We start from the raw sequence: 57,671 nt of genomic DNA on the forward strand, positions 1-57,671 counted from the left end.
AGTAAACAAAGGATCAGGGGTTTATTTAATATTTTACACATCATTAATAGGATAATTTATAGTTTATTGCTGCGTGATTCTTATCGGTAAACAAGTCCAAAATACAGCAAATACCGTATTTAAAATCCTTTAAACAAGATAAATAATCACCGAAATATCGGATTAAGGAAATACGATTAACGTTGTAACCCAAAATCGAAAAAACAACCGTGGTAATATTATCATAAAATTGACCGAATGTGGAAATGCAGGTATGTTAACAGGCAATTTTACTGATTCGCTTTTATTGCTGCAGATATATGAATTTACTTAGGGAGAAATTCCCATTCTATCTAAAAAATTGACGCACCTTACGCAAGGGTTTAAAAACCAATGCAAGTATTGGCATTTTAATACCATTAACACGCATCGCTTTTAAATCAAATCTCCATGCATTCAATCTATTTTTGAGACTTCGGTTGCTCACCCCTCCTGCAAGCATATTAACCAATACTTTATTAATATAAAAACTGCTTACGTGCTGCGCATACATGAACCTTAACAATAATTCATAGTCGGCAGCAGAACCATAATCCAATTTATAGAAACCAAATTTTTCAAATAGTTCAGTCCTGCAATAAAAAGTAGGATGCGGGGGCATAAAACCCCAATTAAAGGAATTTTTTCTACACTGATTTGACACCCACTTACGGCTAATATTCCCGCCTGGCTTTATAACATTTAAATTTCCGTAAATTATATCTGTCCCAGTTTGGGTAAAAGCCTGCGCTATTGCTTGTATTACATCGCTGTCAGCCAGTCTGTCATCAGCATTTAGTGTTCCTACAACCACTCCGGTCGCCAATTTTATACCTTTATTCTGGTGGAATTTAGTCTCGGTGTTATCCTGCTTTTTGGCCCTTACGCGTGGCGCGCGGGTTGTGGTATCTGCAAGGGGCACTTTAAGCCCCTATTCTTTTAAAAATAAGAACAGGCTGATTAAGGCTATTATTCATGTGTTATTAACTAAACCTTTATTGAAAAGATGCCATATCCATGCAACATCTGCCAGGGAAAATGAAGCCGTAAACAGTATCATAAATCCTAAAAGCACTACTACTATCCCCAATTTTGTAAAGCTGCCTACACATAAGCAACCCAAAGAAAATCTGTTTTCATTACCCATAAAACTAATCTTCTTTTCGAGGATCGAAGAAAAAAAGGGGCTAGATATTCTGCTGAACGCCCTTGCATTAGTGAGCACACCTTTTCACCTCACTGTAGCCGGCAACGGAAACGAAGAATATGTAGCAGGTTTGAAATTCCTGGCGAGTCAAAACAATATTGCCGAAAAAATAAGCTGGGCAGGGTTCATCAACGAAAATAAATTTGATGTTTTGCAACAGCACGATCTTTTTATATTACCATCATACGATGAAAACTTTGGTAACGCCGTGATTGAAAGTTTGGCAGTTGGCACACCCGTATTGATCAGCGAAGAAGTTGGCCTGGCAGATTACGTAAACCAGAATAAACTTGGCTGGCTTTGTAAAACAAACGCGGCATCTGTTGCCGCGATCATTGAAAAAATAATAAAACTGCCCCAGGAATTACAACGTATTAAACAGCAAGCTCCCGGCATTATTTATCATGACTTTAGTGACAATGCCCTGGTTGAAAAATATATAAGTTTGTACAATAACATAGCAAAGCTTCATTGACACCCGCATTTTCTTTCATTATACTTACTTATAACGAGCAGCAGCACCTGCCTCGTTTACTGGCATCCATTGATGGACTCAATGCACCGATATTTATTTTAGATTCGGGTAGCGAAGATGACACCATTGCGATAGCAGAAAATGCAGGTGCGGTAATATTACAGCATCCGTTTGAAAATCATCCCAAACAGTGGGATTTCGCACTCAAAAACTTCAACGTAAAAACACCCTGGGTGATTTGCCTTGATGCCGACCAGGAAGTTACGCCAGAGCTGAAAGAAAAACTGGAGGGTTTTAAGGATGAAGATTACCTTAATGTTGATGGTATATACTTTAACCGTAAAAATTTCTTCAAGGGTCATTGGATTAAACATGGTGGTTATTATCCTTTTTACCTGCTTAAAATGATCCGATACGGCTTGGGGCACTCAGATCTGAATGAAAATATGGATCATCGTTTCATTGTTCCCGGCAAAACCGAGATTTGGAAAGACGGGCATATCCTTGAAGAAAATTTAAAAGAAAATCAAATCAGCTTCTGGATAACTAAACACAACCGCTACAGCGATCTGTTGGCCCATGAAGAAGTTGAACGTATGCAACAATTACGCCAGCAAACCCTCCGGCCATCTTTATTTGGCTCACCGGATGAACGCACCGCCTGGCTAAAAAACTTATGGTGGCAACTGCCACGCTATGTAAGACCCCTTCTTTATTTTATTTACCGGATGATTTTTCAGCTGGGAATTTTAGAAGGCCGAACAGGTGTAATATTTCACTTTTTACAGGGGTTTTGGTTCCGGCTTATTGTAGATGTTAAAATTGACGAGATTTTGAAAGGCGAACAAAAAAAAGAGGACAAAAAACCGGCCGTTGTTTCTCCTTTCAAATTTGTATTTACTTTCCTGTTTTTGTTCCTGTTCTTTTATTATTTCAATATCGCTTTTTTTGGTATCACCAGTCCGGGCAAATTATATTTTCCATTTTTGGCCAATAATCTGAACTACATACAGGGTTTGCGTTGGATTTTGCTGAGCAGCAGCACGCAGGTGTTGGCATGGATGGGATTTACCGCCTTACACAACGGTACCGAACTGCTGGTAGTAGGCAAAGGCACTATCGTATTGATCTATTCCTGCCTGGGGCTTGGCTTGATGAGCTTTTTTAGCGCCTTTGTAATTGCATATCCTAAAAAATTAAAACAAAAATTTTTTTTCCTGATATCAGGAATATTAACTATCCAGGTATTAAACATCATACGCTTTGTGCTTTTAGCTTTATTCTGGACAAAAAAAGCCAGTCAGATTATTGATCATCACACCATTTTTAATATTATTTTATACGTTATCATTATGATAAGCTTATATTTTTGGGTAACCAACAACAGCCCTGCCCCCACTGATCAACATGCTTAAAACCAATTTATCAACTTATAATAATCATCCATTTCATCCCGGCGGCAGTGCATTTAAACGGCTGGCTTGGTTTTACATAAATGCCTTGTTTTTAAAAACAAGTCTGATCCCTGCAAGCGGTTTTAAGGTTTTTTTACTGCGGATGTTTGGTGCACGAATTGGCAAAAACGTAACTATTAAACCTTGTGTAAACATTAAATACCCTTGGTTTTTACAAATTGGCGATGAAACCTGGATTGGCGAAAACGTTTGGATTGATAGCCTGATAATGGTAAATATTGGCGCAAATGTTTGCGTATCGCAAGGTGCGGTGCTGCTTACGGGCAGCCATAACTATAAAAAATCATCATTTGATCTGATTACCCAAAGTGTTGTTTTGGAAGATGGTGTTTGGATCGGTGCCGGCGCAATAGTAAACCTGGGCGTTACAGCTGGCAGCCATTCTGTGCTTACGAGCGGTTCAATAGCCACTAAAAATTTGTTGTCATACAGTGTTTACCAGGGCAACCCTGCGGTTAAGATCCGCGAACGCGAAATCATTACCTAACCCCCCTTCTACCCTATACCTATATGCCTAAACAAAAACTACCAGCCGAAAAAATAATTTTATACGGCTTATACCTTGTGGTACTACTACTTGGAGCACTAATATTTATTGCACCTACAGGCATTTACCCCGATCCATCATGGGGTTACCAGGTGTTGCAAAAAATGCAGGCCGGCGGCGCGTTTAACATCGCGGTAAAACCTGATCAGGAAGATCTGAGTAAAAATTACAGTGAGTTTTTGTCATGGTGGTCGCCAGGTCAATATTTAATCCCGTATTTTTTCAAATCGTTTTTAGGTGTTAATACCGGGCAGGCATCGGCATTAACTACTACCCTATGTAGTTTATTGGGCATTGGCGGTTTATTTGCTTTTTTCAAAAAAGCTGGTTTCACACCCGTATTGGCATCCTTAAGCGTACTGATTATAGTTATTCAACAAGCTTTTTTTACCCCCTATGTATTTTATAACGGCGGCGAAGTTTTACTATTCGGCTTTGCCGGATGGTTCCTTTATGGTTGCCTCAGTATTGAAAAAACCGACTGGAAACTCTTACTTTTCATATTAGTTTCGGGCTGGATTGGCTTTTTCTGTAAATCGTCATTCCTGTGGGTGTACGGTGCCGGTTGCCTGTACCTGTGGATCAGTTTATCGCAAAAGCAATTAAAAGCCGCTGAGTGGATTAAAAATGGCATCTGGGTTGCAATCCCTGCCGCAGTATCTCTTGCTGTTGTATACTTCTTATACCTATCAAAAGGAGCAAATCCTGCCGCGCAAACAGCAGGCTTTGTGTTAAGCTGGCAATCACTGGCTTTTCCGATGGCATCGCCATTGCTGGCCGGGTTTTCGGTTGATGATATATTTCATGGCCTTATTTTTCACAGTAACGCTGCGATAGTGGGTTCGGCAACCGCGGCATTCATATTAATTCTATCAGCCATCTTGAGTGTGATACTGGTAGTACGAGTGATAAAACTCGCTCCTAACAAAAAATATGGGCTGTTGGTATTGGTATTTTATACAGCTTCGGCTATCTTTTTTGGCTACAGCTTTTTACATCAGGCCAGTATCTCTTATGAAGCAAGGCATTTCCGGATCATCGGCCTGCTGGTAACACCCGGTGTTGTTTACCTGGTAAGCCTTTGGAAACAGCCTTTCAGGGTGGCATTTGGCGTAATATGCCTTATAATAGCGGGTTTAAGTCTCAGGTATTTTGTGCCAAGCTATATTCATAATAAAAACATAAGCGCTAAAGGCGCATCAGGCCTTGCTCAAATGTTTATTGATCAGCCTTCGTTAGATGAGATCACCAAGCTGGATAAGCAAAACACCAATGCGCTCTTTGTGTTTATCAGCCCCGATCTTGGTTTGGAGATTAACCATAACCGCTACATCACCTTAGATCCTATTAGCGCCGACATCAAAATTGATTATGATGATTATGTACATTATGGCCATGCCGGCCCTATTTTTATTTTGCTGCCTGCAAGTTACATGGGACCAAAATCAAACATCATTCGTAAATGTTTCCCTGGCTACAAAGGCTTTCATATGGATATGCTGAGTGACCGATACGTTTTGTACTCGGCCAAATAGTTTGCTAAGTTTTCCTATTTTTATATGCTTGAATGGAACATCAGGACCAGCAAATAATCGCCAAGCCAAGACCTAAAGTCTGTAAAACTATGATCTTTCAAATCTAATTCAATCTATATTTAACCATTCTAAACTAAGGGAAAAAAGCTGCAAAAAACCATGGTTTCTGCAGCTTTTTTTGTAAACGATAAATCCCCCCTAAAATGCAGCCTAAGCCGCCACATTATATCTTCAAAAAAATCTTATTCCGATATAAAAAGTAAAGAAGGGCCAACTGCGTAATTACTATTGCAACCGCTTGCCATACCGCCTGCCAGCTTTGTGCTGTATATTGAATTAACCCGCCAAAGAAAAAGTTAGCCGTGTGATGAAAATCGACCATACCCTCGGATGCCAGGTAAATGAGGATAGAGTTTACACCGATAAGCACAAAGGGAAAAGCCCATTTACGATAACCGGCCACATCAATGATCATGTAAAAAACCGACATGAAAATCAGGCTCCATCCGCCTACAAATAATACAAAGGAGCTTGTCCACAAGCGTTTATTGATGGGGAAGGTTAAATTCCATAAGCCACCCGCGGCTATTAATATTATGCCGGCTACAAAAAGCGCGATACCCTTCTTCCACATGGGCCATTTAGCAGACTCAAACTTTAAAAACTGACCGGTAAATATTCCTAACATAGCTGTGCCTATGGCCGGGATGGTTGATAACACACCTTCGGGATCATGAATTTTATCGTGCAACCTGCCGGGCAGCAACAACCTGTCAATGTATGATTCCAGGCTACCGTTCATGGTTAAAACGCCTGCACCGTAACCCGGTACAGGGATCAGCATCATAGCCGCCCAATACCCCAGCAGCAAAACGGCAAACCAAATCAGTTGCTTTTTAACGTCGAAATTTAAATAGATCAATCCCGCGAAAAACCAGGCCAGGCCTATACGCCCCAACACGCTTGCAAAACGTGTTTGTTCATAACCGTTCCATTTAAAAAGACCGTTAACTACCAGGCCCAGAAAAAGCAGAATCACAGTTCGGCGAAGCATAGACAGGTATATCTTTCGTTTTTCTGAAGTTGGCAATAGGCTGGCGTCGCTTACGTTGGCTTTAATAACTTTATTGTGCATGGAGTACGGCATAGATACGCCCGCTATGAATAAAAAAAGCGGGAAGATCATATCATAAAAGGTAATACCATTCCAATCGGTATGGTGCAACTGGCCCGACATCCACAGCAAAACCGGCCAATTAGTTGCTTTGGCCAGGGCGTGTATTACGCCTTCGCCACTCATAATCCAAAACATATCAAAGCCACGCAGGGCATCTAATGACAATAAACGCGGCAACTTGACCGCAGTGCTATTTACATGCCCGGCGTTTATCGTAGGATCGGATATTAAGGGTTCTTTAGGCATTGAGTCGATAATTGAAAACTGAGGGAACTACAAATCTGCATTGATTTGGTCATGGTATTTTTTATAAAGCTGCTCAACAACCTGCACACTATTACCTTTAGCTACCAACGGAAACTGCTTTTGAGTATTAACCCATTGCCATTCCCATGCGCTGATGGATTTATCAAACGCGTCTGTATCTAAGGGCTTATCCTCTTTTAATGATGCTTTTGCCAACGCAAAAAACTTTTGCCAGCGCACTTTATAGAAATCATTTAACAAACCGCTCCATTGCCTGCATGAATATTCGTGAAGCGGGCTTTTTTCATCGCCCCAAAGCGTTATCAAATTGCGGGCGTTACGTTCATACAAGGCTTTTTCGGCAGCTGTGGTACCACAATTGCGGGCATCTGCCAGCCAAGGGCCTAATAAAAAATCTTTACGGGTGGCTAAAAGAGTATCCATATCACTTATAATGGCTATGTACTGCTCTGTATATTTATTAAAATCAGCGGTATTTTTATCCTGGTAAGCCTTTGCCCATTTTATTTGCAATGGTCGCTCGTAATTGGCCAGTATTTGCCGGGTAATATCAACCAGGTCATACCTAAAGCCATCGCTTTTGCTGCATGTGGGTATTGCCTTTACCATTTCATCCCAGGCGGGCATCAGATCAGGACGCGCGTAATTTAGTTTTGTACGTGTCCATACCGCGGCCGAATCAAAAGTTGGTCTGCCTGTTATGATTGATTCCGATGCATCGCGGATATCTTTACCATTATAAACCGTTTTCTTTAATACCTGCCATGCATTAAGGGTGTGCGCGTTTACGTTGCCATAACGGTTTAAAATATAACTTTGCAGCCAGTTATCAACGTTGATGGGGGCGCTTTGCCAGGTATTACTGGTCATCAATTCATATAATACCGGGTTTTGTTCAATACCCTCCATAGTAAGGCCAATCCCTTCCAATTTGCCAGAGGCCGAATCTTTAAGGGCGAGTGCCGGACCTTTGGCCACCTCCTCTATCCGGCCAAATAAACCAATATTACCGCCAAAATTGTGCAGCATGTTCCATATCCATGGTTTACCGTAATAAGCTTCCGTACGTTTCCAAACAGGTTCAATTTCGGTAGCCAGGTCAAGCATAATCATGTGATCGTTTGGTACCGATTCAAGCAGCGCTTTTATCTGCGGTGTTTTCCAAAATTTTCTGTCGCTGTAAAAAAGCCAGCCCTGCATCACCCATACCGCTTTCGGATCGGCTTTACTCATGGCCTGGTATACCCTCGAACTTAATGCCGATAAATATGCAGGATCATCGGTAGGTGGTTCATTTTCATTGAAGGTGTCGGCCGAGTATAAATGATCGGTACCGTACAAACGGGTTTGAACCTCCAAGAACTTGCGCCCAATTTGTTCAAACATCGGATCTTCGGTATCCAGTATAAAGGTGTCACCAAAACCATTATTCCAATTTGTTTTTTTGAGCTTTGATTTAGGGAAACGGGTACTGAACGATGCCGGCACATGCCCGGTAAATGACTGTAAAACAGGTTTCATCCCCAGGGCCCTTTCGCGCTGTAAAATCTTTTGCTGCAAATCGCGGTGACTTGTCATCCAACTCACAGGAAGCGGCCCGCCCCAGCCATCCAGGTTGCCCATCCAAAACCATGAAAAATAAGCCGGACCACAGAAAAAGTTTTTCAAATCGCCATCGGTAAAACCCAAGCTTTTATAAACCTCATACCAGGTATACTCCTGCCCGGTTAAGGCAAGTGGCATATCAATACCATGCAGGGCCATCCAATCAATCTCTTTTTCCCAGCGTTTCCAGTCCCACCAGCTCATGCTGTAGTTATAGGTACAATAGTTAAGGTAATACCGGTACTGGTAAGGTGTATATTTACGGATTTTTATTTTTACAGCTGGCAATTGCAGCGGCAAATTTAAATTGGTTCCGTTCCAGGTTACCTGGCAGTGGCAATACACGGTTAAATAATGATATAATGCCGAAGCTATTGCTACGCCGTTGTTGCCCCGTAATACAATCTTATTTTTAACGCTTTGTATTTCAAAAACATCTTTACCATTAACGGCTGCTATTTCCTCAACCTTAAACCGCGATGCAGCCTTGGGTATTACCCGTGAAATTAGCCCATAAGATTCAGCTTGATTTACCTGGGCCGATGCTTTTAAGGTAATTAATAAACCAGAAAGAATAACTACAATAAATAGTTTACTAAACAGGCTGTATTGGTGTTTCATTATTTGAGCGGATAAACGGAAAAAACAAAGCTACAGAAAACAAAAAATGAATACAGGCATGCAAATTACAGCCTGTATTCATTACATTAAAGTTAATTAATATCCAGGGTTTTGTACCAGTTTTGGATTTAACTGCATTTCGGGCCTTGGTATAGGGAAAATACGTTTATTGGGATTTGCGTCTGTTTTGATACCCCATGGTTTTTCAAACTGACCAAAGCGGATTAAATCGTTACGGCGCCACATTTCCATCGACAACTCACGCCCGCGCTCGTCTAATATATCCTGCAAGGTTACAGCTGCCATTGCCGATGCCTTAGCACGTGACCTTACCTGGTTAACCAATGACAAAGGCGAATCGCCGTTAGTGGCGGTTGCTCCGCGTAAAATAGCTTCTGCTTTTTCTAACAAAATATCGGCATACCTAAACATAGGCACATCGTTACCCTGGTTACGATCTGTGTTTAAGCTATCCGGGTAAAACTTGTTGTTCCTGTAACCTTCTTCGTTCGCCAATTCATCATTGCCAATATCAAAAGTTGCATTGTTTTTCCAAATGATATCAGGTGTAAACTCCAGCTGATGTACTACTACTCCGTTAGGATCGGGGCCGCTATAGCTGGCATCTAACCCTATATTGGTAGTGGTAATGTTTATTGGTGTACCGTCATTGTTATATTGCTTACCAACTAAATATTGCTTTTTCCTGATATCGTTAGCATCGTTAAACAGAGCGTAGTAGTCTTTGTAAGTATACACGGGACCATCCGGCGTATAGGGCATCTTGTATTTATTCTTCAAATTTGGGTTAAGCGTCCAACGGGCGTAGTATTGCCCCTGCGCCTGCACCCCATCATACGGAATAGCGAAAATAAAATCCTTTATGCCAGGGCCGTTATTTGGTTTAAACATGCCTAAATAATCGGCATCCAAAGCGTATTGGCCTGTTTTGATAACATTATCGCACATGGTAACCGCATCCTGATATCTTGGTGTGCCGATGTAGTACTGGGCGTTAAGGTACATTTTTGCAAGTATGGCGTAAGCTAAACCTTTGGTTGGCCTGCCATAAGTGGTAACCCCGGCAGTGCCGCTCAGGTCTGGGATTTGCGCCAGTAATTCGCTTTCAATAAAAGCAAATACGGTAGCCCTTGACTGGGTGCCCAAATTGGTAGTATCACCAAAAGTTTTGCTGATGGGCACGTTACCAAACAAATCCATTAAATAAAAGTACGATAAGGCCCGCATGGTTTTAATTTCGGCAACGGTTTGCTTTTTTGCGTCACTTGCAGGTGTAGCGTCAAATAACGATAATACCTGGTTACACAAGCTTATGGTACCATAGCCACCGCTCCAGCATGTTTCTGTCATGCCATTATCAGGTGTTACAGTATGCAGGTTCACGGTTGAATAGGTACCACCGTCAAGCCAGTTGCCGCCGCGCGCAACCAGTACACATTCATCGGTACTTAAGTTTTGAAGCAGCCAATACTGCCTCCCGGGCGCAGCACGAAACGAAGTATAAATAGGCCCTGTAGCCGCCACGTACTGAGCGGGTGTAGTTGGAAAGTTAGCCGGTGTAAGCGCCGACTTTGGGGTAATATCCAATTTGGTGCAGCCAGATAAATAAATTGCCCCGGCAATCATGGCAACAAGGCCAGGTTTTATATATTTTTTTAAGTTATTCATGTCAGTTAGGTTAATGGTTTATTATAAATCAACTTGTACACCTGCAAGGAAGCTCCTTGTTTTTGGATAAAAATTATTACTATCCACACCAATAAACTGGCCGCTTGCCTGGTTGTCAATATTCAGGTTCAACTCCGGATCTACTCCTTTGTATTTGGTAATGATAAATAAGTTGGTACCTGTAACATATAAACGGATGCCATGTACGTAATTACCTGGAACTGTTATTTTGTATGACAGCGTTGCGTTACTTAACCTGATAAACGCGCCGCTTTCCAAATAGCGGGTTGAATATAAATTGGCATTAACATCATTACCCGGCTCGCTTAACGTTAACGTTGGTACGCCATGTGCCGAAGCCTGGGTTGGCTGGTTAAAACTGGCCAGCGACGCGTTCATGATTTTATTGCCGCCCTGCCCCCTGAAAAAGAAATTAAGGCTGAACTTTTTGTACGTAAAATCGTTACCAAAACCAAACGTGTAGGTTGGCTGCGCGTTACCGGCATAAGTTTGATCGGCGCTGGTTGGTGTAGTGGTTGGTTGACCATTGGCGCCTAAAAAGGTAGATACGCCATTGGTACGGCCCAGGTATTTAAGGGTATAAAACTCGCCCAACGGATAACCAGCTTCAATGATAGAAACATTTATACCGCTTTGCCCCGGCCCTTCAGGATCGCCTACGTATATTTTAGAAAGATTTGGCGCAAGCGAGGTTATCTTGTTTTTGTTAAACGAGATATTGCCGTAGCTGCTCCACGTAAAATCGCCTGTTTTTATAGGCGTTCCGTTAAGGGCAATCTCCACACCTTTATTGGTCATGCTACCCACGTTTTCAACTTTGGTGGATACGAAGTTGTTGATCAATGATACTGGTACGGTGGTGATCATATCGGTTGTTTTTTTATTGTAGATATCAACCGAACCACCTAAACGGCCTTTAAACAAGGAGAAATCAACACCACCATTCAGGGTGCCGGTACTTTCCCACTTCAAATCAGGGTTTGGATTTTGGGTTACCCCAATAGCGCCTATATAAGCGCCGTTATAATAAAAACTGCCTGTGGTGCCGTAAAGGGTTATAGGCGTATATGGAGAGAAGCCCAGCGAGTTACCAGTTTTACCATAACCAACGCGCACTTTTAAATCATCAAATAAATTTTGCGATTTCATAAAGTCCTCATCGATAATACGCCAGGCGGCAGAGGCGGCTGGGAAATATCCCCAACGTTTATTGGTACCGAAAGCGTTTGAACCATCGCGGCGTAAAGATGCCTGCAACAGGTATTTGCCTTTGTAGCTATAATTAAGGCGCGAGTAAAAAGATATTAAGCGCAAAGTTTCTACGTTAACGCTGCCATAATCAACCCTGTAACCCGCCGCCGGCGTTCCTAAAGCCAGGTTGCTTGAACCCGTGGCATCAGATATAAAGTTTTGATTGGTTGACTGGAAACCGTCGCCTGTAGTGGTTTGATCTATAGAATAACCAAACAGGGCTTTAAAATCATGCTCGTTATTCCAGTTATGACTATAAGTTAAATAGTTTTCAAAAAGCTTTTTGGTATCCTGGTAAGTTGAGCGTACGGCCTTACCACCTAACCCTGGGGCAAGTTCTGATGCCGAGTTGTAATAGGTATTATTATCGGTATTGGTTGTTTGATAAGCAACGTTGAAGTTATAAAGCAGGCCGGCAGGTAAAATCAATTCGCCACGAACATTGCCCAGCAACAGGTTAATTTTTTGCTTGTAAGTATCATTGGTAATTAAACCAACCGGGTTGTAACCCAATTTTAAAGTAGGATCATTATAAAAAGTACCATCAGCATTATAAATGGTGCGTGTAGGCAAATATTGTACAATAGATTTGAACAACCCGGGACTTTGACCGTTTGCGCTTGAAAGCGGAATATCGTTAACCAACAGGTTTGAGTTTGTTACCGAGTTGTTAATAGAGAAATCGAGCTTCAGTTTATCATTAAGTGCTTTTTGAGTGACGTTAAGACGACCGATCACACGTTTTAAGCCGCTACTTTTTACTATCCCCTGGTTATCAAGGTAGTTTAAGCTACCGCTGTAAGTGGTTTTATCGGTACCGCCGCCAAAAGAAAGGTTATGATTTTGGGATACGCCTGTACCGCGTTCAACCGCTTTTTGCCAATCGGTATTGCCTCCGTTGTCATTTGCCGGTGTAAAGCTCTGCCCGTTGGCTTTAACATAAGCTCTAAGCTGATCGGCACTGGCAACCTGGAATTGGTTTGATACTTTTTCTATTGACGCGTAACCATTATAAGTCATCCGCATTTGGCCCGCTTTAGATTTTTTTGTGGTAACGATAATAACGCCGTTGGTGGCCCTGGTACCATAAATGGCCGCTGCTGACGCATCTTTCAATACATCGATAGAAGCGATATCTGATGGAGCGATCAGGTTAAAATCGGCCCCTGGCACGCCATCAATTACATAAAACGGTACGGATGCCGCGCCAGCCCTTATTGATGATGGCCCACGAAGTGTCACAGAAGCCTTACCGTTGGGGTTACCATCGTTGGTGATATTTAAACCGGCAACTTTACCTTCCAACAAATCAGCGGGTGTGGATACAACACCGGCATTAAATTGTTCGGCTTTAACGGTAGCGATAGCGCTGGTCAATTGTTTCTTGGTAGTGGTACCATAACCTACAACTACCACAGCCGATAACGAATTGGCAGATGGCTGTAAAGTAACTTTCAATACAGTTTGTGAACCTACGGTGATAGTCTGGCTATCAAAACCAATGTATGAAAACCTTATCTGGGCTTTTTCATTGGCAACCTGTAACCTAAACTTTCCGTCAACATCTGTTAAAGCGCCGGCTGTAAGCCCCACAATTTTTACCGAAACGCCAACCAAGGGTAAACCTTTATCGTCAACAACAGTACCGGTAACAATAATGGCCGGCACTGGGGTTTCTTTTATCTCAACCGGCGGTTTTGGGGCGGGCTTTACTAATAAACTCCCCTCAATTTCGGTATAAGTGTATTGGTTGCTTAATAATACCTTTTTCAAAACATCTTCCAGCTTTTCGTTTTTGGCTGTTAGTGTTATTTTAAGGTTATTATCAACATTGTTGCCCGTGTACATGATCCGTACGCCTGTGTTTTCAGAGATGCGCTCAAGAGCGTCAAACAAGGGTATTTTATTCAGTTTTATATTAACAGTTTTGTCAAGTACGCTTTGCCCGTATGAGTTTCCGGCCATGGCTATGGACGAGAGAGAACAGACTACCAGTAAAATAATCGCATTAATTTTCATAACATATGTTACGGCTCGAAAGAATCTTTCAAGTATAGTTTTTTTCATATTTTTGCTATATTAAGGTGTAAAAGGTCATTTGGAACATGCTCTGGTTCGTGAGGCCTCCTGCATAATCCATCAATTAAATCTTTTCATTTTATTTTCCTCCACTAATGGCCCCGCCATTTTGGAGGATTTATTTTTCCGTTTTCGCTTAAATCATATGGGCTTTAATTTAGGTTGCGTGTTATATTGGTTTCTTTTATAATTGGTGTTACTTAGTTACAGCCTTTACCTTTAAAGGTGTAGGCATTGCCAGCTTTCTCGGCACGCGCGTTAATAAGCGCTCCCATTAACTTTAATACTTTTTGCAATGGCAGGTTCTTAAAATCGGCGTATATGGTACAATTCAACAGGTTCTTATCGGCTTTAATACTTACGTTGTACTTACGCTGCACATCAGCTATTACCTCTGTAAGCGGGGTATTATGGTAGCGCATATTGCCCTGGTACCAATCGGCTAAAGCAGCGGCATCTTCCAGTTTTTCACTAACCAGGGTTTCTTTGGCTTTGGTGTATACAGCCTGGGTATTGGGCAACAGCAAAACGGGCGCTTGCTTTAAGGCATTTCCCTTTGTAGCAACAGCTACTTTACCAGTTATTACAGCCACTTTAATGGTGTTGTCATCCTTGTAGGCTTTGATATTAAAGCTGGTGCCCAAAACAGATGTATTTAACTTATCCGTATGGATAATAAAGTGCCTTGTACTATCGTGCATTACTTTGAAATACGCCTCGCCTATGAGCTTAACTTCCCTGACACCCCCTTTAAATTTATCCGGATAGTTTAATCGGCTATCAGCATTGAGCCATACTTCGGTACCATCTGATAGTTTTATCATTTTCACCTCGCCCCTGGTCGTTACCGTTTCCTGGTACTTAACAGGATTTATCCAGTTATCCAATTGGTTTTTATACAAATAAGCGGCAACAAAAACTGCTGAAACCGAAGCGGCCATGGCAATTTTAATGATCAGGCTTTTAACGGGGTTGATCTTCTTTGGGGGTAAAATACTTTGGTGGATGTTGTGGAGTATGCTGTTGGATACATTTGGATCAAGCTGAATTTTTTCTTCCAGCACATTTTTATTAAAACCTTCCAACGATATCAGGTATAGCTCCGAGATATCACCTTTAATATACTCTGCAAGCCACTCCCGTTCTTCGGGAGTTAACTTATCTGCCTGGTAAAGCCGCTCTAATTTTTTAATTGTTGTTTCCACACCAATAGCCCTTTTTGCTAAATACGCAGGTGCATAAAAAACGGGGGGATAGGATTTGAGATTTTTTTAATATTTTTTTGCGATGGTATAAAACAGTCAAATAATAAAAGGTCTTTAACGCTTAAAAACAAGAAAACAGATTGTTATTGCCTTTGGTAAGATTCCCGATATCTGAAGGACGGTATGATGTGAACAAGGCGCAGACGACTCACCCCGACGAGGCTACGCCCGTCTCCCCCTCTCTCCGACTGCGTCGCATAGAGGGGTAAGAAGTTTCTATTTNGTAACGAATATTCCATAAATAGAAGGATTAGCGAAGGAATGGCGATTTTTTTGACGATAATATTTTTCCAGAACGGATTTTAAACATCTTGTCACAATCATTAATAGTAAAGGCCCTACAATTTTATATTTAACGTATTGGTTAGGTTTCTATTTAAAGCAACAAGTACAACTCGCCCCATTAACTACACCAATAACAAAAAACTATAACACTCACCGCTTTTAAGCCAACCGGATTGCTATTGATGTGACTTTTAACAGAGGTAACCGCGTTTCCCAGATATTCTTTTACGGTATGTTTTGAAAGGTTTAGCTTTTCTGCCGCTTCTTCGTAGGTTTTACCCTCCAGCTTGCAAAGTGTAAATACTTTTTTCTTTTGGGGCGAAAGCTGATTGATGGCCTCGTAAAGTAAATAATACTGGTCATCAATTAACTGGATACTTTCAATGTCGGGTTCGGCTTCATCAAAAGGGATGGTATTTACAATGGTGGTTTCTTTAAGCTTACGGCGCAAATACGATATAGATCTGTTAAAACTCAATACAAACAGCCAGCCGCTTAACGATTTATCCGGATTAATTTCCATCCGTTTTTCCCATAGCGCGATAAAAATATCCTGCATAATATCCTGCGAAACATCTTCATCCTTGGTAAACTTGTAAATATTGCGATAAATGGCATGGTGATATTTATGATAAATAGCATCAAATGCTGTTACATCACCGCTATATAAACGATACACCCAACCTTTATCTTCTTCTAAATTCATACAACTTTAACAGGTAATATTCATAAAATACTCCATTTTAAAAAATTGTGGCTGTTCAACTTTTCGCCGTCAACTCAAAAACGCTTTATCCACAACCCTTTAACAGGGCTACCGGGTAAAAATTTACAATCCCGTTTTTAAATACTTAAAACCGGAATTTTTCATGATTGAGTCAACTTTAACCAATCAAACAATTAACTTTTATAACTGGCAGGCTTAATTGCAACGCTGGTATTTTGATATCATACACCTTTGTTAATTTAAAAATCACAAAAAATTAATCTGAATTTGTTATGATCGCTAAATTTATTTACGCAAACGTTTACGTAAAACGTTAAACCAATGTGTGTTTTTACCACACTTAAAAAACAATGCTTAAACAGTAATTTTTAAAAAGCTAAATATCGCCTTTGCTATCAATAAAAAAAGCACCCTGCTCAATTAAACAGGATGCTTTTATAAAAATATTAAACTGCGTTTTTTATTACTTCAAAAAGAAATCGAGCAAATCTTTTTGTACCTGCGCGGTTTGCTCCTGCACCACCCAATGACCCGAATCTTTAATGATAGATTCCTGTACATTGGTAGCCACCAGTTTACAATGGGCTGCCAGGAATGATGCTGCAAAATGATCAGACCCCATAGCCAACAACGGCATTGGAAGTTTTTTCTTCGCAAACTCAACATTATCTTTGGCATCCTGGTTAAACTGGCCAAACCAATGGAACGCGCCGGTTGTGGCGCCGGGAACAGAATAGGCCCTTATAAATTCATTTCTCTCGGCAACGGTAAACGCGTTTTTCTGGAAACCTACCGTTGGCCAAAAATCCGTAAAGAACAAACCAACTTTGCCCGAAACGATCTCGCCAGAATGTGGCTGACCAAAAAAGCCAAACCACCATGCTTGCGCTTTAACCTGGCTCCAAACCGGTTCAATACCAGGTAAAAGAGCGTCCATTAAAGCCAGCTTTTTAACATCGCCCGGAAATTGGGCCGCATAGGCATAAGCCACCATCAAACCAATATCATGCCCAGCTAAATTGATATGCTGATAGCCGAGGCTTTTCATCAATTCATGCATATCCACGGCCATATTTTTTTTATCGTAACCACCAGCTGGTTTGCCCGACTCACCCACGCCGCGCATATCCGGCGCTATTACGGTAAAATGTTTAGATAATTCGGGCAGTAAACGGTTCCACATATACCAGTTTTGGCCAAAGCCATGTACCAATAATAAGGGTTCGCCTTTGCCGCCAATTACGTAGTGAATTTTTACGCCGTTAACTGTTGCATACAGGCTTTTAAAATTTGAAGGAGGCGTTGCTGGTTTGATAGTTGCACTTACAGATGTTGCAGTAAAAATCGCTAATAATAACACCATAGTTAGGTGTTTAATCTTTGTTATTGTTTTCATGATTTGTGTGTTTTATTGTTGTGTTATTGATGTGTTATTGATGTGTTATTTTTTCTTGTTATCGCTGATATCTTTATAGGCGTTGGGCAGGTTAAAATTGTAATGCAGCCAGTTAAACAGTACGTAGCCCTTATCGTAATCTTTCATGGTTACGGTTTCTTTGGTTTGCGCCAGGGTTAGGCCTTTATCAACGGCGGCCTCTACCTCTTTTTTAAGCTCCTCTACATAATCTATAGTGTATTTGATGCCTGCTTTGTTGGTAATGCGGCCATGGCCCGGTATTACGATGGCATCATCGGGTAAAAAATCGTACATCCGTTTAAGGTTGGCTGTGGGCTCAAGAAAAAAGCCGTCAAATAACCATGGTATGGCAGGGCTTTCGGCAATAAAAGGATTTCCTGCCCAAAATTTTTTTTGATTGGGCATCCATACAAACAAATCGGCCGGAGATTGCGCTGTGCCTACGTTTAACAGCTCCACTATTTTGCCACCACCTAAATCAAGCTTCAGATTGCTGTTTTTGGGGATCACCAGGTCTGCCGGTCTGAAAACCGAGCTTTCAATGCCGCGCCCGGTGCCAAATAAAGTGGTCATGAAATCTTTAATACCATCATACTGTGCCGAAAGCCTTTGCTTTGCAAACTCATTTTGGATAATGATAGTTGCGGGCGGCAACAGGTAGTTGCTGAAGCAATGATCTCCGTGATCGCTGGTATTCACAGCAAAAATAATGGGCTTATCTGTTACCGACTTAATAAGCGCCACTTCCTGATCATAAAGGCGTTTACTCATCATTACTTCAATAAGTAAAACACCTTTATCGCCCACTATAAACCCACCTGTTGTAGCTTGGGGGATACCTTTACTTGTTTCGGTTTCGGCAGTGGTTGGGATAATGGCGTAAATATTATCGCCTATTTTATGCAGCCCCAGCGTTACTTTATTTGCATCCCAGATGGGCACTACTGGCGGCAGCGGCATTTGCGCAAAGGCAATTTGGCTTAGGCATAGCAGTATGCCGGCTATAGCCATTTTTAAGTTTAACTTTTTCATTGTATTGGTTTTAAAGTTGAATGTTGACCTGATGATTATTTTTGATAGCCGCCAAAGTATTTTACCGGCGACCAGGCAGGTATCACTTCGGGCATCGCGGGGCTTTCACCGGCGTATTTACCAGCCGCGTATACTATTTTCCCGTTAACCACTGTCATTAAGGATGTGATGTGTTTTACATCGTCGGGATTGACGGTGAAGTAATCGTTTGATAGGATAACCATATCGGCATACATACCTTTAACCAGTTTACCTTTAACATCCTGCTCACCAGAAAACCAGGCGCTGCCATTGGTATATAATTTTAGCGCGGTAAACTTATCCAGCACCTGGTCTTGCGGCCAAAACTGCATCCCTCCTATGGTTTTGCCGGTTAACAGCCAGTGAAGCGCCATCCAGGGGTTGTAAGTTGAAATGCGGGGTGCATCGGTACCCATGCCTACGGGGATACCCATAGCCAGCATCTTTTTAATAGGAGGAAGCTGGGTTGTGGGCTGACCATACATTTTGGTATAAAGTTCGCCCTGGTAATACATCCTGAACTGTACCGCTATGCCGCCGCCAAGCGCTTTAACACGAGCCAGTTCCGGATCGGTGATGGTTTCGGCGTGGTCAAAAAACCATCGCAAGCCGTTAAAGGGCATATCCTTGTTAACTTTTTCAAACACGTTGAGCATCCTGTCGATAGATTCGCCATAGGTAGCATGCAAACGGAATGGCCAGCGGTTTTTCACCAACAACCTGATCACCGGTTCCAGGTCTGTCTCCATTTCGGGCGATAGCACAATCCTTGGTTCCAGGAAATTTTCAAAATCAGCACCAGATGCTATCAGGTTTTCGCCCGCGCCTTCCATATTATAACCGTTGGCCATCAGCAAATGGTCGTTTTTATTAGGATAGGTTTGGCCTATCCATTTTTCATAATCGGCAAACTCTTTTCCTTTTTGCTGGGCAAATAAATAATACGCGGCACGTACGGTTAACTTACCGCTTTTGGCCAATGCTAATGAGGCCTGGTAATCAGCATCGTAATTTTGCGATCCACCGGCGGCATCAACCACACTGGTAATACCAAAGCTGTTGATCGCCCTGTAAAAATATTCCGAACTGTTGATCCTTTCTTCGGGAGTAAGCGTGCCTGTAAGCGCCAGCGTGCGGTAAATGGCCATGGGCGTTTCTTTGGCATATAGCAAACCCGTTGGTTTACCATCGCTATCCAGTTCTACCAGGCTGCCCGGGTAGTTGGTATTTTTATCGTACCCAAGTACTTCTATCCCCTTTTTATTAAGGAAAGCTTTACCGTACAGGTAGGTAATAAATACAGGTTTATCTGGTACGGCTGCGTTGATCTCGTCAATAGTGGGTTGCCTTTTTTCTTCAAACTGAAACTCGTTCCAGCCGCCTACTACTTTAACCCAGGCACCGGGCGGCGTACGCGCGGCCTGCTCTTTTAACATTTCCATAGCGCGTTTAAGCGTTTTCACACCATCCCAGCGCAACTCCATATTAAAATTAAGCCCTTCCCTAATGGCGTGCATATGGCTGTCATTTAAGCCGGGAACTACCGTTTTCCCATCGGCATCAACTAATTTGGTTGTGGCATTTTTATAGTTGTTTAAAATTTCCTGCGAATTACCTGTAGCCAGGATCAGCCCGTTTTGCATGGCTATGGCCTGTTTAAATTCGCCGGGCTTTGCCATGGTGGCAACTTTGGCGTTGTAAATAATCAGATCGGCCTTTTGCTGGGCAAATACTGCGGCCGGTAAAAACAGTAGTAGCAGCAAAGTTTTTTTAAGCAGTTGTACTGCCATAAGGGGTAAAGTTTTCATTGGTTTTATAGTTAAGATGGTTTAAAGCTTTTGTATCCAATTCAATATGTAATCGGCATTTTCCTGCCAGGTGGGCTGCCCCAATACAAAATGATTGCGTCCTTCAAATTCCTTGTAATCGGTTATGGATTGCTTATCTGTATATTTTTTGTAATTGGAGTAATTGAGCGATGCAGGTATAAAACGATCTGTACTACCGGCAATAAACAATAAGGGAGCGTGAGGGCGTTTAAAGTCGATTTTGGCGGCCGCCGTAGTTGCATCCCTTACCACCAATTTTGATTCGGGCACAAGCAGGTTGTAATAGGCTTCCTTTTGAGCGTCATAAGGCATGCCGTTAGTAAAAGCGTACTGCCACTCGGCAAAAGACATGAGGTAAGTTTTTTTGGCCGATGTAAAAAAGCCCAGTGCCGGCCACCCTGCTTTATAAAACGACCATTTAAAGGTAAAAACACCCTGCGGCTGCAATGAGTGGATGGCAATGCCAGCCGTAGCAAGGCTTTGCTGTAACAGCAGTTGAGTAATTAACCCACCCATAGAATGGCCTATGAGGATAGGTTTCTCTGGTAATTGTTTTACAATATCTGCGTAGTAAGCGGTTAGGTTGGCCAGGCGCTGGCTGGCTACATCGGCATCGGGATGCCTTTGGCGTAGTGTGCATGCAGGGGCATCTTTATGTGGCCAGGCAGGTGCAAGGGTTTGGTAGCCCCTTTGCTCAAAGTATGTTTTCCATTCGTCCCAGCAGGCACTGCTCACAAATGCACCAGTAATAAATACAATGGTTTTTGAATTTGTTGCTTTCATGATGATTGTCGATATTAATTCACGACGAACCATTTATGGCAAGCAACAAGCCATCATTACAAGTACCTAATAATCAATTAATTAAAATAAAACAATGAAAAATTATCGCTTTATATCGTTATAAAGTAGCGCGGGATAACGACATAAGGTAAAAAACACCACCAATAAACCACAACGATATACCGTTGCCAACATAGCGCGTGCAACGGCCGGCGGATGTTGCATTATTACCAACCAGAAGTTTTTTGAAACCAAACGGTTAGTAAGCAGGCTTTTTCTATCAAAATAGTAGTTAAAACTATACTTGGCTTGCTTTATGTAATGCCGCGTACTATATGAGGATAGTTTTAGCTATAGGGTTATTGCTTTGTTTACAGGTTACGGCATCCGCGCAGGTACTAAAAACCGATGCAGGTGCAGCGCGACTTAAGCTGCTATTAAATGCAAGTCATACCGACTCGCTTCATAAAAACTATCAATCGGCCATTCATCATTTTATTCAATACAGGCAACTAAAAGATTCCTTACTTAATATAACAAGCCAGGGGCAGATAAAAAAGCTAAAGCAACTGTATCAAACGGCCAAGAAGGATAATGAGATTACCGTCCGCGAAAAAAATATAGACCTGCTTACCGGCCAAAACAAACTGACAGATATTAACCTTAGTCAAACACGAGCTATCCGGACGATTATTTTTATTGTAGCGCTCATTACTGCCTTGCTGCTACCCATTGGTTATTTAAGCTTCCGGCTAAAAAAGCGGGCAAATGCGCGGTTACAGGAACAGGAAAAAGCCATCAACCAAAAGAATGAGGCCTTACAACAACTTGCCGCGCAAAAAGACAACCTGCTTGATGAAAAGGAACTGCTCATTAAAGAAATACATCACCGGGTTAAAAATAACCTGCAGGTGGTTATCAGTTTATTAAATACCCAATCGGCTTATCTTAATGATCCGCACGCCACATCGGCCATCAGGCAAAGTCAGCACCGTATGCAGTCCATATCGCTTATTCACCAAAAACTGTATCAATCAGAAAGCAGGGCGCTCATTAATATGAGAGAGTACACGCACGAGCTTATCCAGTACCTAAGACAGAGTTTTGACGACGCTGCCCGAATACATTTTAACATTGATATTGCCGATATCGAATTGGACGTACTTAAAGCAGTGCCCATAGGACTGATACTGAACGAAGCCATCAGCAACGCCATTAAACACGCCTTCCCGGCAGATGGCAGCGGCCGCATTGATATTGAGCTAAGCTGCGCGGGCGATCAACAATTAAATTTATCTGTTGCTGATAACGGTAAAGGCTTATCGCCTGGGTTTAATATAGATCTGTGCAAATCCCTCGGCATTAATTTAATGACCAGCATGTGCCGGCAACTGAACGGGCAGCTATCGGTAAAAAATAAAAATGGCGTAAGCATAGCCATCACTTTTGCCGGGGATACATCGTCATTTGACGAATTATCGTCATTTGACGATGTATTTAGCAGCACCACCTTATCCTAAATAAAATCAAATACCTAAAAATCAACAACTTAAATAAAATGAGCATTAATTGCGTCAATGCGGGATAAAAGTATGATCAATAAAAACAAAACGTATGCTTGTGCCCGTATCATGATGATAGCCTGCGTTATGTTGGTACAAAATATAACAGGCTTTGCACAAGCACCAAGCCCCGAATTATTAAAACAACAGTTAAAAAGCAGCCCGGCCGATACCCAAAAAGTTAACTTATTGCTAAAGCTAAGCGGCTATTATAACGGCATCGCGAAGCCCACACCTGCAGACCTGGGTAGTGCGATAAACTACGCCAACCAGGCCGGAAAACTAAGCACCTCGCTTATGTTTGCTAAAGGATTGGGCAATAGCTACATGCAATTAGCACATAGTTATGAGATTAAACAGGATAGCGCCAATTGCAAAGGCAATGTGTACAAAGCTATTGCTGTATTTTTAAAAAATAACCTTAAACGCGATGCGGCAGAATCATACTTAAAACTGGAAGAATACTACCAGTTTTTTAAGGGTACTGATTTTAATGTAAGGATAGCCTATTACGAACAGGCTTTGCCCCTGTTTAAACAAGCCGGCGCAACTGCGCGCCAGGCAGCAACGCTGGGCATTCTTGGTGATTTTTACCAGGTAAAGGGGCAGTATTCAAAATCATTAGAAGATTTACACCTGGCCTTAACGCTTTATAAATCCATCAACTACAATGATCTGGAAGGTTTGTATGATTTGCTGGGAACCGTATACAATGTTAGCGGCGATTTTAACCAGGCCGTAAAATATGGTTTACTGGGTATCAGGGAAGCCGAGCGGCTGAAAGACACCTCGATAAACTTATGCCCATTGTATAACCGGGTAGGCATGACCTATTATAAAATGAAGATATATGACAAGGCCTATGCATACTATAAGAAATCGTTGGCGGTAGCGCTTAAATACAAGGATACGTCAAGCATCATTAACGAAAATGTGAATTTATCAACTATATATACCGGTACGGGCAGACCGGCAGAATCTATCAGAATGCTTACTACGGCGTTTAAAAACTACCCCCCTCAGGATCTTTCATCTAAAGCTGCTTATTCGGTGGTTTTCCTTAAATCGTACTTTAGTCTTAAACAGTTTGATAATGCGCGACCCTACAGCCAAAAGCTGGAACAATATAGCGCCGGTATGGACCCAAACACGGGCCTTCAACAGGTTATTCACCAGGTGCTGAGCGATTATTATGTGGTTACATTGCAAGACGTACCCGCCCGCCGTGAACTGGCACAACTGCAACGGATTGCTACCGTACATCACAACAGGCTTGCCACGGCAAGCGCCTACCAGTTAGAGGCTCGTTTAGATTCGGCAGAGGGCAAGTATGCCGACGCTTTGAAAAGTTATAAAAAGTATGGAATAGTTAAAGATTCGGTATTTAATGAAACCCAAAGCAGGCAAATATCCCAGCTACAGGTGGAGTACGAAACGGAAAAGAAAGATCAATCGCTCAAAATAAAAGAAAATCGTATTCATTTATTATCCAATCAGGCCCGGTTACAGCAGGCAAACTTAAGGCAGGAAAAGCTTACACAACGCCTTACCATTTGCGCGGCTGTGTTACTGGCTATCTTGCTGGGTTTTACTATTAACGGTTATCGCCAAAAACAACGTACTAACCGCAAGCTGCAGGCTCAGCGCCTCGAAATTGAGGAAAAGAATAATTCCTTAATACAACTGGTACAGGAAAAAGACGGCTTGCTTGAAGAGAAAGAGTGGCTGATGAAGGAGATCCATCACCGGGTTAAAAACAATCTTCAAATTGTTATCAGCCTGCTAAACACTCAATCCACTTACCTCCATAATGATATTGCTTATAATGCCATCAGGGAAAGCCAGCACCGGATGCAATCTATCTCGTTAATACATCAAAAGCTTTATCAGTCAGAAAACCTGGCGCTGGTGGATATCAAATCGTACATCTGCGATTTGGTTGATTACCTTAAAGAAAGTTTTGATACTGGCACCCGCATAGAATTTGAAGCGGATATTGCCGCTATTGAACTGGATGTTACCCGCGCGGTGCCGCTGGGGCTTATCCTTAACGAAGCCATTACTAATGCTATTAAATATGCTTTCCCGGATGGTAGAAAGGGATATATCAACATTAGCCTTGGACCAGCTGATGAACACTCCTTTACTTTAAAGATACAGGATAACGGCATTGGCTTTCATAAACCAACAGATATTTCTAAAAGCAAATCATTAGGCATGAGTTTAATGCGTGGTTTAAGTAAACAATTGGGCGGAAGTCTTACAGTTGAAAGCCATGAAGGAACAAGCATTGAAGTAAATTTTGTTGATGAAAAGCTTTTAAAAGCAGTTTAAACCATTTGTTATGAATAAAAAGATTTTGATTGTAGAGGACGAGTTTATAGTTGCCAATGATTTATCGATCATGCTCGAAAATGCCGGCTATGATGTTTGTGGCATAGCCGATTCTGTAGATGAAGCAAAGGAGATGATAGATAAATATCAACCGCAACTGGTATTGCTGGATATTCACTTAAAAGGTCGTTTAACAGGTATCGATCTGGCCCGGCAACTAAGCGAGGCAAACATTGCCTTTGTTTACCTATCGGCTAACTCCAATCAAAAAATTTTAGAAGAGGCTAAGGCGACCAACCCTTACGGTTTTATGGTTAAACCCTTTAGGGAAAAGGACGTATTGGTAAGCCTGGACATTGCGCAATACCTGCATGAGCAAAACATGGCCGCGCGAAGAAACAGCGAATTATTACTGCAAGGCACCCTTACCGATCTGATGAGCGATGCCGCCCCATGGGAGCAAAAACTTTTGAAAATTGCCAAGCTGATGCAACCACATATCCCTTTTGATTATTTGGCCATTGGGATGAAAAACCTGGATAGTTTGCCTTACCATGGTCGCGGCTTTTTGCGCCTGGGTTTTAATGAGTACCAGGTAATAGGGTTTGACGAGTTGCTTAACATAAGCGGTTTAAAAAAAGCTGATCTGTTAAAGGTACAGGAACCAGCCGCTGGGGATCATGAAACAGGAATATATATCGATGCCGCCTTTAGCGCTATTTGCCGCCAAAATGCCGAAAAAAACCTGGTGGCCCGGATGTTTAATATGACTGCCAACCTGGTTATTTACATTCCCGTACCGGGGCATACAGGCTTTACCTTTTCATTTTACAACCGTAAAAGTGATGCCTATAACAGCCGCCATTTAGCATTAGCTAAACGACTGCAAAAAAGTTTAGCACCCGTAATTGACGGGATATTGACTAACCCGGCAGCCCTCCCCGAACCTGCTAAAGAACAACCTTTAACACAGCAACAGCAGCAGAAAAAACCGGCAGAAAAACCTGGCTTTGATGGCATTATAGGTAGCAGCCATTTATTGCTTACCGCGCTTGACCACCTGGCATTGGTGGCCCCCATGGAAACTTCGGTATTAATTTTAGGAGAAAGCGGAACTGGTAAAGAACGGTTTGCTAAATCGATACATAACCTATCGGCGCGAAAAAACAAGCAAATAGTGGTAGTAAACTGCGCCGCTTTACCCAGCCAGCTGATAGAATCAGAACTATTTGGACACGAAAAAGGAGCCTTTACAGGGGCGGTTGACCGGCGGATTGGAAAATTTGAACAGGCCAATGGCGGTACTATTTTTTTAGATGAAATAGGCGAGCTGCCCCTGGAATCACAGGCGAAACTTTTAAGGGTTTTACAGGAAAAGGAAGTGGAACGACTGGGCGGCCGCGAAACCTTAAAGGTTGATGTTAGAGTAATTGCCGCAACAAATTGTAACCTGGAGAAGGAAGTAGCCGCCGGTAAATTTCGCCTTGATTTGTATTATCGCTTAAACATATTCCCTATTTTGCTACCCGCCCTACGCGATAGAAAGGAAGACCTACCGGTACTTGCCAACTATTTTGCAAAAAAATATGGCGAAAAGGCCGGCAAACCCGGTATGACGTTTTCTGCCCAGGCTTTAAATGACCTTGATAGCTACCACTGGCCCGGCAACGTGCGCGAGTTGGAACATATGGTAGAACGCAGCGTGCTGTTAAGCAAAGGTACTCTGATAGACCGGGTTTCCATCGCCAACAAATTAACCCCAACTGAAAGCGTTGTTACCGAACCTACGCAAGTAAAATCAATAGACGATAACGAACGCGATTACATTTTATCTGTACTTAAAAAGTGTAATGGCCGTATTTCGGGTCCCGGTGGCGCTGCCGAATTACTGGATGTGCCTTCAACAACGCTCAACTCCAAAATGAAACGTTTGGGAATTACCCGTAAACACGTGTCCGGCATTTAGCAAAATTGGCTATTTTTTCCCTTAAGTATAATTCGTTACCCGGTTTAGGCATCGATAGTGATCAGGCTGCCTGAAAGTTTAGCATAAAACCCCTATCAACAGCAGTAGATCAGTCATTTACAGACATTTTATCTGCTTTAACTCTTCAAATTATTGGCACATGTATGGGTTACGTCAAACAACGCTATATCATAAAAACCAGTCGCCAAATTCCGAAATCAAGTATCCAAGCCACAGCAAAAACCAAACAAAAAACTCATTATCAATAACTTACAATACAGGCCTATAAATAGCTAATGTAAAGGCATAAACAATCAAATTATTGATAAGCCTTTTAATCATTTGTTATGAAAACCTTTAGTACAATAATCCTCTTCCTGGTATGTTACTCTTGCTTTGCGCAGGAAAACTCCTTTAAGCAATTGAGGTACGATGAAAACTATACATACCTGGCCAAAGACACAGCGGCCAACTGGTACAATAGTTTAAAATTTAAGCCTGTATCGGCCGATAAAAAAACTTATTTCAGTTTTGGCGGCGAGGTGCGCTACCAGTATTTCCATTTTGAAAACCAGGATTGGGGCGCGGCCCCGGTTGATAAAGATGGCTTTATATTAACCCGTTACCTTGGTCATGTTGATTTTCATGCAGGTAGCCACTTCCGCGCCTTTGTGCAGCTGCAAAGCAGTTTGGCAAACAGCGAGGCAGAAACACCCTCGCCGGTTGATGAAAATCCGCTTGACCTGCACCAGGCATTTTTTGACTTATCAGAACCCTTAAAAAACGGAGGTAACATTACCTTAAGACTGGGCAGGCAGGAACTTTCCTATGGTTCACAACGCCTGGTAGCCGTACGCGAGGCACCAAACAACCGGCAGGCTTTTGACGCCGCTAAGCTGATGTACACCCGTCAAAACATTAAATTAGATTTCTTTTATTCGCACTACGTACAAGCCAAACCCGGCATTTTTGATGATGGATTTAACAGTAATACCCGGTTTTGGGGCAGCTATGTGGCGGTTACCAAAGTACCCGTGATACAAAATTTTGATGTTTACTACTTCGGTATATTAAAAAAGACCGCTGTTTTTGATGAGGGAAAAGGACGCGAAATGCGCCACTCTGTTGGCGCCCGCGTTTGGGAAACCACGCATACCTGGCAATATGATATTGAGGGGCTTTACCAGTTTGGCAGGTTTAAACAGGACCAAATTTCGGCCTGGACTATGTCGTCAAATGTTGCTTATACTTTTGCCGAAACAAAATTAAAACCGCAGGTTGGGTTAAAAACAGAAGCCATAAGCGGCGATAAAAATTATGGTGATGGCAGGCTTAATACTTTTAACCCGCTGTTTCCTAAAGGAGCCTATTTTGGGTTGGCAGCGTTGATAGGCCCTTCAAATTTATTTGATGTGCATCCATATGTTCAGCTCGCCCTAACTAAAAAGCTGCTGCTATCTGAAGATTATGACTTATTTTGGCGCATGAGCCGTAACGATGGGCTTTATGCCGTAAGCGGTAAAATGTTATACTCCGGCAAAAGCGGCACGTCAAAACAAATTGGTAAACAGTTGGGTACAGCACTGGAGTATGCGCCCAATAAATTTCTGTATTTTAGGGAGGAGTTAACCTGGTTTACCGCCGGCGATTTTTTAAAGGAGGCCGGTCCGGGTAAAGATATCCTGATGCTGGGCAGCACCATCACCTTAAAATTTTAAGTGGTTTAAAACTAATATCATGGAAACAGAAAAACTGATCAGGAACACCACTTTATTACTTTGTTTTGTAGCCGGCTATTGTGATACATTGACCTTTGTTGCCGCCGGCGAAATATTTTCTGCCCATGTTACGGGCAACTTTATTGTGTTTGCCTATGATCTTATCAAACATACCGATACAAAGGCATGGCAAAAATTGCTCACCTTTCCGGTTTTTATAATGGCTATTATGCTGAGCGGCCGCATAGCAAAAAGGTGGAGCAATATGTACACCCTGCTCCTATTGGAAGCTTTGCTGCTGCTCGTTAGCGGCCTTATCGCCCTAGCATTGCATCCCGTAAATGTAACCAGCTGGATTGTACAATTAATTGTTTTACTGATTGTTGCGGCAATGGCGTTTCAAAATACCTTTGGCAAATTATATGGCAAAGCTACCTATGGCATCACCACGGTAATGACAGGCAACGTAACCCAGTTTTCGCTTGATCTGGTTGCCTGCATTACCAATAAAACGGCAGACGCCGCTATATGGGCAAGTTTAAAAAAACAGACTACGCTTATAGTTGGATTTTTAGTGGGATGCCTTGCAGGGGCGTTAATGGGCAAGCAAATTGGTTTAACGGCCATATTACTGCCTGCCGCAATGATGTTGGTTTGGCTTGGTGTCGATAAAATTGTGGCTGCTAAAACAGCAACTTTAAAGGGCTAAGCTCCAAAATCTTTGCGGATGCCCAACTTTTTCATTTTAGAATTAAGTGTAGTTGGCGGGATGTTGAGCAGGCTTGCCGCACCGCCTTCGCCCCATATTTTGCCGTTGCATTTTTTCAGGGCGGCTAATATGTGCGCGCGTTCGCCTTCGCTCATGGTGGTAACAGCCGGGCCGGCAGGTTCTGAATATGCTACCTGGGCTACAGATGTTGGCAATTGCATACTGGTTATCATATCATCGCGTGTAAGCAGTACGTTACGCTCTACCAGGTTTTCCAGCTCGCGTATGTTGCCGGGCCAATGATAATTTAGCATACTATCCAAAACCTGCGGTGCTATTCCCTTTACATTTTTACCCGTTTTACGGCTATAGATGTTTAAGAAATGTAGGGCCAGGTCGGCAATATCTTCCTTCCTTTCGCGTAGCGGTGGCATCACTATCGGGAATACGTTAATACGATAAAACAAGTCGAGCCGGAAACGGCCATCGGCCACTTCTTTATCTAAATTCCTGTTGGTGGCGGCAATAATGCGTACATCTGTTTTAATGGTTACCCTGCCGCCTATGCGTTCAATTTCTTTTTCCTGTAACACCCTAAGCAATTTCGATTGCGATTCCAGCGGCAACTCGCCAATCTCATCCAAAAAAATGGTGCCGGTATGCGCCTGCTCAAAACGACCGATCTTTTTTTCGTGCGCGCCGGTAAACGCGCCTTTTTCATGCCCAAACAGTTCAGAGTCAATGAGCGAGGCAGGCATGGCCGCGCAATTGATACGCACAAACGGCTTATCCTTACGTAACGACAGGGAATGAATACGCTCGGCTATTTTTTCTTTCCCGGTACCGCTCTCACCCAATATCAACACCGATGAATCGGCCCTTGACACCTGTATCACGTTATCAAAAACGGTTAATAATAAATGGCTGCTGCCAATAATGCCGCTAAATGGGTTAGGTTGCTCAATTGGTTTTATGGGTTGCTTTACAGAATAGTTGTGCAGCGTATTAACCATTGGGTTATTTTGCAGCTGCAAAATACTTTCCATAAAGCTGGTTAACAGCTGCTGCAACCGGTTGCAAAGCACCAGGTGATCTGCCTGGTAAGCATCCGTACGGCGACTGTAAAAATTAAAATAAACAGTTTTGCCCCCCCGCAAACATATAGGTAATGATAAGTGCGATTTTAAGTTATAAGTATCGACAAACAGCTTTTTAAGCGATGGCTGGCGTAATAAAACATTCAGTTCGTTTTCATCGTACCAGGTGGCCATCACCTCGGCAGTATCATTTGCCTTAAGCTGCGCAAGTTCATGTGATTTTAAATTGGTGATAACCATCAGCTCAGCCGGACCTATCAATTGATATTCATCAAAACCTATCCTTGAAAACGCTATTTCGTAAAACTCAACATTACTATCCTGCTTTGCCCCTACCGATAAAAACTCAAAAGGGATATAAGGCTGCAGTGTTTTACCCATTTGCAGTATTTTTTGCTCCCAGCTAATACCCGATGCCAGTATTTCGGCCATCTTTTTCTGCAATACGGCGTTTTGCTTTAAGCCCGCCTCCAGGTTATTTTCATGCCGGTAAACCGCGATATCAAGCGCTATAAGTACATCCTTTTCCCTAAACGGCTTAATTACAAAACCATAGGGATTGGTTACTTTGGCTGCCTCCAGCACTTTTTGATTGGAGTTTGCTGATATGTAAATAAATGGAATATTTTTTTCTGTTAACCGGTGCGCCAGGTCAATCCCGGTGAGTTTTCCTTTAAGGTAAATATCAAGCAGTACAAATTCGGGTTCAAACTGGGCCAACATGTCCAATGCTTCCTGCACACTATCGGCAATGGCGCAAACCTCATAACCGGCGGTTTTGAGGATGTTGCTTAGTACATCTGCAATAATAAATTCGTCCTCAACTATCAGGATTTTCTTTTTATACATCAATCGCTAATTTAGTGTTAATTCCGCTTTTACAGTTTTACTATTCCACATTTGTTTGACAGGTAATTCAGGCATAATACAAGTGTTTTCATAAATCCGGCCATTGTAACATTAAAATGTAAATGATGCCGATAATGCCTGTTATTCTTACAGATGGACTATCCTACACATCTTCGCGTCTAACACAAAAATTTCAAACAACGATATAACGTAGTGGCGCAACGATATATCGTTGCGCCACTACGCATGCTTTACAAAAAATTAAAATTGCTTCAAGGGTAAGCGCTATCGCTTTTGAGTTGAACCGGCGATAAATCCCAATACTATTTTTGAGGGAATAGCTATACTAACGGCGCGACTATACCTGCCGATATTGATCCCATAAAAATGCCCGGCCGAATCAAATACCGGTCCGCCGCATTTTTGAGGAGTAAGCCTGGAATCATGGGCAAACACTTCTTTAAAGCCATCTCTTCTGCCGCTTTTACCGCCTGCAAATAATTCGGCAGGGTGGTTAAAGTGAACTACGGGCACAATGCCCAGCGTTATTGTTTTGGTAAATGAAGTTCCAGCCCTTTTTATTTTCAAAGTGAGGGTATCACCGGGCCAATGATTTTGCAATTCGGCTTTAAATTCACCCGCGGTATGTATTGCAACGGTATTTATTTCCGCAACCTCATCTTTTGCAAGTATTCCGTTTTTAGCCGCCGGCGAATTGGGCTTTATCCACAACGCCGATGCCGGAGCACTATTATCACCAACAAATATGCCCAGGTACCCTGCGTTGGTCACTTTTGGCAGTGCGAATAATTTGCTACCAAGTGTGCCGTTAACGTCAGCTGTATCGGGTTGGGGCGAACGCAAAAAAGTACCGGCTACTAAATCCAACGTAGCATCCTTGATAATATTTTCATAGTTTATGCCACCCTTAATGTCTGAAACAGGGGCCAACAGCACCAGGTCATTTTCCTTATCCCGGGAAATAATTGTTACTGCGATGTTTTTTTCACCCATAGTAACCGTTGCCGTATCTCCCACCATTGAGCTTTTACTCACAATAACGTGGTGGCCGCTAACCTTCTTCAACTTGAATTGATCTACCAGGAAAACCGTCCCTAACACCTGCTGTTTAATGCCATTAATACTGCTGTTAACAGTTATGGAAACGTCATTTAATTTTAACGGAGTAATTGCAACCGGATCATTGAAAATGTTGCGACCGGCAGAAGACGGAACAGCTACCGGGTCACTATCTGGCAATGAAGTATAAACCGTAGGTTTAATTATACTTTTCCAATATTTTTTGTACAAATCAACAGGTACATCGTAATTATCATCTTCGGGCACTTCAATAGCACTGTGCAACCCGATAACCTTACCCCGGATATCAAACAACGGCCCTCCCGAATCACCGGGTTCCATCATACAGGTCGACGTAATAAATCCCCGGCTGTTCTTCGCCTCGGTTACCTTGCCAAACCGTACCGTTGGCTTATCCTGGTTTAAACTTTCGGGATAGGCAATACTGATTAATGGTTCAGATGCCACCAGTGCCGCTGAACTTCCCATATCCGCGTAAGGCCAATCGCCTTTGGTAATAATTTTCATCATGGCTACATCAGGGCGGGTTTTATCGGTAGCCAACTCAATTTTGCCCAGGGCTACCGCAATTGCTTCCCGCCCATCCGGGAACATTACTTTGTAGGTAAGGCCAGGCCAGGTAACGTGCGCGGCGGTTAATATATGGTGATCCCCATCCACTACCACCCCGCTAAACTGGCCACCGGTGCGCTTATTGGCCGATGTATCATAGGCCCACATACGTACGCAGGCAGGGTAAGCTTTTTGAATACCAACTTTTAGCGCCTCGTCCCTTTTATTCGGTTTGTTTTGCTGGGCGTAGGCGCATTGTATCAGCAAGGCGCTTACCAGGAAAACGAAATGAAATTTCTTCATTAGTTGTTTATGAAAATACATATTATAAAACCCAGGCTATATAACCGCCAAAGCAAATTCATGATAAGCTTTTAGCCATTATATAGCCTGGGTTTTAATTTAGTTTTTAAATGTTTCGGCCAGCTTTTTAATCAGGTCATCGCCTTTAAGGTTTATACCTATCACTTTGCCATCTTTATCAAGCAAGTAGTTTTGCGGCACTGCCCTTACTCCATACAATTGGCCAACAGCATTATTCCAGCCTTTTAAATCAGACACATGGGTCCAGGTTAGGTTATCGGCAGCAATTGCATTTGCCCATTTAGCATGGTCGCTATCAAGCGATACCGAAATGATTTCGAAACCTTTGTCTTTATAAATCTTATATTGATCTACCAGGTTAGGGTTTTCTGCCCTGCATGGCGAACACCAGCTTGCCCAAAAATCAACCAATACATATTTGCCTTTGTAACTGGCTAAAGAAACCGGTTTGCCATTGACATCATTTTGGGTAAATGCAGGTGCCTGCGCGCCAATCACAATATTTTCCATAGCCTCAATGCGCTGTTTTAGCTCTTTACCTGCATCTGTTTGCTGGTATTCTTTTTTTAAGGCGTTAAAAATCGGGAACACCTGTTTAGGATCGAACTTGTTGCCAATACCCTCAGATAAACCTACCAAACCGAAGTATGAATCTGGGTGATCTTTGGCAAACTGAATTTGTTTGGCAGCATGATCATCCATTTTTTTGTGATACCTATCGCCTACTTCTTTTATAAAATCCTGGTCGTTTTGTAACTCGGGCGTACTGCTGATCTCAGCATTGGCTTCCTTAGCAAACTGCATTACCGTGCCTCCGGTAGCTTTTACAAAAGCCTGATACTCGTCATAAACTTTTGAGCCGGTAAAAACAGCGTTTGATAAAGAGTCTTTAGAGGTGATATCTATAGTTTCTTTACCAAAGTAAATATAAATCACATCCGCGTTGGGTGTGTAAATAGCCCTGTCTTTACCGCTGCCATCATGAGAAAGCGCCATACGTGCTGTGGCGTAGCCAGAGTTACGGCCGGTAAATTTAAAAGTACCGTTAATCACCACGGCCGAATCAATGTGATTTGCACCATTATCCATATTATCCATAAAATCAAGGTAGGCCTTGGCGGGCGCGTTGAGTTTACCAATATGACCGGTAATGGTAAAATTATTAGTTGTTTGTGCCGATGCCAGGCAAGGTGCCAGGGCGGTAAGCATAATAGCAAGTGCTTTTTTCATTTGTATTTGTTTTAAGTAATTGGTAACCATAATTTAAAAAACTAATGGCGGCCGCCAACGCTTTCCGTCGGCGATGTAACTACCCCACCGAAACTATCGTCGGGAGCTTTTTTGACGGCCTTCCAAAAGCTAACTATAACTGATATTAAGTTTTCAATAAGGGTATTTTATAGCAGGAAAATCCTCCTGCGCGTTTTTGAGCTCTTGCTCCCACTCCATGCTCCAACCAAAGGCCAGGGTAGCTTGCGCTTTTAAGTTTACACCTGTAGCACCACTCCAAAAATGAATAAACTCGCCCCAGTTTAAATCGCGGGTATACTGGTATCCTATGGCATTTTTCTTTTTCGGAAAATTGGCCGCCAGTAACTGAAAATACTTGCTCAACACTGCTGCATGCCCATATTTTGAATAAATAGGATAAAACCAGTTTTTGAACCACTGCGTGTTGGCACGCGGAAAATTGTCTGTTTGCGATTGCATTTGCGTAAACACCCGGCCTGCTTCATCCTGCATGCCCACGTTCATGAGTACATCGTAGATGTATATTTCCATAAATTTACTATCTCCCCAAAGCACATCAGATGGTGAACCTTGTACGCCGTTGTTGGCACCGCAAACTATGTGACCGGTTTCGTGTACCGGAATACCAATGATTTGCCCGGTCGGGGTCGACCAATCGCCTAACCCGCAGTCAATGGCGTTGCGGTAATCATGGCTGGCATCAAAGTACGATGCCGGGTGCCCGCCGCCCAAAGGATCGTCAAACGGAGTTACTATTCCATGCAACACCACGTATAAACGTGATGAATCGCCAAAGGCACCATAAGTTTTCTTGGCGTACTGCCATACTTTCGACATGGTTTTGTACGGCCAGGTAACCGTCGTATCCATATTGGGATCGTAGTATATGGCATCATCGGCATCATAGTACATTCTTTTTAACAGGTAAACATGCGGACCTCCCCAGTGCTCCTGCCAGGTTTTTGGCGGTGGCCCACCATAGGTTATGCCCTTAGGTTGGTTTAAATCTTTTTTGCAGGCACTTAATAGCACAAGGCAGGCCATGCATATTAAAATGCTTAATTTATTAATGGCTTTCATTATTATAATTTCTTGTTGTTAAAAAATCTAATAGGTGTATTTCACATTAGGAAAATCCTTTTGCGCCTGCCTGAATTGCTGTTCCCACTCATCAGTCCAACCAAAGGCAAAAGTTGCCTGGGCTTTCATATTATCGCCGGTTGCGCCACTCCAAAAATGAACAAACTCGCCCCAATTTAAATTTTGCGTATACTCTGCTCCGTGCGGGTTTGGCATTTTAGGATAGTTGGCTGCCAGTAGCTTAAAGTATTTACTAAGTACCGCCGCATGGCCATATTTAGAATAAATGGGGTAAAACCAATTTTTAAACCATTGCGAACCCGCGCGTGGAAAGGTATCAACCTGGGCCTTAAGCTGGTCATAAACCCTTGCGGCTTCATCCTGCCGGCCAATGTTCATGAGCACATCGTAGTTGTATATCTCCATAAACTTACTATCGCCCCATAGCACATCAGAGGGAGAGCCTTTTACGCCGTTATTGGCGCCACAAACTATATGACCTGTTTCATGAATGGGGATACCAATTTGCTGGCCGGTAGGGTATTTCCAATCATCCAGGCCGCAGTCAATGGCGTTACGATAATCGTGGCTTTCATCAAAATATGATGCCGGGTGCCCACCACCAAGTACTTCTTCAAAAGGAGTTGATATCCCGTGCATTACCACGTACAACCTTGCCGAATCGCCAAAGGCACCATATGTTTTTTTAACGTACTTCCAGGTATCAGACATGGTTTTGAACGGCCAGGTTACTGTTCTATCCATCGATGGGTCATAGTATACAGCTACATCACTATCAAAATACACCCGGTTAAGTAAAAATGTATGCGGACCGCCCCAATGTTCCTGCCAGGTTTTAGGAGGCGAGCCCGGCGGGTCGTTAGGTACTATCGTGGCTGTTTGTTTATTTTTTTTACATGAACCGGCCAAAAAAAGCAAAAGCAAGCCCGAAACACAGCATATGTTCTTTAAAAATTTCATGATTTTAATTTTTTGTTTACTTAATTACAATATCTACCGGCGAGCCAGGGATGCCATCAAGCTGTTTAACAATAACACCATTTTTACCTACGCTAACATCAAGGGTATACAGGCTTCCCGGTACTCCGGCGGTAAGCGTATTGCCATCGGCGCTTAGCTTTATCATGCTTACTTTTTTGCCGCCCATGTTGGCGTCAAGGGTGCGCAGATCCTGATTTAAAGGGTTGTAGCGGTATATTTTATCATCTGATGTAAAGTAGAAGATATCAACCGCCGATTTTTGCCATTTGGTATCGGCCTTTACATAACTTTCGCCTTTAAACTCGCGCTTGTAATAGGTTTCTATAGCACGCTGCGAGTAATCATCCATATCGATGTAAAATGAATGCTCATATATCTTCCCATCCGTATCCCTGAAATAAGCATAAGACTGGCCTGGCTGAGCCTGCATAAACACAATATCGCTCATCCCGGTATTAAGCGGATTAAAGCCTTTACCTTTAACCGTATAGTCGGCCCCCATATAATTACCGCCACCGTCGAAAGAAACGAAGGCTTTGGTTGCCAAATCAAACCCAAAGAAGTAACCAGGCGTGCGGGTAAAAAACTGCGAGAGCGTATAGGTACCCGATTGCGGGTTTGAAAACTTCCCAAAATCTGGCGCAAACGGAGCCGTAGACGTGATTGACAAGTACAGCTTATTGTTGATGACCCCTGTTGGTACCCCCATAGAAGCCTCAAAGCTTTGTGGCGTAATAGTAGCAGGGGCAACAAAAAATTGCTCGTTAAAGTACCTTTTCCTAAGCATGGTATTACCATCAATAATCACGCTGTTTTTAGTGGGGTCCTGGCAAATAACCCAGTAATCTTCGGCTGTGCCGGCTTGGTAAGCCAGGGGCTTTGCAAATAGTTGAACAGGGTTATTAGGCAAATTCTCTTCCATCAGCGAAAAATAAAGGTTGCTCAGCACAGACCTATCCGGTTTAACAAAAGATAGTTTGGTAACTCCATTATCAACACTTAACACCGTTATGCCGGTAGAAAATTGCGTATTACCCTGAATTTTAAACGGGAAAAAGTATTTGATACCATTACGTTTATCCGTAACCGTTAATTTGGCATTACGTAGCTTTGGTGGTAGTTTATACACTATAGCAAGCGGGTACCCGGTATACGTATCGGTGCGGGCATCCTCATCAACGTAAATATCCCATTGATAAGAAAGATCTTTGAGGTAATCGGCCCCATCAAACTGTATGTATGGCTCAAGCCTTAGGGTATCGCCAACAAGCGCGTTAAAAGTGCCGTTGGTAAAATTTACCACAATAGGCTCCGATGGCGGGTTATACTTATAGTTGCCCAAATCTTTTTTGCATGCGCAAAAAAACAAGGCAATTACCATAGGTATATATAATATTTTGTACTTCATTGCTTTTTAATTATTGGTTATATCAGTATCTGATTTTTGTTCTCATCCATGAAAACGAGCTGCTTAACTGTTGGGAAGTATTTGAGCCAGAACTTTTTATTTGGCGATGCCTGATTGTAAAAATCATAATCGCCGGTATTATCGTTGCGTGGCGTAAGTACAAATCCCTTGCTGGGGTTTTGCTTAATCCAATTAAAAGGATCAATCAAAAACTCGTGCATGTTGTTGATGTAGTACAAATCGCGGGGGATATACAGGTAAAAATTAGGATCGATCTGCGGATTAAGCTGCACCAGATCTGTAGTACCCGATGATATTAAAAACAGTTGATGTTTAACCCTGCTATAACCGCCCAACTGCCCCCAATATGGCCACCAGGCCGGTTCTTCTAACCGGTTTGAAAAAACAATTTGTTTGGAACGTATATCCAGCGGCAGGTTCGACGAAAAATCTGTGCCGCCAGAAACCTCGATAGTTAGCTTTACCGAATAGTTGGCCAAACCTGTATCCGAATTTAAAATAATAACGGGTACATGTATAGTTCCCGAATCGGCGGGCATGGTATATGAGGGTTTCAAAGGCTGATAATGTAACGTACGCACAGCCGAAGAATTGGCAGCATCAACACTTAAAACAAAACTACGGGCATGATTTGCCCTGTTACCAGATATTTTCACAGGCACCCAAACGGTATCCTGGTTTAGGGTTGGGTTGTAGGCAAACGAGTATAAAACGCTGTCGGTACTGGCATAACCCAGGTAAATATTATCCTTACCATCGGGTGCGCTATAAGTGGTTAAAGCTTCTTTTTTACAACTGGCCAGGGCCGCGCAAATAAGAAAGGCAAATAATAATTTTCTTTTCATATCTGTTACTTTTAGTTGGTTCGGTAAGCCAGTTCGTCCTGCGGCAGCGGGAACATGAACACATTATTTGATGGCTGTATATTTTGCGTTGATGACACCACAATTGCATGATTTAAGCGCTTATACATGTAAAATATCTGGTTTTCGGCATAAAACTCTTTGCGGGCCTCGGCAAGCAACAAGTTGATAAATTCATCTTTGCCGGGTACATCTACAAGGGTATTACCTATTCCGCGTTTTGCCCTTATGGTATTGTAATAACCAATTGCCTTAACCGGATCGGTATCATAACTCGCTTCGGCAGCTATATAATACATTTCACTTAGGCGGATGGCCGGGGCAACCAGCGGATGCAGATTAGGTTCGGGATCAAGGTTGGTAATGTATTTTTGCAAAATGGCCCTGTTCGGTCCACCGGTTGTGGCAGCAGTTGATAAAAACCATTGTTTATAGCGCCAATCTTCGGCACCATCCTGCCCTACCTCGTAAATATCATTCACCTGGTCAACAGTGCCACTGTAAAGCGGATTGCTTACTGTGTACAGGCTTTGCAGTTGGCTGTTTATTGCTTTGGTGTTAATATACCAGGCGGCAATTAACTCTTTATAAAAAATCCTGTCCTTTTTTTGAATGTCACTGTTAAAAAAATCGTCCTGATCTGTAAACGGAAACCTTTTGGCATTGATAACTTCCAAAGCGCTGGCAAGGCTGTTAACCTGGTCGCTTTTGTACAGGTAAACCCGGGCCAGCTCGCCACAAACCGCGTAGTAGTTAAGCCGATGGCGGCGGTTTTGTAAAAACAGATCGTTACTGGAGGTTTCGGTACTGCCTACTGTTGATGGGTAGCCAATTACATAAGCCGATGAAATGATAGGATCAGACATGAGCAGGGTTTTAGCCGCGGTTAAATCGGCAATAATTTTGGTAATCGCATCCGCGGTGGTAGAGAACGGGGTACTGGTTACGCCTACTGTAGTAACATACGGGATAGCCTTGATATTGGGACCTACCTTATATGAAGGACCAAACATGCGCAGGATATCAAAATGCAGATAAGCCCTCAAAGCCAGGGTCTCGCCTTTAATCAACTGGTAATCCTTATCGGCAAATAATCCTTTTTTAGCATCTATAGCAGCCAAAATATAATTACAATTGGCTATAGCACGATAGGCAGCCGACCAGGTATTATTGTTTTTTGCCACCACGCTTGTAAGCGCGTAATTGAAATTGGCGGTTGATTGCAATATCACATCATTAAACTGGTAATTTTGCGATAGAATATCGTTAGTAAAGGTTAAATCGCCACCATATAATGAAGGGGAGGCACAAAGGGTATAAACGCCGTTTAAAGCTTCCCTGAAACCTTGCTCGGTTGTAAAAAGATCTGATTCATTTATTTGCGACTGCGGCTTAACATCTAAAAACTTTTTGCATGATGTAAGCAACATGATAACCACAATGGTGTATAAATATTTTTTCATGTTAGTCATTATTAAAATGTGGCTTGTATTGAACATGTTAAACTGCGGGCATAAGGATAGGTTATGCCACGTTCTGTTTCGATGCTTGATGTGTGGAAAACATCATTAACTGTAAGGCTGGCTCTAACCATTTGCATACCCAACCTTTTAGCCAAACTTTTTTTGATATCGTAAGATAGGGTTACAGCCGGCAGATCTATGGTATTTTCCTTTTGCACAAAGCGCGATGTAGCGTAAGAGGTGCCCAAATCCGCAATGTTTTTATACAAAGCTACATCGCCGGGCTTTTGCCACCTTTGTGAAAGCGCGCGGCTATCTACGTTAAATCTTGGATCGGCATTTTCAACCCTGTCAATCAAAGTTTGATTAAACTGCTGTCCACCAAACCTGTAGTGAAAGGTAAAACTCAGATACAATTGCTTGTAGGATATATTACTACCCAGGTACCCCTCTATCTTCGGTTCCGAATCGCCGATGGGCTGCGTATCTGCAATATCATAAGTGTAGGTTAATGATCCATCCTTTTTTACCAGGATTTCTTTACCATTTTCCGGATCGATACCTAATGATTTTACGCCCCAGATAGTATTGATGGATTGACCTTCGGCAAAGCGTAGCAACGGGGTACCCTGAGCATCGTTGGCAGCATTTGACTGGTAATCATCAACACTTTGATTATAAGCTTTTAAAGCGTTGGATATTTTAACTATTTTATTGGTATTGTGCGATAAGTTACCGGTGATATTAATGTTCAAATCTTTTGACCGGTAAGCGTTAGCGGTTAAGTAAAGTTCATAACCACGGTTACCCATATCGCCCAGGTTGGCTTTATAAGTGTTGTAGCCTGTTGATGGCGCTATGTTGATATCCGATAACAAACCATTGGTAAGCTTGTAATAATAATGAGGATTAAGTAAAAGGCGATCTTTGAAAAACCCAAGCTCCAGCGATAGATCGTAGTTTTTTGTTTTTTGCCATTTAAGGTCGGCGTTACCGTAGCCGTTAACAGTTGCACCTACCCCTGTTGAATACCAGTTGGATGTTTGGTAAGTGTAGGTAGTATTTGAAAGCGATGGCGGAAAATCAACTGAGCCGGTAATACCTGTAGACGCGGTAATTTTTAACCTTGAAATTGACGGGAAATTGTTTTTGATAAAATCTTCATAATGCATGTTCCAGCCTATACCAGTTGCCCAAAAAGGAGCGAAACGCTTATTTGAACCGAAAGCCGATGAGCCATCAATACGATAAGTTGCATCAAGTAAATATTTGTTTTTATAAGCATAGCTACCATTAAAAAAGGTGCCTATCAGCCTGCTTGCTGCTTCATCACCGTTAGGTGCCGAATCTGGCGTGTAGGTGCGGGCAAAGCCAATGTTGGTAAATCTATCGTTTGAAAAGCCACGGGCCTCAAATCCCTTATAGCTTGATGTTGCCGAGGTAATGTTTGAACCTAATGCCGCGTTGACGGAATGATCACCAAGTTGCGCGTTATACACAAACCTTAAATTACCATCAAGGTTTAAAGAATTATTAACCGTATAATCATAACTCCCCCGGTTTTGAATATCAGCAGTAGGGCCGTAAAAGAACGTATTACTCAATGGCGATACAAATACATCTGATGTGCCTTTAGTATCGGTAACACTCATTAAACCTATCAACCGCAAGCCTTTAAAAATTTTCCAATCGATTGAGATATTATCCAAAAGCTCCAGGTATGCCGACTTGTTAAAATTACCCAAACTGGCTTCAAACAAAGGATTGTAAACCGGTTCATTTCTATACTGCCCGTTTACCGGATCATTATAATGGGTATCCACAACCCAATTAGCTATCTCCCTGATGTAGTTACCATTTGCATCCTTTATAGGGTAGTAAGGGTTCATACTTACGTAGGTAGAAAAATCGCCATATTTTGATACAGTGGAGTTAACCTGGCTAACTGTAACCTCGTTTTTGATTAACACATTACGACTGGGATTATAAAAGAAACTCATGCCGCCGGTATACTGGTTGCGCGATGAACCTTTCATTACTCCCGGATTGGTTTGATACCTTAAATCAATACCATATCTAAAAGTAGAATCGCCCCCCTCGGCATATAACGAATGCTTATGCCCATAAGAGTTGATAAGGGGTTGCGATAGCCAATATGTATTGATACCGCTTACCACGTTACGCAGCTTGCTATAATATTCGGCATCTAACTGGTCCTGGCTTTCTGCCGCGTTATTTGCAGCATTATACAAGCCTGCGAGCTTTTCATATTGTAGTTTATCAGAAGCATTTAACACGTGGTAGCCTGTAAGGTCCGGAGCCTGCACAGTAAGTTGGTAGTTGTATGAAAGCTGTAATTTACCCGGTATAGGCGCTTTGGTTGTAATAACAATAACACCGTTTGCAGCTCTTGAACCGTAAACCGCTGTAGCCGCAGCATCCTTTAAAATAGTTACCGACGAGATGCGGTTCATATCCAAATCAACTACTTTTTCTAAAGAAACCTCAAAACCATCCAGTAAAAAAACGGGCAAATTGTATGTACTTGAAAGATTATTACGATCAATAATTTGCCCGTTTACCGATGGCAACGTAGTTGAACCACGAACCGTAATTTTGGGCAAAGCATTAGGATCAGAACCCAGCAGATTATTATCGGCAATTCTTAAAGACGGATCAAACGTGGCTATACTTTTAATGAGGTTTTGAGGATTTACCCGTTGCAGGTCGTCGCCCTTAATAACGATTGCACTGCCGGTGTAGTTATCTTTTTTGATAACCTGGTACCCCGTAATTACCACATCATTAATGGTACTGGTTTTAAGGGTTAACCCAATTTTAAGCATTTTGCCATCCCTAACCGTTATCTCTTTTGGCTTATACCCCACATACGAAAACACCAGCACATCACCCTGCTGAACGTTTAGCGTAAATTCTCCGCTGCCGTTGGTTTGCGTGTATTGTGCTTTATTTTTAACGCTGATGTTAACACCAATCAAAGCCTCGTTTGATATTGAATCAATCACCTTTCCCTGTATAGTTACAGGAGAAGCCAAATTCCCTGCGCTACCCTGTGCGTGTTTTTCGGGAACCTTTTTACTAATTACAATGGTTTTATTAATAATAGTATAGCTGAGATCGAGCCCCTTTAAACAGGTTGTTAAAGCCACATCCAACGAAACATTGTTGATGTCAATATCCTGGCTTTGTTTAAGGCTGATTTTTTCCGGGTAAAAAAACATGTACCCGGTTTGTTTTTTAATGTCTTTAAAAATAGTTTCGAGCGACGCGTTTTGCTTTTTAATAGTTACCGTTTGCGCAAAAGTTGCCGCCGATAGGTGTAAAGCACAAATAAATACAAAAATTGTAGTGAGTTTTATAACAGCGCGGTTTTGCTTTAACCCCCATAATAAGCAAAGAAAGGGGTAAAGAAATTTTAATTTCATACTTTTGATTTAGAAATAGGTGATAATTAAGCAGGACACCGGTCAAAGTTTACTGCTTGCCTTTTGATAGCCGGGAGATTAGCGTCTTTCGGCTTTTCTGTTTGCGGAGGTTTCTTAGTATGCTTTTACCATAGGCAATGCTTTGTTTTTTGAGTTGGTTTAATCATTAGTTGGATGAGGGTTATAGGACACGATAAGGTTGTTACCACTTTGTTCAAAATGTACCTGGTACAACTCCAGTATTTTTAACACATCGCTTAAGTTACTGAAGCGCGAAATTTCGCCATGGAATTTTTCGTCAGAGATACTACCGGCGTAGCTTACATCAACATTGTACCAGCGCGATATCTGGCGCATAATTGTTTTCAGGTCGTCGCCATCAAAAGAGAAAATGCCGTTTTTCCAGGCTACCTCTTTTTCTGTATCAACATCTTTTTTAAATAAAGCGCCCTGTATGCCGGCAACACTTTGCTGGCCCGGCGCGATGATGGTTTTGGTGTATTGATTACTCACCTCCACAGATCCTTCAAGCAAGGTTGTTTTAATGCTGCTTTCATCGGTATAAGCGTTCACATCAAAATGGGTACCCAATACCCGCACTGCCTGGAAACTGGATTTCACTATAAACGGCATCGCCTTATTTTTGGCAACCTCAAAGTATGCTTCGCCCGTTAATTCTACTTGCCGTAAAGCCCCTTTAAAAACTGTTGGGAAACGGAGCGATGACATGGCATTTAACCAAACTTTTGTACCATCGGCAAGTATTAGTTGGTATTGGCCGCCTTTAGGTGTTGTTATGGTATTAAAACCGGCGTTTGTATTTTCATCTCCTTTCGCGGCGTAACTTAACTGCCCATCGGCTACTTTAAGTACGGTAACATTACCCTGAGTAGCGATATTGCCGTTTTTTGCACCATTCAATACAATTTTATTGCCGTTGGCAAGGGTAAGGAATGCTTTATTACCGCCAGGCAGTATATTAACAACCTGGGTTTTATTTTGCTTATTATCCTGTTTTTGTAAAAGCAGGTAAAAACCAAGCGATAGCAAAATCAACACAGAAGCGGCAACAGGTAGCCACCATTTTGATGGGCGTATCTTTTTAATGTTGGTACCATCTTCATGGTATCCTGGAGGCTCAAGTTCTTCGTCCATTGCGTCTGAAAGGTATTTATCGAGTTCTCCTTTTTCGGCCAAATGGAAAAACACCTCCAACTCTTCGTCGGTCGATTTTTTTTCCAGGTACCTTTTTACAAGCTCTTTATAATAATCATTATCCATAGAAACAGATTTCTATGCCTAAGACAACAAAAACGCCCCTGTAGGGTAGCAAGATTTTATAAAAAGTTTAAAAAAAGTTAATATGAAAAGTATTACAGCCTTAAACGGCCCCAAAATATCCGGAATAGCCCAACAATTAATAAATAAAATCACAAAAGAGCTTAATTGAAAAGTTATTGGCGGGAAACTATGGCAAGAAAAATACCTAATGAAATGCCAAATTCTTTTTTGAGCGAAAAACTGAGCACTTTCATTGACGCTACCATATGGTTTTTAACCGCGTTCCTGGAAATTCCCAATTCCTGCGCCACTTCGTCATAGGTTTTTTCCTGTTCGCGGCACATTTTAAAAATCTCCCTTGTTCTTGGCGGCAAGGTTTCTAATGTACGTCTTAAAAAGTCAAGATACTCCTTATGTAAAAGGTCGTCTTCGGTGTTATTTCTTTCGGCAATAAAACCATTAACTACCAGGCCAAGCGCGGCTTCCGAGCGGAAAGCTACTTTCATGCTGTTTAATGTGTGATTTTTGGCAGTTGTAAACAGGTAGCTTTTAAAAGAGGCGACCCCGTTTAGATTATTTCTGTTTTCCCACATTTTAATGAACACCTCCTGGGTGAGGTCTTCTGCTAACAATGGGGCGTTAACATACTTCATTACAAAGTGGTAGATAAACCCTTTATACTTTCCAAACAACCGGGCAAAGGCTAACTCATCTCCTGCAATCATTTTTTGCAGAAGCTCCTGATCGTCATAGATATAGCCTAATCTCACAGAATACCCGGAATGTCAACTTAATAATAAAACAAGCACCAAATTCAAATTTAATCAAATAAATAGGTTTTTTGATAATAATTTCATTATTAAAAAACCTATTTATAAAATACGTTTGTTCGTTGGCCACAATCGGGGAAACATCGCTTGCTTTTTCCAAAGCGTTAACATATATTTAAATTTACTTTAACACCTTAACTGTTCCTTTGTAGCAATCAAATCAGGCTTTGTGAAACAACACTCCGATGCTCAACTTATTTTGGAACTACAAAGTGGCAACGATGGGGCTTTCAGAGAAATTTATGACCGTTACGCCGATAAACTCATAGCCACGGCGGTAAAGAAAACCGGCGACGAAGATGAGGCGATGGATATGGTTCAGGAATTGTTTTTAACTTTTTGGAAAAACCGCTACACCATACAACTTAACGGTTCATTAGAGGCTTATTTAGTGGTATCGGTAAATTACATGGCTTTTAAGTGGTATAAAAAACAAAAGCTACAGCCCCAAACGCTTGATATTTTCCATGAGCAGGAAGCACATTTTGAAGATAGCACTTCGCAAAAACTAAGCATATCTGAGTTAAACTATGCCATTAATAAAGGCATAGATGCCATGCCCGAAAAAATGAGGCAGGTTTATCTTTACAGCCGCGAACGCGAAATGAATGGCCAACAAATTGCCACAGAATTAGGCATATCCCACCAAACAGTACGTAACCAGATTAGCAGCGCGCTGGCCAGGCTTAAAAAAATTGTAGATCAATATTATCGAATCCCTTATCACGATACCGGCGAACTTTTATTTTTAATACTTTTTTTTCATTTCATATAGTACATAAGTCCCTTTGTTGTCACTTACATAGTATAAAGCTTTGAAGTGAAAGAAAAGGAACTAAAAAAACTACTTGATAAATACGCCGCAGGTAAATGCACTGATGATGAATTAGCGCTGCTGCAAACCGTGATGCATGAGTTTGACTCTCATGACGATGCCCCTCAAACCAAAGCCGAACTCAAACAGGCTGTTTGGGAACAAATAGAAAACCGTACCATCAACGCGGGCCGAGTAAGGCGGTTAAACGCAACCTGGTTAAAAGTTGCCGCGGCGGTATTAGTTTTCACGCTTTCGGGCATATTTTATTATAAGCTTGCCTTAAACAAAAGCACCAATGCAGCTATAGCTTACCAGGTAATATCGGCGCCTTATGGGCAAATGCGTAAAGTGGTTTTACCCGATAGCACCACCGTACAGCTTAATGCCGGTACTTCACTAAAATTCCCTACCAGGTTTAGCGCCGCGACCCGCGAAGTAACACTACTTAATGGCGAAGCTTATTTTGAAGTTAAGCACGATGCCGCCAAACCCTTCCTGGTGCATACCGCAGCGGTTACCACACAGGTTTTGGGCACCTCTTTCAACATTAAGTTTTATAAGCAACTACCGGATATACAGGTATTTGTAAACAGCGGCAAAGTTGAGATACATAATCAAAAACAAACGTTTGGGATGTATACGCCACAGCAGCAACTTACCTATAACAAACACAATCAAACCTTTACCCGCCAGCAGGTAACCAACGATCATTCGTTAAGCTGGATGCACGATGAACTGATTTTGGATAAAGTGTCATTTAGCGAAGTGGCGGTATACCTTCAAAACAGGTACAATGTAAATTTTGCGTTTAAAACGCAAAAGCTTAGTCAGCAGCATTATTCTGTGCGGTTTTCAAACAGGCTAACTATAACCCAGGTACTGGATATACTGCAACTTATTGATGGCCGAAAATACCGGCTTCAAAACAACACGGTAATTATTAAATAGATAATAAAAGAAAACCAATGCCTGCTACCAACAAGCACTGGCTAATTGAATGTAACTGCAAAAAACTAAAGCAATTAAGCGGTTACTAATTATGATTAAAAACAAATGTATGGAAAAACTTTTAACCCGTATTTCAGGAAAGTTAATGGCAGCAATTTTATTGCTCTTAACCCTTTCAGCAACCTTGGTGCCGGGACAGGCCCGTGCCGAACGTAAACTATCGCTGATAGATCAGCCGGTAACCGTAAAATTTGCCGACGAAACCATGGATGCATCGCTCGACAAGCTAAAAAAAGCGCTCACCTCCGTAGCGTTCAACTACAATTTAAATGATGTGGCCACAGTAAAAGTAAAGGCCGCCACATTTACAGGCAAACCTTTAAAAGATGTTTTAAATGCCCTAACCCAAGGTACAAGGTTAGAGTACCACGAAAAATATGGCACCATTATTATTTCGCGCAAAAAGGTGGTGATAGCCCCCGCTAAAATAGTGGTTACGGGTAATGTGGTTGATAAGGATGGCCCGCTTGCAGGCGTAGCCATCCGCAGTAAAACAACGCAGGCAGGTACCTCAACAGATGTTAGCGGCGATTTTAAAATATCGGTTGAGCAGGGCGAAGTATTGGTATTTACCTTTATTGGCTATAAAAGTCAGGAGGTTATTGCCGATCATTCCCCGCTTAACATCACCCTAACGGCCGATGTTACCGGCCTTAATGCTGTTGTGGTAGTTGGTTACGGCACGCAAAAAAAATCGGATGTAACCGGTGCCGTGGGTTCATTAAAGGTATCAAATGTTAAAGATCGCTCGGTAGGTTCGGTTACCGAAATGCTGCAGGGGCAAATTGCGGGCGTTACCGTTATTAACGAAAGCGGCGACCCAACCGCTACGCCAAGCATCAGGCTGCGTGGACAAAGCTCCTTTAATACCGAAGGACCACTGACCGTAGTAGATGGTACCATTTACAATGGCGGCCCAATTGACCCAAACGACATTGAATCGATCGACGTGCTGAAAGATTCATACGCGGCCATTTACGGCGCAAGAGCTGCGGGTGGCGTGGTTTTAATAACCACCAAACGCGGCAAACAAGGCAAAACCAATCTGGATGTTTCTGTAAAAGGAGGCGTGCAAAATTCATTGAAAATATTACAGGCATTAAACGCGGCCGAATATGCAGATGCCATTAACACAGCCTATGATAACGCCGGCAAAACCCGTTTGCCCGCATTTGATGCCACCGTAAACCCCGATTCACGTATCACGCGCACCAACTGGCCAGACGCGCTTTTCAGGACCGGACACGTACAGGATTATAGCTTAAACATAAGCGGCGGCAGCGAAAAATCAACCTTTTACGTATCCGGCAGCTATCGCAAAAACGACGCTATTTTGCTAAACACCAACTCGGTGAGGTACAATTTCAGAGTAAACTCCGATCATCAGATTAAGGATTGGCTAAAAATTGGCGAAAGCATGTCGTACTCTTACAATAACGGGCAGGGAGCTAATACTTCAAGTGCTTACACCGGTGCCATTTTATCTGCTATATTTTATCCGCCTAATGCCTCCATATATAACGCCGATGGCAGTTTTGGTGGCGTACCAGCAGCTTATGCCGGTTCGTACGGCGACGTTATTAACCCGGTTGCTTATTTGAAACGCCTGGATAACAGCACGGCGGTAAATAGCTTCACCATTAACCCATATGTGGAAGTTAGCCTATTTAAAGGTTTAAAATTTCGCTCAAATTTGGGAATAACCAAAAACCTTGGTACAGTTAAAAACTTTAGCACAAGGGTATTGGAACCCGGCAAAAAGTTTTTTGATAACTTCCTTTACCAGGAAAGTTATACCGCTACCACCATACTTGCCGAGCAAACTTTAAATTACGATAGGGTATTTGCCAAAGATCATCACGTATCGGCCCTTGCAGGCTATACTTACCAGGATGACAAGTATAATTACTTTGGCGTTAATACCGATAATTACTTGAGCGAGGCCGATGCTTATCGCTATTTAATTAACGGCACACTTAGCCCATCTGGCACCCCTTTGGTGGGTAATCTCACCGAGTCGGCACTCATCTCGTATTTCGGCAGGGTTGGCTATGATTACAAAGGCCGTTATTTTATTAATGGTATAATCCGCAGAGACGCTACATCTAAATTGAGCAAACAATACCGGTCAGAAACCTATCCGGGAGTATCTGGCGGATGGTTGATTAGTAAAGAACCATTTTTTCCGGCCAACGGTGCAATCTCGTTTGCTAAATTAAGGGCAAGCTATGGTCAATCTGGTAACCTTGCAGGTTTGGGCGATTTTCCAACATCTGTTTCCTTATCAAAAACATCAGGGTATTTAGGTAGTCCGGCTGCTATAGTAAATGGTTATGGCATTGACGGCTTGGCCAACCCAAATCTGAGATGGGAAAAAGCAACCCAAACAGACCTGGGTTTTGATTTAGGTTTATTAAACGATAAACTAAGCGTTACCGGCGATGTATTTGTTAAAAACAATACGCAATTTTTATTCGCGCCACCTGTAGCCGCGGTATACGGCGTTGCAAACCCGCCATTTGTAAACGGTGGTAAAATTCAAAATAAAGGTATGGAGCTTGGTTTAAAGTACCAGGATAATGCAGGAGCGTTCCACTACAACCTGGCATTAAATGGCTCTTACATTAAAAATAAGATCATCGATATATTACCCGGCGAAGAGCAGATATTGGGTAACCCAACTGTAAGGGACAACCTTGTACCGGTTCAGTTACAGCAAGGATATTCTTTGTATTCTTTCTTTGGATACAAAACCGCTGGTTTGTTTCAAACGCAGGATGAAATAAACAACTATAAAGGCCCATCAGGCGCGCTTATACAGCCAAACGCTAAACCAGGCGATATCAAGTTTTCGGATTTGAATGGCGATGGTAAACTTACCGATGCCGATAAAACTTATTTAGGTACACCTTTCCCTAAATTCAACTACGGCTTTACTGCGAATTTAAGTTACGGCCCATTTGATATGAGCATATTTTTGCAAGGCATTATGGGTAACAAAATATTTAACGCGGTTAAATACACCGGTTTAAATGCATCTATCCAAAACTACAACCTGCTGGCCGATGCTAAAAACGCATGGACACCAACTCATACCAATACCACTATTCCGCGGTTATCGGCAAGTGATAACAACGGTAATTTTGGTAACGTATCTGATTTTTATGTAGAGAATGGCTCTTACATGCGTATCAAAAACGTAACCCTTGGTTACACTTTACCAAAATCGTTACTGTTAAAAATTGGGGTAAGAAGTGCGAGGGTATTCGCCAACGCGCAAAACCTGGCAACCTTTACCAAGTACACCGGTTTAGACCCCGAGGTTGGTATAAACCAAAACGGTGTCGACCTTGGGCTTTACCCACAATCCCGCATCATTTTAGTAGGTGTTAACGTAGGCTTATAATCACATACAAACAAGAATTTTAAGGAGATAATAAGATGAAAATCAAAAATATATTAACAGCGGGCCTGGCGGGTGTACTGATCATAGCACTTGCGCAAAGCTGTAAAAAAGGCACTTTAGATAATATTAAACCAACAGGTACACCTACAAGTACCAACTTCTGGAAAACATCAGATGACGCGCTTCAGGCTGCTAACGGTTTATACGAAAAACAAAGCGGAAGCGAGGATTTGTATGGCCGTGGTTTTTTCTGGTTCATAAACGCCAGCGATGATATGGTGGTTGGCCGTACATCTGCCGATAGGGAAAATATCAAAAACTTTATATGTACCGGTAACGAAAGTAGTATTTACGCCCCGTGGTCATTACACTTTGTGGTGATGAAAAGAGCTAATGATGTAATTGCCAATGTACCAGGCATCACTATGGACCAAGCCACCAAAAACTTTATTTTGGGCCAGGCCTACCTTATACACGCGGTAATGCACCTTGAAATTGCCGATTTGTACGGAAGTGATAAGCAGGGCGCGCCTATTCAAAACAGGACTAACCCTGTGGCGTTTCCGCTTCAAGCTGCATCTGTAAAAGATAACTACGCCTATATTGAGGCCGATTTAAAGAAAGCAGCTAATTTATTACCTTACTTTGATAAGCTTGCCCCAGCCGATTATGGCCGCGCGCACAAAACTGCTGCCTGGGCTTATCTGGCCAAAACGTATTTACACGCAAAAGATTACGCCAATGCCGAAAAATACGCCGACTCGGTTATTTTAAGTGGTAAACATGCTTTATTAGCCAATTATGCCGATGTATTTAAAATTGCCAACAACTACAGCTCCGAGTACATTTGGTCGGTTGCGAGTAACTTAAACGGGCAGAGCATTTTACCTGGGGCTATGTTAGAAAACAAAGGCTGGGGATTATACAATGGCTTTGGTTACTACCAGCCAACTAAAGAACTGGTTGACGAATTTGAACCCGGCGACAAAAGACTTGCGGCGACCATCCTGAAAAAAGGGGATTCATTCCAATACTTTGGTCAAACTTATACCTACCCTATCGGCGGTAAAAGCAACAGCTTAACAGGTTACCAGTTTAACAAATACATGGAGCCATTTAGCTATGCCGGCGGCATACATGTAAGCCCTAACGGCGATGAACCTTCCACAGATTTAAATGTGCCTTTATTACGCTACGCGGAACTTTTACTAATTAAAGCCGAGGCCCAGATTATGCAGGGTAAAAATGGCGATGCTGCTTTAAACCTTGTGCGTGTGCGCGCAGGTTTGGCTCCAAAATCTGGCGCAACAATGGCCGACTTAAAACACGAGCGCCGTGTTGAATTAGCGGGCGAATGGAGCGACAGGAATTTTGATTTGGTACGCTGGGGCGATGCCCAGGCAACTTACGCCAAACCTTTGCATGGCGCAGATGGATCGGTGGTTTGGAAGGCCCGTAACTTTGATCCTGCAAGGGACAATGTTTGGCCTATCCCACCCAAAGATATCCAGATAAGCCAGGGCCAGTTAAAGCAAAATGCTGGCTGGTAATTAACCTGATTATGATTAAATAAAAAAAGAGGCTGTCCCCAAAAGGCAGCCTCTTTTTGTTAGTAGCTATCCAGCATCATTTTTTCACTTGTACCGGCTTAATCCCCTCATGCGTAGGTATTACCGGTTTTATAGTTCCATCACTGTTAAATTCCATTTTGTCGATGCAAACCTCGCGGTTAAAACCGGCAGCATCGCCCATGGTAATACCTTTAGGGTAATTAAAACGGTGATAAACAATATACCATTGATCGGTCCCCGGTATCTGGATTACCGAGTTGTGGCCTGTTCCGTAAATACCTTTAGCAGCATCTTTAGTAAGCACGGTATTATTTGCCGGAATTTGTATAGGCCCGGTCGGCGAGTGCGAAGTGCCATAGTGAACACTATAATCCGGGCTGCGGGTATCATTTTCCGACCACATAAAATAATAGGTGCCTTTACGGTAAAAAACATAGGTACCCTCATTATAATGGGCGTATGGGGTTAAAATTTTGGTGGTGCCCGGCACTAAAGATACCATATCGGCATTTAACTCGGCTACGGCCATATAGCCATTACCCCAATACAAATAATTTTTCCCGGTTTGGGGATCGGCAAAAACATCGGGGTCAATTTGTTGACCACCTTTTACCCCATCGGGCAATTGCGCAAGTAATGGCTTGCCAGAATCTGTAAACGGCCCGGTTGGATCATTTGCCGTGGCCACTCCTATTTTTTGCCCAGCAGCAAAATAATAAAAGTATTTATAGCCATTTTCAGTTTTCTGTTCGATGATGCTGGGAGCCCAGGCATTCTTTTTTGTCCAGCTTACATCCTTCGCTAAATCAAGGATTTTGCCTTCGTCTTTCCAGTTTACCATATCGGCAGAAGAAAAAGCTTTAAAATAAGTACCAGACCAACCGTCAAAACCGTCACTGGTTGGATAGATGTAAAACTTGCCCGTTTTTTCGGCATACAATATTTCCGGATCGGCATAGTAACCTGCTATTGCCGGGTTATGCGTTTCTTCAACTTTTACTTTTACAACCTGCGGCTTTTTACCACCTATAGATACCGAATAATTAACAGCACCCTTGCTAAAATCCTGCGGCACTGCCGGGCTTACCTTTACACCGGGAAACAACAAAAACTCCGGGTTAAACAAATGCAGGTTGGTACCTGGCTTTACAGGTAAATAAAGTTCATTGGCGGCTTCATTAAAAACTATATTGATGTTTTTAATCTGTTTATTACGGGCCGATAGCATCACATCTTCAACAGTTTCCCATTTGGCCGTAAGCGCCGAGGCTTCACGCGCGGTGATAGGCATTACCGTACCATGCCGCGGGTGAAAGTTCATTGATACTTCATCATCTATCAGTTTAAAATGTTCCAGATCATCGGTATGGGTAAACTGGTATTTGCCCTGGGTGTACATATCGTACATTAAAATATAGCCATTGCTATTGTTTAGTTTGAAGGTGCCGGCCCCTTCTACAGGGTCTTTGGTTTGTTGCACATATTTATCGCGCAGCATATAGCCCGATGTAAGCTTATCAGATACCGCTATTTTTATACCAGCGCCCGAGCCTTCAGTTTTAAAAAACAGGTAGTATTTATTGTTTTTATACACAATATCACCATCAATGCATGCGCCGCCATCAGGCTTAAAAAACAGCTGTTTAGGCTCAGTTTCCAGGCCGGTGAAATCCTTATTGGCGTAGGCGTAATAAATTTTATCTGCCTCTTCGCCAAACCGCATCGACCAATAGATCATATATTTTTTCGCCTGCGGGTCATAAATGGTTTGAGGTGCCCATACCCTGTTAACGCCGGCAAATTTGGGAAAGGTTTTAGTAATATCTATTGATACAGATGACCAGTTCACCAGGTTGGTTGATTTAAGTAAAACCATGGCATAATCCGGCCCCCATCCATATTTTTCGGTATTCATATCGGTTGCAACCATGTAAAAGGTTTTGCCATCGGCGGCACGCATAATATGCGGATCGCGAACGCCCCCGGTAGCACTGATAGTAGCGGCATCAAGCACCGGCTGATTTTTATTTAAGGCCCTAAAATGATAGCCGTCATTACTCAGCGCAAAGCGAATGTGTTCGCCGCCTTTACCGCCGGTAAAATAAGTAAATAAATAAGCGCTGAAGCTTTGTTTTGGCTGAGCGATGAGCACAGTGTAAAAACCGATAAAAGCACCTAATAAAACGATTCTTTTCATATATGTAAGTTGTATTGATAATTTAAATTACTATTGGCTTTTTGATACTCGATAACCTTTAATCCTCACCACCGTTAATGAATAAGCAGGTACGGTAAAGTCCCAGTGCTTTTTTAGCGTTATCGGTATTGTTTTCGGAACTATGGCGGTAGGGTGAGCTATAGTATTTGTGGCTTTGGGATCTCCGGTGATTACAGTGATAGCGGCCGACTTTGATAATTTTCCAAGTTTAGATAAATCAGCGGTCCCGGAAAGTGACGCCGGGCCTGCATTCGCAATTTTCAGGATGATATCTCCGGTGGCAGCATCCCTTACACAGGATGCTCCTGCAATGCTATCTGTTAAAGCTTTATCTTTAAAACTCATTACGGCCGGCAAATATTCACTACCCGAATTAACCGCGAACTGTTGCTGCACATAATAATTAACCGTTGGAAAAACCTGCTTGCCATTAAAATAGATGAGGTTAGGGTTCCATGACGTATGACCTATCCGGGCGATGAGGGGCGCGTATGATGCCATTTGAACCACATCTCCGTTACGCTCCAGATTAGTCATATAAACAGCCTCTGACACGGCGTTAAACAGGGTATTACCCCATGATGCATACTCACCAATATATACTTTTGAATGCAGCCGGTTGTAATGATCATAACGATGGGTGTTTTTTAAAAACCATTCCGGCTTTTCGTAATAATGCTCATCAACAATCCCTACAGAAAGTAAGTCGGCCAGTTTCCATCCATTTTCAAAATCATCACCTGCCGGGCTTGGCCCAACAGTGCCGATGATCCTGATCTCGGGGTGAGCTTTCCTTACGGCATCATAAATGAGCCGGAACCGCTCTTCAAAAAGCCCGGTGATCTTGTCTTCATTACCGATGCCAAGATACTCCAGGTTAAACGGTGCCGGATGACCTGCCGCGGCCCGTTTGGCCCCCCAGGTAGAACTTACAGGTCCGTTGGCATATTCTATCAGATCAAGTATATCCTGTATATATGCTCCCATTTCTTCCATAGGGATTCCCTTTTGCCCGGTAGAGCCGATTTTCCAGGTACCGCCTGAATTTTGACAGCTTACTCCAGCAGCCAGCACAGGCACAGGTTTAGCCCCTATGTCTTCGCAAAAACGAAAGTACTCGTAATAGCCTAAGCCAACAGATTGATGGTAATTCCAGATGTCGCGCTGTTCAACCCGTTGCTCCAGGGGGCCAATGGTGTTTTTCCATCGATATATATTGGCAACACCATCGCCATGTACAAGGCAACCGCCCGGGAAGCGCATAAATTTAGGTTTAACGGCAGCAATGGTTTGAGCCAGATCTGCCCGCATGCCGTTTTCGTGCCCTTTAAAAGTTTCGGCAGGGAATAATGACACCATATCAATACCAATTTTGCCGGTTGATTTTACCAGCAATACCAGTTTGGCGCTATCCTCATCAAAATTTACCTTAATCTTTTCCGAATATTTATTCCAACCCTTCTGTGATGCCGTAAACGATGCCGTGCCAAGCTCTTTACCCTTTTTATCAATTAGCGATACCGAAACCGGTAAAGCTTGCGGCGATAGCACATTTAAAAACACCGAGAAGTTATAGTATTTGCCTGCCTGCACCGGGATACCGTCAAAGCCGCTATTTTCAAGCCCTACCCCTTTTTGCCCTGCATCGTCAATATTCAACAATATGTAGTGTGAGTTGTTGGGGTGTATGGGTTTTGCTGTTTCTACAGAAATAGTACCGTAACCAAAACCGTCGGTTTGGTATTTCCAGGCTGTCAGTGAGTTCCAGTCGCGGTTATCAGCCGGGCTGTATTCAAAAGATCTGTTTTGTACCAACTCGGCATACAGGCCCCCATCGGCCGCGTAGCTCAAATCTTCAAAAAAGATCCCAAAAAGATCGGGGCTGATCTTTTTGGCGGTTGCAATAGCGGGCTTTTGTTGCCCGTGAACATCAAACTGCATTAGTGCAAACAGCAATAACAGCAGTCCGTAACGTTTTTTTATGATCATAACAGGTTATCAGGTTTCGGGACGCGATTGGTGCGCATTCCCTTTTAATTAAATGGTTTCACTCCTTTGGTGCTTACTCTTTTGATATTGCCCCCGGCATCAAAATTCAGGCTGTCCAGGCAAAGCTGCCTAAGCACATATGACTCTTTTTGCGGAAAAATGCGGTGATATAATATGTAACGCTGGCCTTTTTCTTCAAAAGTAGTATGATGTCCAGGCCCAATTACGGTGCTATCGGCAGAGGTGCTTAAAATTACCCGGTGCTGGTCTTCTGTGAACGGACCAAGCGGACTATTGCCTTTGGCATAACCCACCTGGTAACTCGCATCAATGGCTTTTCCTTCAGAAAACATAAGGTAGTACACCTTATTACGTTTTACCATATGGGCACCTTCAAAAAAATGAGGGGTAGTTACCTCAACCGGAGCGCCATCAAAAGAAACCATATCTTTTTTCAGTTTCACAGCCATACAGTGCCC

Annotated in this window: 38 protein-coding genes (1 of these 38 running past the window's edge); 13 read left to right on the forward strand and 25 right to left on the reverse strand. The window is 42.5% G+C overall.

Annotated elements, in window-relative coordinates; genetic code table 11:
* Window positions 1-328: 328 nt before the first annotated feature.
* Window positions 329-940: a glycosyltransferase gene (locus tag QWZ17_RS16040; RefSeq protein ID WP_290306282.1), complete on the reverse strand. Its 612-nt coding sequence runs from the start codon at window positions 938-940 to the stop codon at window positions 329-331.
* 76 nt (window positions 941-1,016) lie between these two features.
* On the opposite strand from QWZ17_RS16040, the gene QWZ17_RS16045 reads away from it, so the two are divergent.
* From QWZ17_RS16045 to QWZ17_RS16060, 4 genes are read left to right on the forward strand one after another with little or no spacing between them, the layout of a single operon-like run.
* Complete coding sequence (locus tag QWZ17_RS16045) at window positions 1,017-1,700, forward strand: glycosyltransferase (protein WP_290306283.1); 684 nt, start codon at window positions 1,017-1,019, stop codon at window positions 1,698-1,700.
* The gene (gene xrtY / locus QWZ17_RS16050; protein ID WP_290306284.1) at window positions 1,697-3,115 is read left to right on the forward strand and encodes an exosortase Y; all 1,419 of its coding nucleotides are present in this window, start codon (window positions 1,697-1,699) and stop codon (window positions 3,113-3,115) included. Before QWZ17_RS16045 ends, xrtY begins: the two co-directional genes overlap by 4 nt.
* Window positions 3,108-3,662 carry a WcaF family extracellular polysaccharide biosynthesis acetyltransferase gene (locus QWZ17_RS16055; RefSeq protein WP_290306285.1) on the forward strand — a complete coding sequence of 185 codons (555 nt, stop codon included), beginning with the start codon at window positions 3,108-3,110 and terminating at the stop codon, window positions 3,660-3,662. The genes xrtY and QWZ17_RS16055 overlap by 8 nt, the downstream gene beginning before the upstream one ends.
* A gap of 23 nt (window positions 3,663-3,685) precedes the next feature.
* The gene (locus QWZ17_RS16060) at window positions 3,686-5,257 is read left to right on the forward strand and encodes a hypothetical protein (protein ID WP_290306286.1); all 1,572 of its coding nucleotides are present in this window, start codon (window positions 3,686-3,688) and stop codon (window positions 5,255-5,257) included.
* A gap of 223 nt (window positions 5,258-5,480) precedes the next feature.
* On the opposite strand, the gene QWZ17_RS16065 is transcribed toward QWZ17_RS16060, so the two are convergent.
* The 10 genes from QWZ17_RS16065 to QWZ17_RS16110 all read right to left on the reverse strand — a co-directional run bounded on the left by QWZ17_RS16065 (window position 5,481) and on the right by QWZ17_RS16110 (window position 21,326).
* On the reverse strand, window positions 5,481-6,680 hold the full coding sequence (locus QWZ17_RS16065; protein WP_290306287.1) for an acyltransferase family protein: 1,200 nt from the start codon (window positions 6,678-6,680) through the stop codon (window positions 5,481-5,483).
* A gap of 27 nt (window positions 6,681-6,707) precedes the next feature.
* Window positions 6,708-8,927, reverse strand: a complete 2,220-nt coding sequence (locus QWZ17_RS16070; RefSeq protein ID WP_290306288.1) for an alpha-N-acetylglucosaminidase — start codon at window positions 8,925-8,927, stop codon at window positions 6,708-6,710.
* Between the two features lie 96 nt (window positions 8,928-9,023).
* A complete protein-coding gene (locus QWZ17_RS16075; protein ID WP_290306289.1) occupies window positions 9,024-10,616 on the reverse strand; it encodes a RagB/SusD family nutrient uptake outer membrane protein in 1,593 nt (530 codons plus the stop codon).
* Window positions 10,617-10,637: 21 nt separating this feature from the next.
* Entirely contained in the window at window positions 10,638-13,907 is a 3,270-nt protein-coding gene (locus QWZ17_RS16080) for a TonB-dependent receptor (protein WP_290306290.1), read from the reverse strand.
* 260 nt (window positions 13,908-14,167) lie between these two features.
* Window positions 14,168-15,172: a FecR family protein gene (locus QWZ17_RS16085; RefSeq protein WP_290306291.1), complete on the reverse strand. Its 1,005-nt coding sequence runs from the start codon at window positions 15,170-15,172 to the stop codon at window positions 14,168-14,170.
* A 463-nt stretch (window positions 15,173-15,635) separates the two neighbouring features.
* A complete protein-coding gene (locus QWZ17_RS16090; protein ID WP_290306292.1) occupies window positions 15,636-16,223 on the reverse strand; it encodes an RNA polymerase sigma factor in 588 nt (195 codons plus the stop codon).
* A gap of 484 nt (window positions 16,224-16,707) precedes the next feature.
* Window positions 16,708-17,640 (reverse strand): alpha/beta fold hydrolase, encoded by a 933-nt coding sequence (locus QWZ17_RS16095; RefSeq protein ID WP_290306293.1) that lies wholly within the window; start codon window positions 17,638-17,640, stop codon window positions 16,708-16,710.
* A gap of 45 nt (window positions 17,641-17,685) precedes the next feature.
* A complete protein-coding gene (locus tag QWZ17_RS16100) occupies window positions 17,686-18,693 on the reverse strand; it encodes an MBL fold metallo-hydrolase (protein ID WP_290306294.1) in 1,008 nt (335 codons plus the stop codon).
* Window positions 18,694-18,728: 35 nt separating this feature from the next.
* Window positions 18,729-20,522: an amidohydrolase gene (locus tag QWZ17_RS16105; protein ID WP_290306295.1), complete on the reverse strand. Its 1,794-nt coding sequence runs from the start codon at window positions 20,520-20,522 to the stop codon at window positions 18,729-18,731.
* Window positions 20,523-20,543: 21 nt separating this feature from the next.
* Window positions 20,544-21,326 (reverse strand): alpha/beta hydrolase, encoded by a 783-nt coding sequence (locus QWZ17_RS16110; protein WP_290306296.1) that lies wholly within the window; start codon window positions 21,324-21,326, stop codon window positions 20,544-20,546.
* 335 nt (window positions 21,327-21,661) lie between these two features.
* Here QWZ17_RS16110 and QWZ17_RS16115 point away from each other — a divergent pair, with 335 nt between their 5' ends.
* From QWZ17_RS16115 to QWZ17_RS16135, 5 genes are all read left to right on the forward strand, one after another.
* A complete protein-coding gene (locus QWZ17_RS16115) occupies window positions 21,662-22,846 on the forward strand; it encodes a sensor histidine kinase (protein ID WP_290306297.1) in 1,185 nt (394 codons plus the stop codon).
* Window positions 22,847-22,918: 72 nt separating this feature from the next.
* A complete protein-coding gene (locus QWZ17_RS16120) occupies window positions 22,919-25,222 on the forward strand; it encodes a tetratricopeptide repeat-containing sensor histidine kinase (protein ID WP_290306298.1) in 2,304 nt (767 codons plus the stop codon).
* 10 nt (window positions 25,223-25,232) lie between these two features.
* On the forward strand, window positions 25,233-27,188 hold the full coding sequence (locus QWZ17_RS16125) for a sigma 54-interacting transcriptional regulator (RefSeq protein ID WP_290306299.1): 1,956 nt from the start codon (window positions 25,233-25,235) through the stop codon (window positions 27,186-27,188).
* A gap of 347 nt (window positions 27,189-27,535) precedes the next feature.
* Window positions 27,536-28,906, forward strand: a complete 1,371-nt coding sequence (locus tag QWZ17_RS16130) for an alginate export family protein (RefSeq protein WP_290306300.1) — start codon at window positions 27,536-27,538, stop codon at window positions 28,904-28,906.
* A gap of 19 nt (window positions 28,907-28,925) precedes the next feature.
* Window positions 28,926-29,615 (forward strand): YoaK family protein, encoded by a 690-nt coding sequence (locus tag QWZ17_RS16135; protein WP_290306301.1) that lies wholly within the window; start codon window positions 28,926-28,928, stop codon window positions 29,613-29,615.
* Here QWZ17_RS16135 and QWZ17_RS16140 read toward each other — a convergent pair.
* The 11 genes from QWZ17_RS16140 to QWZ17_RS16190 all read right to left on the reverse strand — a co-directional run bounded on the left by QWZ17_RS16140 (window position 29,612) and on the right by QWZ17_RS16190 (window position 46,078).
* Window positions 29,612-31,561, reverse strand: coding sequence for a sigma 54-interacting transcriptional regulator (locus tag QWZ17_RS16140; RefSeq protein WP_290306302.1), 1,950 nt, complete (start codon window positions 31,559-31,561; stop codon window positions 29,612-29,614). The two genes, QWZ17_RS16135 and QWZ17_RS16140, sit on opposite strands and share 4 nt — an antisense overlap.
* A 285-nt stretch (window positions 31,562-31,846) precedes the next feature.
* Window positions 31,847-33,517 (reverse strand): trypsin-like peptidase domain-containing protein, encoded by a 1,671-nt coding sequence (locus QWZ17_RS16145; protein WP_290306303.1) that lies wholly within the window; start codon window positions 33,515-33,517, stop codon window positions 31,847-31,849.
* 99 nt (window positions 33,518-33,616) lie between these two features.
* Window positions 33,617-34,768: a TlpA disulfide reductase family protein gene (locus QWZ17_RS16150; RefSeq protein WP_290306304.1), complete on the reverse strand. Its 1,152-nt coding sequence runs from the start codon at window positions 34,766-34,768 to the stop codon at window positions 33,617-33,619.
* 153 nt (window positions 34,769-34,921) lie between these two features.
* Window positions 34,922-35,869 (reverse strand): hypothetical protein, encoded by a 948-nt coding sequence (locus QWZ17_RS16155; protein ID WP_290306305.1) that lies wholly within the window; start codon window positions 35,867-35,869, stop codon window positions 34,922-34,924.
* 27 nt (window positions 35,870-35,896) lie between these two features.
* Window positions 35,897-36,850, reverse strand: a complete 954-nt coding sequence (locus QWZ17_RS16160; protein WP_290306306.1) for a hypothetical protein — start codon at window positions 36,848-36,850, stop codon at window positions 35,897-35,899.
* A gap of 16 nt (window positions 36,851-36,866) precedes the next feature.
* Complete coding sequence (locus QWZ17_RS16165) at window positions 36,867-38,279, reverse strand: PKD-like family lipoprotein (protein ID WP_290306307.1); 1,413 nt, start codon at window positions 38,277-38,279, stop codon at window positions 36,867-36,869.
* A 17-nt stretch (window positions 38,280-38,296) separates the two neighbouring features.
* Window positions 38,297-39,145 (reverse strand): DUF4843 domain-containing protein, encoded by an 849-nt coding sequence (locus tag QWZ17_RS16170; protein WP_290306308.1) that lies wholly within the window; start codon window positions 39,143-39,145, stop codon window positions 38,297-38,299.
* A gap of 11 nt (window positions 39,146-39,156) precedes the next feature.
* On the reverse strand, window positions 39,157-40,626 hold the full coding sequence (locus QWZ17_RS16175; protein ID WP_290306309.1) for a RagB/SusD family nutrient uptake outer membrane protein: 1,470 nt from the start codon (window positions 40,624-40,626) through the stop codon (window positions 39,157-39,159).
* Between the two features lie 11 nt (window positions 40,627-40,637).
* Complete coding sequence (locus tag QWZ17_RS16180) at window positions 40,638-44,072, reverse strand: SusC/RagA family TonB-linked outer membrane protein (protein ID WP_290306310.1); 3,435 nt, start codon at window positions 44,070-44,072, stop codon at window positions 40,638-40,640.
* Window positions 44,073-44,231: 159 nt separating this feature from the next.
* Window positions 44,232-45,353: a FecR family protein gene (locus QWZ17_RS16185; protein ID WP_290306311.1), complete on the reverse strand. Its 1,122-nt coding sequence runs from the start codon at window positions 45,351-45,353 to the stop codon at window positions 44,232-44,234.
* Window positions 45,354-45,526: 173 nt separating this feature from the next.
* Window positions 45,527-46,078, reverse strand: coding sequence for an RNA polymerase sigma factor (locus QWZ17_RS16190; protein ID WP_290306312.1), 552 nt, complete (start codon window positions 46,076-46,078; stop codon window positions 45,527-45,529).
* 274 nt (window positions 46,079-46,352) lie between these two features.
* Here QWZ17_RS16190 and QWZ17_RS16195 point away from each other — a divergent pair, with 274 nt between their 5' ends.
* The 4 genes from QWZ17_RS16195 to QWZ17_RS16210 all read left to right on the forward strand — a co-directional run bounded on the left by QWZ17_RS16195 (window position 46,353) and on the right by QWZ17_RS16210 (window position 52,964).
* Window positions 46,353-46,958, forward strand: a complete 606-nt coding sequence (locus tag QWZ17_RS16195) for an RNA polymerase sigma factor (RefSeq protein ID WP_290306313.1) — start codon at window positions 46,353-46,355, stop codon at window positions 46,956-46,958.
* Between the two features lie 45 nt (window positions 46,959-47,003).
* Window positions 47,004-47,948 (forward strand): FecR family protein, encoded by a 945-nt coding sequence (locus QWZ17_RS16200; protein ID WP_290306314.1) that lies wholly within the window; start codon window positions 47,004-47,006, stop codon window positions 47,946-47,948.
* A 109-nt stretch (window positions 47,949-48,057) separates the two neighbouring features.
* Entirely contained in the window at window positions 48,058-51,414 is a 3,357-nt protein-coding gene (locus QWZ17_RS16205) for a TonB-dependent receptor (RefSeq protein ID WP_290306315.1), read from the forward strand.
* Between the two features lie 35 nt (window positions 51,415-51,449).
* On the forward strand, window positions 51,450-52,964 hold the full coding sequence (locus QWZ17_RS16210; protein WP_290306316.1) for a RagB/SusD family nutrient uptake outer membrane protein: 1,515 nt from the start codon (window positions 51,450-51,452) through the stop codon (window positions 52,962-52,964).
* Between the two features lie 76 nt (window positions 52,965-53,040).
* Here the strand turns inward: QWZ17_RS16210 and QWZ17_RS16215 are convergent, their stop codons facing one another.
* The 3 genes in view from QWZ17_RS16215 to QWZ17_RS16225 are tightly spaced (at most 44 nt apart) and all read right to left on the reverse strand, a layout consistent with a single transcriptional unit that may run on beyond the window.
* Window positions 53,041-55,182 carry a glycoside hydrolase family 43 protein gene (locus tag QWZ17_RS16215; protein ID WP_290306317.1) on the reverse strand — a complete coding sequence of 714 codons (2,142 nt, stop codon included), beginning with the start codon at window positions 55,180-55,182 and terminating at the stop codon, window positions 53,041-53,043.
* A gap of 30 nt (window positions 55,183-55,212) precedes the next feature.
* Window positions 55,213-57,192, reverse strand: a complete 1,980-nt coding sequence (locus QWZ17_RS16220; protein ID WP_290306318.1) for an alpha-L-arabinofuranosidase family protein — start codon at window positions 57,190-57,192, stop codon at window positions 55,213-55,215.
* A gap of 44 nt (window positions 57,193-57,236) precedes the next feature.
* Window positions 57,237-57,671 carry the 3' end of a family 43 glycosylhydrolase gene (locus tag QWZ17_RS16225; RefSeq protein ID WP_290306319.1) on the reverse strand. Its footprint extends 525 nt past the window's final position, so the window shows 435 of its 960 coding nt (coding positions 526-960); the start codon falls outside the window, past its right edge; it ends in the stop codon at window positions 57,237-57,239.

The organism is Mucilaginibacter flavus, from assembly GCF_030409315.1.
Taxonomy (GTDB): Bacteria; Bacteroidota; Bacteroidia; order Sphingobacteriales; family Sphingobacteriaceae; genus Mucilaginibacter; species Mucilaginibacter flavus.

What these genes read in the sequence shown, in the direction of transcription:
- QWZ17_RS16165 (WP_290306307.1), bottom strand. Translation starts at nt 38,279, where the DNA reads ATGAAGTACAAAATATTATATATACCTATGGTAATTGCCTTGTTTTTT.
- QWZ17_RS16065 (WP_290306287.1), bottom strand. Translation starts at nt 6,680, where the DNA reads ATGCCTAAAGAACCCTTAATATCCGATCCTACGATAAACGCCGGGCAT.
- QWZ17_RS16160 (WP_290306306.1), bottom strand. Translation starts at nt 36,850, where the DNA reads ATGAAATTTTTAAAGAACATATGCTGTGTTTCGGGCTTGCTTTTGCTT.
- QWZ17_RS16145 (WP_290306303.1), bottom strand. Translation starts at nt 33,517, where the DNA reads ATGAAGAAATTTCATTTCGTTTTCCTGGTAAGCGCCTTGCTGATACAA.
- QWZ17_RS16110 (WP_290306296.1), bottom strand. Translation starts at nt 21,326, where the DNA reads ATGAAAGCAACAAATTCAAAAACCATTGTATTTATTACTGGTGCATTT.
- QWZ17_RS16135 (WP_290306301.1), top strand. Translation starts at nt 28,926, where the DNA reads ATGGAAACAGAAAAACTGATCAGGAACACCACTTTATTACTTTGTTTT.
- QWZ17_RS16150 (WP_290306304.1), bottom strand. Translation starts at nt 34,768, where the DNA reads ATGAAAAAAGCACTTGCTATTATGCTTACCGCCCTGGCACCTTGCCTG.
- QWZ17_RS16095 (WP_290306293.1), bottom strand. Translation starts at nt 17,640, where the DNA reads ATGAAAACAATAACAAAGATTAAACACCTAACTATGGTGTTATTATTA.
- QWZ17_RS16120 (WP_290306298.1), top strand. Translation starts at nt 22,919, where the DNA reads ATGATCAATAAAAACAAAACGTATGCTTGTGCCCGTATCATGATGATA.
- QWZ17_RS16175 (WP_290306309.1), bottom strand. Translation starts at nt 40,626, where the DNA reads ATGAAAAAATATTTATACACCATTGTGGTTATCATGTTGCTTACATCA.
- QWZ17_RS16170 (WP_290306308.1), bottom strand. Translation starts at nt 39,145, where the DNA reads ATGAAAAGAAAATTATTATTTGCCTTTCTTATTTGCGCGGCCCTGGCC.
- QWZ17_RS16215 (WP_290306317.1), bottom strand. Translation starts at nt 55,182, where the DNA reads ATGAAAAGAATCGTTTTATTAGGTGCTTTTATCGGTTTTTACACTGTG.
- QWZ17_RS16130 (WP_290306300.1), top strand. Translation starts at nt 27,536, where the DNA reads ATGAAAACCTTTAGTACAATAATCCTCTTCCTGGTATGTTACTCTTGC.
- QWZ17_RS16075 (WP_290306289.1), bottom strand. Translation starts at nt 10,616, where the DNA reads ATGAATAACTTAAAAAAATATATAAAACCTGGCCTTGTTGCCATGATT.
- QWZ17_RS16140 (WP_290306302.1), bottom strand. Translation starts at nt 31,561, where the DNA reads ATGTATAAAAAGAAAATCCTGATAGTTGAGGACGAATTTATTATTGCA.
- QWZ17_RS16205 (WP_290306315.1), top strand. Translation starts at nt 48,058, where the DNA reads ATGGAAAAACTTTTAACCCGTATTTCAGGAAAGTTAATGGCAGCAATT.
- QWZ17_RS16090 (WP_290306292.1), bottom strand. Translation starts at nt 16,223, where the DNA reads ATGAATTTAGAAGAAGATAAAGGTTGGGTGTATCGTTTATATAGCGGT.
- QWZ17_RS16210 (WP_290306316.1), top strand. Translation starts at nt 51,450, where the DNA reads ATGAAAATCAAAAATATATTAACAGCGGGCCTGGCGGGTGTACTGATC.
- QWZ17_RS16105 (WP_290306295.1), bottom strand. Translation starts at nt 20,522, where the DNA reads ATGAAAACTTTACCCCTTATGGCAGTACAACTGCTTAAAAAAACTTTG.
- QWZ17_RS16155 (WP_290306305.1), bottom strand. Translation starts at nt 35,869, where the DNA reads ATGAAAGCCATTAATAAATTAAGCATTTTAATATGCATGGCCTGCCTT.
- QWZ17_RS16220 (WP_290306318.1), bottom strand. Translation starts at nt 57,192, where the DNA reads ATGATCATAAAAAAACGTTACGGACTGCTGTTATTGCTGTTTGCACTA.
- QWZ17_RS16080 (WP_290306290.1), bottom strand. Translation starts at nt 13,907, where the DNA reads ATGAAAATTAATGCGATTATTTTACTGGTAGTCTGTTCTCTCTCGTCC.
- QWZ17_RS16185 (WP_290306311.1), bottom strand. Translation starts at nt 45,353, where the DNA reads ATGGATAATGATTATTATAAAGAGCTTGTAAAAAGGTACCTGGAAAAA.
- QWZ17_RS16125 (WP_290306299.1), top strand. Translation starts at nt 25,233, where the DNA reads ATGAATAAAAAGATTTTGATTGTAGAGGACGAGTTTATAGTTGCCAAT.
- QWZ17_RS16115 (WP_290306297.1), top strand. Translation starts at nt 21,662, where the DNA reads ATGAGGATAGTTTTAGCTATAGGGTTATTGCTTTGTTTACAGGTTACG.
- QWZ17_RS16055 (WP_290306285.1), top strand. Translation starts at nt 3,108, where the DNA reads ATGCTTAAAACCAATTTATCAACTTATAATAATCATCCATTTCATCCC.
- QWZ17_RS16100 (WP_290306294.1), bottom strand. Translation starts at nt 18,693, where the DNA reads ATGAAAAAGTTAAACTTAAAAATGGCTATAGCCGGCATACTGCTATGC.
- QWZ17_RS16190 (WP_290306312.1), bottom strand. Translation starts at nt 46,078, where the DNA reads ATGATTGCAGGAGATGAGTTAGCCTTTGCCCGGTTGTTTGGAAAGTAT.
- QWZ17_RS16070 (WP_290306288.1), bottom strand. Translation starts at nt 8,927, where the DNA reads ATGAAACACCAATACAGCCTGTTTAGTAAACTATTTATTGTAGTTATT.
- QWZ17_RS16060 (WP_290306286.1), top strand. Translation starts at nt 3,686, where the DNA reads ATGCCTAAACAAAAACTACCAGCCGAAAAAATAATTTTATACGGCTTA.
- QWZ17_RS16180 (WP_290306310.1), bottom strand. Translation starts at nt 44,072, where the DNA reads ATGAAATTAAAATTTCTTTACCCCTTTCTTTGCTTATTATGGGGGTTA.